At 73.2% G+C, this 44,835-nt stretch carries 39 protein-coding genes; 20 read left to right on the top strand and 19 right to left on the bottom strand.

The genetic code is table 11. The features are described from left to right. The 4 genes from J7I94_RS10875 to J7I94_RS10860 all read left to right on the top strand — a co-directional run. The coding region (locus tag J7I94_RS10875) for an SDR family NAD(P)-dependent oxidoreductase (protein ID WP_215166786.1) at nt 1-3,501 on the top strand (3,501 nt) is incomplete at its 5' end. Between the two features lie 43 nt (nt 3,502-3,544). Beyond that, nucleotides 3,545-4,303, top strand: a complete 759-nt coding sequence (locus J7I94_RS10870) for an arylamine N-acetyltransferase (protein WP_215166785.1) — start codon at nt 3,545-3,547, stop codon at nt 4,301-4,303. Nucleotides 4,304-4,385: 82 nt separating this feature from the next. Continuing rightward, nucleotides 4,386-5,621 (top strand): LLM class flavin-dependent oxidoreductase, encoded by a 1,236-nt coding sequence (locus tag J7I94_RS10865; protein WP_215166784.1) that lies wholly within the window; start codon nt 4,386-4,388, stop codon nt 5,619-5,621. Between the two features lie 56 nt (nt 5,622-5,677). After that, on the top strand, nt 5,678-6,862 hold the full coding sequence (locus J7I94_RS10860; protein WP_215166783.1) for a cytochrome P450: 1,185 nt from the start codon (nt 5,678-5,680) through the stop codon (nt 6,860-6,862). A gap of 135 nt (nt 6,863-6,997) precedes the next feature. Here J7I94_RS10860 and J7I94_RS10855 read toward each other — a convergent pair whose 3' ends face one another. The 3 genes from J7I94_RS10855 to J7I94_RS10845 are packed head-to-tail and all read right to left on the bottom strand — an operon-like array spanning nt 6,998 to nt 10,051. Beyond that, complete coding sequence (locus tag J7I94_RS10855) at nt 6,998-7,696, bottom strand: HAD-IA family hydrolase (RefSeq protein WP_215166782.1); 699 nt, start codon at nt 7,694-7,696, stop codon at nt 6,998-7,000. 43 nt (nt 7,697-7,739) lie between these two features. After that, complete coding sequence (locus J7I94_RS10850) at nt 7,740-8,888, bottom strand: Gfo/Idh/MocA family protein (protein ID WP_215166781.1); 1,149 nt, start codon at nt 8,886-8,888, stop codon at nt 7,740-7,742. Further along, nucleotides 8,885-10,051 carry a DegT/DnrJ/EryC1/StrS family aminotransferase gene (locus tag J7I94_RS10845; protein WP_215166780.1) on the bottom strand — a complete coding sequence of 389 codons (1,167 nt, stop codon included), beginning with the start codon at nt 10,049-10,051 and terminating at the stop codon, nt 8,885-8,887. The genes J7I94_RS10850 and J7I94_RS10845 overlap by 4 nt, the downstream gene beginning before the upstream one ends. A 205-nt stretch (nt 10,052-10,256) precedes the next feature. Between J7I94_RS10845 and J7I94_RS10840 the strand changes: the two genes are divergently transcribed. Together J7I94_RS10840 and J7I94_RS10835 are read left to right on the top strand one after the other, a co-directional pair. Beyond that, nucleotides 10,257-10,691, top strand: a complete 435-nt coding sequence (locus J7I94_RS10840; RefSeq protein ID WP_215166779.1) for a type II 3-dehydroquinate dehydratase — start codon at nt 10,257-10,259, stop codon at nt 10,689-10,691. Next, entirely contained in the window at nt 10,688-11,599 is a 912-nt protein-coding gene (locus J7I94_RS10835) for an ROK family protein (protein WP_285442535.1), read from the top strand. The genes J7I94_RS10840 and J7I94_RS10835 overlap by 4 nt, the downstream gene beginning before the upstream one ends. A gap of 1 nt (nt 11,600) precedes the next feature. Here J7I94_RS10835 and J7I94_RS10830 read toward each other — a convergent pair whose 3' ends face one another. Next, entirely contained in the window at nt 11,601-12,638 is a 1,038-nt protein-coding gene (locus tag J7I94_RS10830) for a 3-dehydroquinate synthase (protein ID WP_215166778.1), read from the bottom strand. Nucleotides 12,639-12,896: 258 nt separating this feature from the next. Here J7I94_RS10830 and J7I94_RS10825 point away from each other — a divergent pair, with 258 nt between their 5' ends. Then, nucleotides 12,897-13,082, top strand: a complete 186-nt coding sequence (locus J7I94_RS10825; protein WP_215166777.1) for a hypothetical protein — start codon at nt 12,897-12,899, stop codon at nt 13,080-13,082. Nucleotides 13,083-13,438: 356 nt separating this feature from the next. Here the strand turns inward: J7I94_RS10825 and J7I94_RS10820 are convergent, their stop codons facing one another. Together J7I94_RS10820 and J7I94_RS10815 are read right to left on the bottom strand one after the other, a co-directional pair. Next, a complete protein-coding gene (locus J7I94_RS10820; RefSeq protein WP_251074955.1) occupies nt 13,439-13,882 on the bottom strand; it encodes a hypothetical protein in 444 nt (147 codons plus the stop codon). A 463-nt stretch (nt 13,883-14,345) separates the two neighbouring features. After that, nucleotides 14,346-14,675, bottom strand: a complete 330-nt coding sequence (locus tag J7I94_RS10815; RefSeq protein WP_215166776.1) for a hypothetical protein — start codon at nt 14,673-14,675, stop codon at nt 14,346-14,348. Nucleotides 14,676-15,125: 450 nt separating this feature from the next. On the opposite strand from J7I94_RS10815, the gene J7I94_RS38260 reads away from it, so the two are divergent. The 4 genes from J7I94_RS38260 to J7I94_RS10800 are packed head-to-tail and all read left to right on the top strand — an operon-like array spanning nt 15,126 to nt 18,898. Further along, entirely contained in the window at nt 15,126-15,983 is an 858-nt protein-coding gene (locus J7I94_RS38260) for an AarF/ABC1/UbiB kinase family protein (protein ID WP_308114540.1), read from the top strand. A gap of 35 nt (nt 15,984-16,018) precedes the next feature. Next, the gene (locus tag J7I94_RS38255) at nt 16,019-16,627 is read left to right on the top strand and encodes a hypothetical protein (RefSeq protein ID WP_251074954.1); all 609 of its coding nucleotides are present in this window, start codon (nt 16,019-16,021) and stop codon (nt 16,625-16,627) included. A 57-nt stretch (nt 16,628-16,684) separates the two neighbouring features. Further along, nucleotides 16,685-17,761 (top strand): polyprenyl synthetase family protein, encoded by a 1,077-nt coding sequence (locus tag J7I94_RS10805; protein ID WP_215166775.1) that lies wholly within the window; start codon nt 16,685-16,687, stop codon nt 17,759-17,761. 51 nt (nt 17,762-17,812) lie between these two features. Further along, nucleotides 17,813-18,898, top strand: a complete 1,086-nt coding sequence (locus J7I94_RS10800) for a terpene synthase family protein (protein WP_215166774.1) — start codon at nt 17,813-17,815, stop codon at nt 18,896-18,898. Nucleotides 18,899-18,938: 40 nt separating this feature from the next. On the opposite strand, the gene J7I94_RS10795 is transcribed toward J7I94_RS10800, so the two are convergent. After that, nucleotides 18,939-19,775, bottom strand: coding sequence for a class I SAM-dependent methyltransferase (locus J7I94_RS10795; protein ID WP_215166798.1), 837 nt, complete (start codon nt 19,773-19,775; stop codon nt 18,939-18,941). Between the two features lie 415 nt (nt 19,776-20,190). Between J7I94_RS10795 and J7I94_RS10790 the strand changes: the two genes are divergently transcribed. Next, the gene (locus J7I94_RS10790; protein ID WP_215166773.1) at nt 20,191-20,724 is read left to right on the top strand and encodes an EF-hand domain-containing protein; all 534 of its coding nucleotides are present in this window, start codon (nt 20,191-20,193) and stop codon (nt 20,722-20,724) included. 203 nt (nt 20,725-20,927) lie between these two features. Here the strand turns inward: J7I94_RS10790 and J7I94_RS10785 are convergent, their stop codons facing one another. Next, a complete protein-coding gene (locus J7I94_RS10785; protein WP_215166772.1) occupies nt 20,928-22,826 on the bottom strand; it encodes an NAD-binding protein in 1,899 nt (632 codons plus the stop codon). 256 nt (nt 22,827-23,082) lie between these two features. Between J7I94_RS10785 and J7I94_RS10780 the strand changes: the two genes are divergently transcribed. Both J7I94_RS10780 and J7I94_RS10775 read left to right on the top strand, forming a co-directional pair. Next, complete coding sequence (locus J7I94_RS10780) at nt 23,083-25,101, top strand: FAD-dependent oxidoreductase (RefSeq protein ID WP_215166771.1); 2,019 nt, start codon at nt 23,083-23,085, stop codon at nt 25,099-25,101. A gap of 268 nt (nt 25,102-25,369) precedes the next feature. Next, complete coding sequence (locus tag J7I94_RS10775; protein ID WP_251074953.1) at nt 25,370-27,118, top strand: GAF domain-containing sensor histidine kinase; 1,749 nt, start codon at nt 25,370-25,372, stop codon at nt 27,116-27,118. Between the two features lie 187 nt (nt 27,119-27,305). On the opposite strand, the gene J7I94_RS39225 is transcribed toward J7I94_RS10775, so the two are convergent. Then, complete coding sequence (locus tag J7I94_RS39225; protein ID WP_215166770.1) at nt 27,306-27,455, bottom strand: hypothetical protein; 150 nt, start codon at nt 27,453-27,455, stop codon at nt 27,306-27,308. A 390-nt stretch (nt 27,456-27,845) separates the two neighbouring features. On the opposite strand from J7I94_RS39225, the gene J7I94_RS10765 reads away from it, so the two are divergent. Next, complete coding sequence (locus J7I94_RS10765) at nt 27,846-28,268, top strand: pyridoxamine 5'-phosphate oxidase family protein (protein WP_215166769.1); 423 nt, start codon at nt 27,846-27,848, stop codon at nt 28,266-28,268. Between the two features lie 124 nt (nt 28,269-28,392). Further along, nucleotides 28,393-28,911 carry a vitamin K epoxide reductase family protein gene (locus tag J7I94_RS10760; protein ID WP_308114539.1) on the top strand — a complete coding sequence of 173 codons (519 nt, stop codon included), beginning with the start codon at nt 28,393-28,395 and terminating at the stop codon, nt 28,909-28,911. Between the two features lie 7 nt (nt 28,912-28,918). Here J7I94_RS10760 and J7I94_RS10755 read toward each other — a convergent pair whose 3' ends face one another. From J7I94_RS10755 to ctaD, 3 genes are all read right to left on the bottom strand, one after another. Continuing rightward, nucleotides 28,919-29,611, bottom strand: coding sequence for a response regulator transcription factor (locus J7I94_RS10755; RefSeq protein ID WP_215166768.1), 693 nt, complete (start codon nt 29,609-29,611; stop codon nt 28,919-28,921). 104 nt (nt 29,612-29,715) lie between these two features. Then, nucleotides 29,716-30,228: a hypothetical protein gene (locus tag J7I94_RS10750; RefSeq protein WP_215166767.1), complete on the bottom strand. Its 513-nt coding sequence runs from the start codon at nt 30,226-30,228 to the stop codon at nt 29,716-29,718. Nucleotides 30,229-30,231: 3 nt separating this feature from the next. Continuing rightward, nucleotides 30,232-31,938, bottom strand: a complete 1,707-nt coding sequence (gene ctaD, locus J7I94_RS10745; RefSeq protein WP_215166766.1) for a cytochrome c oxidase subunit I — start codon at nt 31,936-31,938, stop codon at nt 30,232-30,234. Between the two features lie 374 nt (nt 31,939-32,312). On the opposite strand from ctaD, the gene J7I94_RS10740 reads away from it, so the two are divergent. Then, nucleotides 32,313-33,602 (top strand): cytochrome P450, encoded by a 1,290-nt coding sequence (locus J7I94_RS10740; protein WP_215166765.1) that lies wholly within the window; start codon nt 32,313-32,315, stop codon nt 33,600-33,602. Here the strand turns inward: J7I94_RS10740 and J7I94_RS10735 are convergent. Beyond that, nucleotides 33,543-34,916 carry an MFS transporter gene (locus J7I94_RS10735; protein ID WP_215166764.1) on the bottom strand — a complete coding sequence of 458 codons (1,374 nt, stop codon included), beginning with the start codon at nt 34,914-34,916 and terminating at the stop codon, nt 33,543-33,545. The genes J7I94_RS10740 and J7I94_RS10735 overlap by 60 nt on opposite strands. A gap of 109 nt (nt 34,917-35,025) precedes the next feature. Here J7I94_RS10735 and J7I94_RS10730 point away from each other — a divergent pair, with 109 nt between their 5' ends. Continuing rightward, the gene (locus J7I94_RS10730; RefSeq protein WP_215166763.1) at nt 35,026-35,547 is read left to right on the top strand and encodes a MarR family winged helix-turn-helix transcriptional regulator; all 522 of its coding nucleotides are present in this window, start codon (nt 35,026-35,028) and stop codon (nt 35,545-35,547) included. Between the two features lie 18 nt (nt 35,548-35,565). Here J7I94_RS10730 and J7I94_RS10725 read toward each other — a convergent pair whose 3' ends face one another. From J7I94_RS10725 to J7I94_RS10715, 3 genes are read right to left on the bottom strand one after another with little or no spacing between them, the layout of a single operon-like run. Further along, complete coding sequence (locus J7I94_RS10725; protein WP_308114538.1) at nt 35,566-36,456, bottom strand: alpha/beta hydrolase; 891 nt, start codon at nt 36,454-36,456, stop codon at nt 35,566-35,568. A 14-nt stretch (nt 36,457-36,470) separates the two neighbouring features. Further along, entirely contained in the window at nt 36,471-37,433 is a 963-nt protein-coding gene (locus J7I94_RS10720) for an amidohydrolase family protein (protein ID WP_215166762.1), read from the bottom strand. Between the two features lie 11 nt (nt 37,434-37,444). After that, the gene (locus J7I94_RS10715; RefSeq protein WP_215166761.1) at nt 37,445-38,005 is read right to left on the bottom strand and encodes a quercetin 2,3-dioxygenase; all 561 of its coding nucleotides are present in this window, start codon (nt 38,003-38,005) and stop codon (nt 37,445-37,447) included. Between the two features lie 86 nt (nt 38,006-38,091). Between J7I94_RS10715 and J7I94_RS10710 the strand changes: the two genes are divergently transcribed. Continuing rightward, nucleotides 38,092-38,997: an AraC family transcriptional regulator gene (locus J7I94_RS10710; protein WP_215166760.1), complete on the top strand. Its 906-nt coding sequence runs from the start codon at nt 38,092-38,094 to the stop codon at nt 38,995-38,997. Here J7I94_RS10710 and J7I94_RS10705 read toward each other — a convergent pair. Beyond that, complete coding sequence (locus J7I94_RS10705; protein WP_215166794.1) at nt 38,984-40,867, bottom strand: ABC transporter ATP-binding protein; 1,884 nt, start codon at nt 40,865-40,867, stop codon at nt 38,984-38,986. The two genes, J7I94_RS10710 and J7I94_RS10705, sit on opposite strands and share 14 nt — an antisense overlap. 231 nt (nt 40,868-41,098) lie before the next feature. Here J7I94_RS10705 and J7I94_RS10700 point away from each other — a divergent pair, with 231 nt between their 5' ends. Continuing rightward, nucleotides 41,099-41,998 carry a lysylphosphatidylglycerol synthase transmembrane domain-containing protein gene (locus J7I94_RS10700; RefSeq protein WP_215166793.1) on the top strand — a complete coding sequence of 300 codons (900 nt, stop codon included), beginning with the start codon at nt 41,099-41,101 and terminating at the stop codon, nt 41,996-41,998. Between the two features lie 28 nt (nt 41,999-42,026). Here J7I94_RS10700 and J7I94_RS10695 read toward each other — a convergent pair whose 3' ends face one another. Continuing rightward, nucleotides 42,027-43,646, bottom strand: a complete 1,620-nt coding sequence (locus J7I94_RS10695) for a VWA domain-containing protein (protein ID WP_215166759.1) — start codon at nt 43,644-43,646, stop codon at nt 42,027-42,029. A 23-nt stretch (nt 43,647-43,669) separates the two neighbouring features. Further along, the gene (locus tag J7I94_RS10690) at nt 43,670-44,833 is read right to left on the bottom strand and encodes an AAA family ATPase (RefSeq protein ID WP_215166792.1); all 1,164 of its coding nucleotides are present in this window, start codon (nt 44,831-44,833) and stop codon (nt 43,670-43,672) included. Nucleotides 44,834-44,835 lie beyond the last annotated feature (2 nt).

The raw sequence follows: 44,835 nt of genomic DNA, 5'->3' as shown, positions 1-44,835 counted from the left end.
GTCTTCGGTGACGACCCCGACCGCCTCAACCAGACCATCCACACCCAGGCCGCACTGTTCGCCGTAGAAGTCGCCCTCTACCGGCTCACGGCCTCCTGGGGCATCACACCCGACATCATCGGCGGACACTCCATCGGCGAGATCACAGCCGCACACATAGCAGGCGTGCTCTCGCTGGAAGACGCGGCAACACTCGTCACCACCCGCGGACGCCTGATGCAAGCACTGCCCGAAGGCGGCACCATGATCGCCGTCGCCGCCCCCGAACACCACATCCCCCCATCGCCCGGCGTGGACATCGCAGCGGTCAACAGCCCCACCTCCACCGTCCTCTCCGGCGACGAAGAACCCGTACTCAAAGCAGCACAAGAACTCGCCGCACAAGGCATACGCACCCGACGCCTCACCGTCTCCCACGCCTTCCACTCCGCCCGCATGGAACCCATGCTGACCGAGTTCCAACACGTACTGGAAAGCCTGACCTTCCACACCCCCACCCTCCCCCTCCTCTCCAACATCACCGGACAACTCGCCGACCCCGAGACCCTGTGCACCCCCGCCTACTGGGTCCGCCACGCACGCACAGCCGTACGCTTCGCCGACGGCATCCAAGCCCTCGCCGACCACGGCGTCACCACCTACCTCGAACTCGGCCCCGACAGCACCCTCACCGCCATGGCCCGCGAGAACCTGGACCACGACAGCGACACCACCCTCATCCCCGCACTGCGCCGCGACGCCGACGAAACCCGCACCCTCACCTCCGCCCTCGCCCAACTCCACATCGCCGGCATCCCCGTCGACCTCGGCGTCCTCCACGGCACCACCGCCCGTCCCCCGCTCATGCCCGAGCTGCCGACCTACGCCTTCCAGCGCGCGCACTACTGGCTGACCGGCGAGGACGGCCCCGGTGCCGCCGGTGATGTGTCGGCCGCCGGGATGGACGGCCTCGGGCATCCGCTGCTGGGCGCGGTGGTCGAAGTACCGGAGTCGGGTGAGGTGCTGTTCACCTCGCGCCTGTCGCTCGCCACGCACCCGTGGCTGGCCGACCACGTCGCGGCCGGGGCGGTACTGCTGCCCGGTGCGGCCTTCGTGGAGCTGGCGTTGCGCGCCGGTGACGAGGTCGGCTGCGGTGCCGTCGAGGAACTGGTGATGGAGGCTCCCCTGGTCCTCGCGGAGGGCGCCGCCGCGCAGGTGCGCGTCGGCGTCGCGGCTGACGACGGTACCGGCCGGCGCGCCGTGCGCGTCCACTCCCGCGCCGAGGACGCCGGGCTGGGAACGCCGTGGACGCGGCACGCCTCCGGCACGCTGCGTCCTGCGGACGACACGGACACGGTCGCGGCCACGGCCACGTCGATGGCCGGCCTGACGGTCTGGCCGCCGGCCGGCGCGGTGGCCGTGGACCCGGCGGACGTCGAGGGGCTGTACGACGGTCTGGAGCAGGCCGGGTACCGGTACGGGCCCGTGTTCCAGGGGCTGCGGGCGGCCTGGCGCGGTGACGGCGCCGTGTACGCGGAAGTGGCCCTCGCGGACGAGCACCGTGACCTGGCGGCGGCGTTCGGACTGCACCCCGCGCTGCTCGACGCCGCCATGCACGCCCTGGCCTTCCACGAGCGTGACGAGTCCGAGCCGCAGCTGGTACTGCCCTTCGCCTACCGTGACGTGACGCTGCACGCGTCCGGTGCCTCGGCGTTGCGGGTCCGGGTGACCCTGAGCGGCACGCACACCATGGCCCTCGAACTGGCCGACGGTGCCGGTGCCCCGATCGCGTCGCTCGGGTCGGTGGTGTCCCGGCCGGTCGACCCCGGGCAGCTCACCGGGACGGCGGCCACGGCGGACCGGATGTTCCGCGTCGCCTGGGAGGAGGTGCCGGCACGGGGCGAGTCCCGGGTCCTCCGTCCGGTGCCGGTGGCCGACGCCGGTGACGTGCACCGGCTGTCCGCCGCGCCCGAGACACCGGACACACTGCTGCTGGACCTCCGCGGTGCGGCAGCCGATGTGCGGGAGACGGCCGATGTGCGGGAGGTGACCGGACGGGCGTTGCGGGTGGCGCGGGCGTGGCTGGCCGAGCCGTCGCTGCTGTCCAGTCGGCTGGTCGTGGTGACGCGGGGCGCCGTCGCCGTCCGGGAGGACGAGCCGGCCGACCCGGCAACGGCCGCGGTGTGGGGCCTGATGGCCTCCGCGCAGGCGGAGAACCCGGGGCGGGTCGTTCTCCTCGACGCCGACACGGATACCGACACCGGCTGGGGCACCGGAGCGCTCGCTCAGCTCCCTGCCGCCGACGAGCCGCAGTTGGCCCTGCGTGACGGTCGGTGGTTCACCCGGCGGCTCGTCCGAGCGACGGCGGGTGATGGGCCGGACGTCGGCCTGGGACACGGCACCGTCCTCGTCACCGGCGGTACCGGTGCCCTCGGCGCGGTCGTGGCCCGGCACCTGGTGGCGGTGCACGGGGTGCGGAGTCTGGTGCTGGCCGGGCGGCGCGGGGAGCAGGCCCCCGGTGCCGCCGGACTCGCGGCGGAACTGGCGGCGGCGGGAGCCCGGGTACGCATCGCGTCGTGCGATGTCGCGGACCGGGACGCCGTGGCGGCGCTGCTGGGCGAGGTGCCCGCCGACGCACCGCTGACCGCCGTGGTGCACGCGGCGGGTGTGCTGGACGACGGGGTGCTGACCGCCCTGACGCCGGAGCGGCTCGACACGGTGCTGCGGGCCAAGGCCGACGGTGCGCGCCACCTGGACGAGCTGACCCGGGACTCCGGACTCGCCGCGTTCGTCCTGTTCTCCTCCGCCGCCGGTGTCCTGGGCAACCCGGGGCAGGGCAATTACGCCGCCGCCAACGCCTACCTGGACGCGCTCGCGCACCGGCGCCGCGCCGCGGGCCTGCCCGCCGTGTCGCTGGCGTGGGGCATGTGGGAACAGGCCGCCGGTACCGGTATGACCGGGCGGCTCGCTGCCACCGAGCGGCCCGAACGGCACCGGACGGCACGGGGCGGCGTCGCCGCACTGGCACCCGCCGAGGGCATGCGGCTCTTCGACGCCGCGCTGCGCACCGGCCTGCCCGTGGTGGTGCCGATGAAACTGGACCTCGCCGCCCTGCGCGCCCAGGCCGCCGCCGGACCCGTCGCCCCGCCGATGCGGACCCTGGTGCCCCCGGCACGACGGGCGCCGGCGGTCGCCGAGGAGGAGCCGGTGTCCGCGCGGCTGGCCGGTCTGGACGCGGAGGAACGGGAGGGCGTACTGCTCGACCTGGTGCTGCGGGAGGCCGGGCAGGTCCTCGGGTACACGGCGGCCACGGCGGCCACCGCCCTCGACCCGGACGTGGTGTTCACCGAGATCGGCCTGGACTCCCTGACGGCGGTGGAACTCCGCGACCGCCTGGCCCGGCACACGGCGCTGCGGCTGCCGCCCAGCTTCGTCTTCGACCACCCGACCCTGCGGATGCTGGCCCGGCAGTTGCGGGACGGACTGAGCGGTCCGAACCCGGACATGGACGCGAACTCATGACACACGTCATGCGGGCGAGAAGCGAACGAGAAAGGGATCGCACATGTTCAGCACCGACGCCTACCTGGCGCGGCTGGGATTCGACCGGCCACCCGCGCCCACCCTGGAGAACCTGCGGCGGCTGCACCGCAGTCACCTCACGTCCGTCCCCTACGACACCGCGCACACCCACCGGCTGAGCGCGGTGAACATGGCGGACATCGACGTCGACAAGGCCTTCGAGGCCATCGTGCCGACCGGCGCCGGCGGCATGTGCCTGGAGCTGAACACCCTGTTCGCCCGGCTCCTGCGCGAACTGGGCTACGACCTGGACGTGCTCAGCGGCGGCACCTACCTGCCCGGTGACACCTTCGCGCCCGACCCGGAGCACATGCTGATGCTCGTCCGGATCGACGGCGAGGAGTGGCTGGCCGACGTCGGACACGCCGGGCTCTGCTTCACCGAGCCGCTGCGTCTGGTGGAGGACGAGCCGCAGTGGCAGTACGGCTGCGCGTTCCGGGTGGTGCGCCGGGACGGGTTCCTCGTGCTCCAGGCCAGGACGCTGGGACACGACTGGCGCACCACCTACCGTTTCACCACCGCGCCCCGGACCTACGACGCCTGGGAGGGCGTCGGCGGCGGCAACGGGCCGGCCATCCTCGCCTCGATGCGCCGGCGCCGGCGTGCCACCGAGCGGGGACAGGTGTTCCTCACCAGCAACATGTTCACGACCGTCGAGGACGGCCACGAGAAGGTCTCCGTCCTCGTCGACCCCGCACAGCGTGCCGAGGTGATCGCCACCTACTGGGAAGGCCGCGACTGACCCGTCCGGTGCCGTCGCCCCCCCCCGCCCCGCCTCCGTCCCCGTTCCCGGCCGACCGCCGGCAGAGGAAAGTGATGCGCCCATGAAGTTCGGCCTGTTGTACGGTGCCCAGCTGCCCCGTCCCTGGACCGAGGACTCCGAACACCGGCTCTTCCACGACATGCTGGCGGAGATAGAACTGGCCGACCGGCTGGGCTTCGACCATGTGTGGTGTCCCGAACACCACTTCCTGGAGGAGTACTCGCACATGTCCGGGCCGGAGGTGTTCCTCGGCGCGGTCAGCCAGCGCACCAGCCGTATCCGGATCGGGCACGCCGTCGCCCTGATGCCGCCGGGTTTCAACCCGACGGCGCGGATCGCCGAGCGGATCGCCACGCTGGACCTGCTGTCCGGGGGACGCGTGGAGTTCGGCACCGGCGAGTCCACCACCCCCACCGAGCTGGAGGGGTTCGGTGTGGAGCGTGCCGTCAAGCGGGACCAGTGGGCGGAGGCGGTGGACGCCGTGGCCCGCATGTTCGTGGAGGAGCCGTTCGCCGGGTACGAGGGCAAGTACGTCTCGGCGCCGGTCCGCAACGTGCTGCCCAAGACCCGGCAGAAGCCGCACCCGCCGATGTGGATGGCCTGCGGCAACCGGGATGCCATCCGGCTCGCCGCCGCCAAGGGGCTCGGCGCGCTCAACTTCTCCTTCTTCGGCCCGGCCGAGACCAAGAAGTGGGTCGACGCCTATTACGAGGGCATCGAGTCCGCGGACTGCGTGCCCGCCGGGTTCGCGGTCAACGCGCAGGTCGCCGCGACCATCCCGATGTTCTGCCACCAGGACGAGGCGACAGCCGTGGAACGCGGCGCCGACGGCGTGCAGTTCTTCAACTTCGGACTCGGTTTCTACGCCGGTTTCGGCGCCGCCGCCCCCGGCCGGACCCGGCTGTGGGAGACGTTCCAGCGCGACCGCGACCGTTACGGCATGGGCCGTGCCGCCTTCGGCAAGCCCGGTATGCCGCTGGGCAACCCGGCGCGCGGCGCGGTGGGCACCCCGGAGCAGATCCGGCGGTTCCTGCGGCAGCACGAGGAGGCCGGCCTCGACCAGGCGATCTTCCTGGTGCAGGGCGGCGGGACCCGGCACGAGCACGTCTGCGAGTCGCTGGAGCTGTTCGCCCGCGAGGTGATGCCCGAGTTCCAGGAGCGGCACGAGCGGGCCGAGCAGGCGAAGGCCGCCCGGCTGCGGCCCGCCCTCGACGCCGCCCTGGCCCGGCGTGAACCGCCCCGCACGGCCGATCCCGCCTACGTCATCCCCGCCCGCAGCCCCAACCCGGCCCCCTGACCCGCTCACCGACCCGCTCACCGACCCGCTTACTCATGAGGAGATCGCGTAACGCCATGGCTCAGACACCGGAAGAAGAGATGCGCATCCTCGACCCGCAGAGCGTCGCCGAGGAGCTGCGCAAGCACGGCCCGCCGCGGCGGATCGAGATGCACGGCACCGCCGCCTGGCTCGTGTCCCGGTTCGACGAGGTACGTGAGTGCCTCGCGCACCCCAGGATGAGCCCGGCCGCCGCCTACGCCGCCGCACAGGGGCAGACCACCCCGGTGAGCGGGCTGTTCGAGGACACGCTGATGGGCACCAACCCGCCCGAGCACACCCGGCTGCGCCGGCTGCTGGGCACGGCGTTCACCGCGCGCCGGGTGGAGGCCCTGCGGCCGCGCGTGCGGGAGATCACCGACAGTCTGCTGGACGCCGTCGCCGCCGACGGCCGGGCGGACCTGGTCTCCGCGCTGGCCGTCCCGCTGCCCATGCAGGTGATCTGCGAGCTGCTCGGCGTGCCCATCGCCGACCGCACCGAGTTCCACCAGTGGGCCGACCTGATGCTGCTGCCGCCCTTCGACCCGGAGGCCGCCGCCCGCTCCGCGGACGCCTCCGCGAAACTGTGGTCGTACGTGGAGAACCTGGCCGAGGAGCGGCGCGAGGACCCCAGGGACGACCTGATCAGCGCGCTGATGTCGGCGCACGAGGACGACCGGCTCAGCCACCGCGAGGTGGTCTCCACCGCCCGCATGATGCTGATCGCCGGCTACGAACTGACCGGCAGCTTCATCAGCAACGCCGTCTTCTCTCTGCTGACCCGGCCGGACCAGCTCGACCTGCTGCGCGCGGACCCCGAGCTGGCCGGCCGGAACCTGGACGAGCTGCTGCGGCACGCCGGGCCCGGCGTCCTCGTCGTGCGCTTCGCCAACGAGGACGTCGAGATCGGCGGCGTCACGATAGCCGCGGGCGAGCAGGTGCTGCTGGACATGGACGCCGCCCACTCCGACCCCGCGCACGTCACCGACGGGGAGCGGTTGGACCTCACGCGGGGCAACGTGATGCACCTCCAGTTCGGCCAGGGCGTGCACTACTGCATCGGCGCGCCGCTGGCCCGTGTGGAGGCGCAGACCGCGCTGGAGAGCCTGTTCCGGCGCTTCCCCGACCTGCGTCTGGCCGTACCGGCCGCCGAGGTCGGCGCCAAGCCCAACCCGTTCATCCGCTCCCTGACGTCCCTGCCGGTGGAGTTCGCTCCCCGGTGAGCACAGGCGACGGCGGTGCGCAGGGCTGCCCGTCCCGGCCTCCCTCCGCACCGCCGTCGACGCATCCGGGGTGTCAGGCGCCCGGGGTGCCGGACGCCCTGAGTGCCGACGCCCTGAGTGCCGACGCCCTGAGTGTCAGGACACCGGCACCGCCGGGCACAGCGCCAGGAGTTCCGCCGGGTGACGCAGGACGACATCGGGGTCCGCGGCGAGCAGCGTCGCCTCCTCCGTCTCCCCCCACAGCGCGGCCACCGCGGTGACACCCGCGCCGCGGGCGCTGGCGAGGTCGGTGACGGCGTCACCGACCATCACCGTCCGCCCGGGGTCGGCGCCCAGCAGGTCCATCGCCTTGAGCACGATGTCGGGCGCCGGCTTGGGCCGCGCCACCTCGTCCGAGCCGAGGACGGCCTCGAACCGGTCGCGGATGCCGATCGTGTCCAGCAGCGAACGGGCCCGCGGACCGCTCTTGCCGGTGGCCACGGCCAGCCGTACCCCCCGGCGGCGCAGCTCCCCCAGCAGCTCCGGCACGCCGTCGAACACCTCCACCAGGTGGGCGAGCCGGTAGCTCTCGCGGACAAAGGGTTCCTCCATCTCCAGCGGCAGCCCCATGATGCGCATGATGTCGGGGAAGTAGCGGCCCAGGTGCCGGTTGTACTCCTCGAACGGCGGCTCGCCCGGGCCGACGACCTCCGCGTAGGCGAGGGTGAACGCCTCGCGCATCACCGCGAAGCTGTCGACGAGGACACCGTCGAGGTCGAAGACCACCGAGGTGACGCCGGAAGGGGATGGAACGGAAGGAACGGAAGGGACGGAAGGAACGGACTGGCTGTTCATCGGGGACTCCCGTGGAACGTGGTCACGGCGCACCCCGGTGCGGTCACACCGGGGCTGATTCCCGGACCTCCTGGACGGTGCGGGCCGAGGTGTAGACCCGCTCGATGGCGCCGATGGTGCGGCGCGCCTCGTCGATCGCCCGGCCCCGTGCGGCCGGGTCGTGCAACAGGCCGGGCAGCAGGGCGAGCTGCCGGTCGTACTCGGCGCCGACGCGTTCCGTGGGCACGGCGAGCTGGCGCGTGGTGCCGTCGGCGGTGCGGGTCAGCACGGACTCCCCGAGGCGGTTGGGGCTGAAACCGAAGGTGCAGCGCAGGGTCGCGCTGCCCGCGCTGCCGTCGACGGTGACGCGGGTGGTGTCCACCGCCTCGTGCGAGGCCCAGCTCGCGTGCAGGACGACGGACCGGCCGTCGTCGGTGACGAGGAAGCCGCGCGCGGTGTCCTCGACGTCGGTGCCGCCGCCCCCGGCCGCGTCGCCGTCGCCTTCGGCATCGTTGTCGTCGTCGCGCCAGGCGGCCCGGGAGGATGCCTGGGTGATGAAGTCGGCGGAGACGGTGCCGATGGCGTGCCGGAAGGCGGCGGTGCCCAGCAGCGGTACGGCGATGTCGAGGAGGTGCCAGCCGAGGTCGACCAGCGCCCCGCCGCCCGCGAGCGACCGCTGGGTGAACCAGCCGCCCCGGTCGGGCACCCCGCGCGCCCGTACCCAGGCCAGTTCGATGTGCCGGACCTCGCCCAGGCGTTCGGCGGCCCGGTACAGACCGCGTACGTCGGCGCGGTGGCGGGCCGCGCTGCCGGCCAGCAGTACCGTGCCGCCCGCGCGTTCGGCGGCGGCGAGCCGTTCCGCCTCCTCGGAGGTCAGGCAGACCGGCTTCTCCAGGAACACCGGGATGCCCTTGGTGAGCAGTTCGCAGGCGACGGCGCAGTGCAGGTGGTTGGGGACCGCGACGATCGCGAGGTCCACCTCTGCGGGATCGAGGTCGGCGACGGCCGCCAGCACCGACAGCCCGGTCGCGTCCGCCCCCTGGGAGCCGGCGACGGCGGCCCGGCCGCGCTCGTCGGGGTCGACGGCGGCGGTCACGGTGAAGGCGGGGCTGCGCAGCAGCCGGGGCAGCCAGACCGAGCGGGCGACCCAGCCCAGGCCGATCACGGCGGTGCGGACGGGCGGCAGGGCCGGGGACGAGGGCGGGGCGCTCATGCGCTCGCGAGTACGTCGGCGATGACTGCGGCGACCTCGTGCATCTGCTCCTCGCTGCCCAGCAGCGTACGGTGGTGCAGCCACACGGAGTCCCGGGTGAGGGCCTCGGAGTGCGGGCAGCGGCGGGCCAGTTCCTCCACGGTCAGCTCCGGCGCCGCGACCTCCCAGAAGGCGTCGGTACGGTAGACCGCGCGGAACCCGACGAACGCGGGCAGCCCCCGCTCGATGAGGGTGTCCACGACCCGTGCGCGCCGCTCCTCGGTGATGCCCGGCACCCGGAACATCGCCATGTAGTGCGGATTGCGGTCACCGCGCTCGTCGAGGGCCTGCGGGACGACGCCGGGGATCTCGGCCAGCAGCCGGCTCAGCACCGGCCAGCGTGCCTCGCGTGTGTCGATCTGTGCGTCGAGCCGGGCGAGCTGGGCGCGCAGCACCGACGCGGAGAACTCGTTGAGGCGGAAGTTGGAACCGGACGTACGGTGGAAGTAGCCGCGGTCGGTGCGCGGCCGGCCGCAGCTGTGCCGCACGAAGCCCTTCTCGTACCCTTCCGCGTCGGGGAAGAGCACCGCGCCGCCCTCGCCGGCGGTCATCAGCTTGCCGTTCTGGAAGCTGAACGCCGCGACCGAGCCCAGCTCCCCGACCCGCTGGCCGCGCCACCGCGCGCCCTGCGCGTGGGCCGCGTCCTGGACCAGTGGTACGCCCGAGTCGGCGGACAGCTTGCCCAGCGCGTCCATGTCGCACATCTGGCCCGCCATGTGCACCGGCATGATGGCCGCGGTCCGCGGTCCGATCGCGGCCTCGACCGCCGCCGGGTCGACGCAGTACGTACCCGGGTCGACGTCGACCGGCACGGCCACCGCGCCCAGCCGCTGCGCGGCCTGCGAGGAGGAGATGAAGGTGAACGCCGGGACGATGACCTCCGAGCCGGCGCCGACGCCGAGCACTTCGAGGGCGAGTTCCAGCGCGTGTGTGCCGTTGGTGACGGCCAGGGCGTGCGGACTGCCGTGGGCGGCGGCGAACTCGGCCTCGAAGGCGTCCACCTCGCCGCCGCCGATCCGCCACCACTGGCCCTGTTCCAGCGCCCGTATCAGTCCCTCGCGTTCCGCGTCGTCGTACTGCGGCCAGCCGGGCAGCTCGGATTCCAGACGCACACCCTTGCTCATGTTTCCCCACTTCCCTCGACGCGATATGCAGAGGCGATCGCTTTAAGACGCTAACCGGCCGACGACAGCCGCGTCATTCCCCCTCAACACCCCCCTAGAAGCCCCTAAAAACGGCTCCCGGGTATGCGGCGGGCATTCGGCGGGGTGTGCGCCGCGAGGCCCGTGCTATAGATGGAAGTCCGTGACGAACCGGGTGAGGTGCGCTGTGAGCAGGCTGTTGTTGGTGAACGGGCCGAATCTCGGAATACTCGGAACCCGCCAGCCCGAGATATACGGAACCGATACCTTGCAGGACATCGAACGCTGGGTGGGAGCAGAGGTCGCGGAGCGCGGCTGGAAAGTGGACTCCTATCAGTTCGACGGTGAGGCGGAGATCATCCGCACTATTCAGGGGAACTACGACACCGTCGGCGCCATCATCAATCCGGCCGCCCTGATGATGGCCGGCTGGGGTCTGCGTGACGCCCTGGCGAACTATCCGCGGCCGTGGATCGAAGTGCACCTGTCGAATGTGTGGGCCCGTGAGCAGTTCCGCCACGAGTCGGTGACCGGGCCGCTGGCGTCCGGCGTCGTCTTCGGGCTCGGCGCGCTGGGGTACCGGCTCGCCGCCCGCGCCCTGCTCGAGAAGGTGCCGGCCTGACCGCCGGAGCCGCCGGCCGGCTGGGCATCGACATCGGCGGCACGAAGGTGGCGTTGCGCGTCGAGCACGACGACGGTGGCGTGACGGAGTCGTCCTTCCGGTGGGCCGGCCGGGCCTCCCGTCCCGAGGACGATCTCGGCCTGCTGGCCCGGCACGTCGGGGAGTTGTGCGCGGGGCGCCCGCACGGGCTGCGCGGCGTCGGGGTCGCCCTGCCGGCCACGCTCGACGCCGCCGGCACGGTCACCGTCTGGCCGGGCCGCCCCGCCTGGGCCGGGTTCGGTCTGGGCGCCGCCCTGTCCGCGCTCTTCGGTGCCGCCGAGGTGGCGTGCGCCGACGACGGTGACCTGGCCGCCCTCGCCGAGGCGGACGCGGCCGGCTGCGCGGACCTCCTCTACCTCGGCGTCGGCACCGGTGTCGGTGGCGGTCTGGTGCTGGCCGGGCGCCCCGTTCCCGGCGTGGGGCGTGGTTCCTGCGAGGTCGGCCACCTCGTCGTCGACCGCGACGGACCGCTGTGCGACTGCGGACGGCGCGGCTGTGTGCAGGCGGCGGCCTCGGGCCCGGCGACTCTGCGCCGCGCGGCCCGGCACCGGGGAGCGGAGGTGCCGTTCACCGCTTTCCGGCAGGCCGTGTCCGACGGCGAGCCGTGGGCCGTGGCCGCGTTGCGGGAGAGCTGCGCCGCGCTCGCCGCGGCCGTGGCCGGCGTCTGCGAACTGACGCGCCCGGCGCTGGTCCTCGTCGGCGGCGGCTTCGCCGCGACCGTGCCGGACCTCGTGCCGATGGTGGCCGAGCGGACCGCGGCCCTGCAACGCCCCGGGCACCCACTGCCCCCGGTACGTCCCGCGCTGCTGGGCGGGCTGTCCTCCCTGCACGGCGCGGTGCTGCTGGCCCGGGGCCTGCCGACGGGGTAGTTCAGTCAGGTGTCCGGTCCATCCCGGCCAGTGTCGAGACGACGGTCTCCTCGGGCACCCCGGACACCAGCCCGGGGCCGTCCGGGCCGTCCAGGACGAAGGTCAGCCCGTGCGTCGCCTTCTTGTCCAGCCGCATCACCTCGATCAGGCGCCGCGCGTCGACCCCGGCCGGCAGCGCGGTCCGCAGGCCGTAACTCCGCACCACCTCCAGGTGCTCGGCCGCCCGTGCCGCGTCGATCCGGCCGAGGGCCAGCGCGAGACGGCCCGCGAACACCGTGCCGACCGCCACGCCCTCGCCGTGCTTCAGCGCGAAGTCGGTCACGATCTCCAAGGCGTGTCCCAGTGTGTGGCCGTAGTTGAGGATGTGCCGGCGCCCCGAGTCCCGTTCGTCGGCGGCGACCACCGACGCCTTGAGTGCCACGCTCGCCGCGATCTGCTCCGGCAGCGGCAGCCCGCGCAGGTCGCCGGCGCCGATGAAGTGACAGCGGGCTATCTCCCCGTATCCGTTGAGCGTCTCCCGCTCGGGCAGCGTGCGCAGATAGTCGGTGTCGCACAGCACGGCGGCCGGCTGCCAGTAGGCGCCCAGCAGGTTCTTGCCCTCGGGGAGGTTGACGGCCGTCTTGCCGCCCACGCTGGCGTCCACCTGGGCGAGCAGTGACGTCGGCAGGTGCACCACGGGCACCCCCCGGTGGTACAGCGCGGCGGCCAGTCCCACGACGTCGGTGGTGGTGCCACCGCCGCAGGAGACGACCGCGTCGGAGCGGGTCAGCCCGAACCTCACGAAGGCACGGCCCAGTTCCTCCACGGTCGCCAGTGTCTTGTCCGCCTCGCCGTCCCGGGCCCGCAGCACCACCGACGGCACCCCCGGGTCCGGCAGCCACTCCTCGGGCCGCGCGGACACCATCGCCACCCGCCGCGCACCGAGCCCGGCGAGGATGGCGGCCAACGAGTGCCGGACGCCCGGCCCGATGTCGACGGGGTAGGAGCGCTCGCCGAGTTCGACCATGACACGGGTGTGCGGCTGAGCCGACGCCGTCATGCGCTGCCCGTCCTTCCTCGTACGATGCCCGGCCGCCCACCGGCACCGGTCCCGGTACCATGCCTACCCGGACGCGCGCGGCGGTCAACCGCCTTCCGCCCGGCGCGTGTCCGGCCGGTGGACAGCCGGACGACAGCTCCGGCTGACGCCCTTCCGACCGGGCGGCCGCCGGCATCGCGAGCGATCCGAACAGCACGTGCCCCGCGGCCCTACCCCACGACAGATCACGCACCGCGACCCCCGGTAGGGAACGTCAGCATGACCAGCGCCTCGCACCACCCCGCAGCAGGACTGGCCCGGGGCACCGTCGTGGCGGCCGCCGGATCGGCCCGGCCCGCCGACCACACCCGACGCCGATGGCTACGCACCGACGCGACCTGGCCCTGCGCCCAAGCCTTCACCACCTGCTGGCAGCGGCGGCTCACCGTCCCGGCCGTCACCTGACGGCCGGGCACCGCCCCGACAAGGACCAGGAAAGGAGAAAACCGGCAGCACTCCGGGCCCGTGGAGCCCGGCGCGCCCGCGGCGTCACGCGACGACCCACCGCGGACTGCCCGAGGACGGAACGGGCGAACTGCTGAGCAGGTCAGCCACCCGATCCCGCTGACGAATCGAGGACAAACCCGCGCAGCGGCCGACGGTGTCGTACCCGCCCTCCTCGACCTGCTTCCCCAGACCGCTACGGAAACGGATCGTGTACGGGTACGGGCACCGCGTCGGCCTGGTACAGCCGCGGCGGTCACCAGGTCAGCATGCCAGGACGCTTGCGCGCCCAATGCCGACCACTGCGTCCGGTGGCGTCAGTTGTCGTACCGCTTGAGGTAGAGCCGCTTGCCGTACTCCTGGCCCAGCCACAGACGGCGGTCCTCCCCGAAGTCGGCGAGGTCGGGGTTGTCGAAGGTGTGCGGGTGGTCGGTGTCGCCGTTGACATTGACGACGACGCGGTCCAGGCACCATGCGGGGTCGGGGCCCACGGGCTCGAACCTCACGTAGACGGGGTAGCGGTCGAGGTCGTCGGTGTCCAGTTGCGGCCTGCGCGGGTCGTTGTAGGCGGGGTTCCGGACGTTGGCGTCCTCGCCGAGCACGAAGGTCCAGTTGTCACCGGTCCGGGTGCCGCCGGCGGTCCCGCCGGCGTCGAGTACGAACTCTCGGCCGGCGATGCCCAGATAGACCCACCCCTGTGTGCCCCCGTGCGGTACGTCAGCGGTACGCACATGCGCCTCGATTCTCGTGATCCTCGCCATGGGATGCCCTCCTTTCTCCCGCCGGGTTTCCCGGCGGGCGACCTCCGGACCTTTTCGGGATTGATTCCCTGGCACGCCGAGGCGAATCCACGCCGACCATGATGATTTTCCCGTTGTCGAGATGCCGGAATACTTGTCCGTCACCGCCGAGACCGTTGCCATTTGCGGCGTGTGACGCCGAGGGCAGGGGTGAGATTATATCCATTTGAGCAGCCGGCCATGATGTGATCGTGCGCCCACAACCGCCTGGCCAGGCCAGTGCGCCCCTCGTGAACGCACGGCGTACGACGGCGCGCGAATCCGGCTAAAAAGAGCGCTTCGCTCGATTGAATGAAATAGATATGGGGAGCGTTTTCGGCCGACTCCACCGGCCAGGATGAGGGAAGCCGGAAAGCTGTCCCATTTCCCCTCCCCTCACCTCCCGGAAAGGGCACATCGCATGTCCCGTCGCCATTCCCGTACGTCATTCAGTCACGCGCTGCGCAATATCGTGCGCGCCACGGAGGATCTCGTGGACGACGCCCTGGACAGAGCAGGGGACTTCGAGTGCGGCCTGCGGAGTTCGGTCAGCCGGGCACTGGACGACGATGACGATCGTGACCGTGGCCGCCGTGGCCACGACGACCGCCACGGCCACGACGACCGCCGCGACCGTCATGACCGCGGTGACCGCGGTGACCGCGGTGACCGCCATGACCGCCATGACCGCCATGACCGCCATGACCGCCACTGCGACGACTACGACGGCTGTGACGACGACCACGACGATGACGGCCGCGACGATGACGACCACGACCGGGGCGGGCGCCGCGGCCGTCGGCGCCGGCGCGGTGACGGCCGCCGGCCCGGTGACGGATCGCGGCACCGGCTGCGCCCGGACGAGGGAGAGCCCTACGCGTCCGGCCCCCGGCGGGAACCGCGGATCCGGCCGGACGACGACCACCCCGACGACGACCCGGACGAACTGACGGCGTTGAGGGACCAACTGGAACTGCTCCGGGGGCGGATGGACCGGCGCTGGGGCGAGGGGGACGACCATCCCGGGGGCCGGAGCAGGGTACCGAGGGCACGCGGGGCGGAGGACGCGGAAGCCCTGAGGGACGAGGTGGCACGCCTGGCCGACCGTATCGACCGTATCCGCGATGCGCGCTGACCCCCCGCTCGCCCGCCCGCGCCGGTCCGGACCCGGACGGGGCGGGGCCGGACCGGGGAACGCGGACCGCCCGGCACGGGAGCGCGGCAGGTGAGTGCCGGCCGGGGACGCGTGCTGATGCGCGTGCTCGCCCACCTGGTCCGGCAGGAAGCCATGCCCGTCGGCCGGGCGGAGGAGGGGGCCGTACGCCGGGCCCGCAACGTCCGCCGCGCGCTGGAGAGCCTCGGTCCCTTCTATGTGAAGGTCGGCCAGATGCTGGCGACCCGGCCCGACATCGTGACCCCGCAGATGATCGACGAGTTCGAGAAGCTGCAGGACGGGGCATCGCCCGCCCCGTTCGGCGACTTCGAGCCGGTGCTCCGCAGGGAGCTGGGGCCGGGGTGGGCCCGGCGGTTCCGCGACTTCGACACCGAGCGCCCCCTGGGCACCGCGTCCCTGGCCCAGGTGTACCGGGCGGAACTGCCCGGCGGACGGCCGGTCGCGGTGAAGATCCAGCGTCCCGGTGTGCGCGAGACGGTCGAGGCCGACATGAAGCTCATGGGCTCCCTGTCCCGTTTCGCCTCCCGGCGGACCTGGCGTTTCAACGAGGTCATCGACGTCGAGGCCATGCTCAACGTGGTCTTCGACGCGATGCGGCCCGAACTCGACTTCGTGATGGAAGCTCGGAACATGACCGAGGCGGCCAAAGCGGCGGAGGACTTCGACTACGTGGCGGTGCCCGAGGTCGTCGAGGCCACCGGACGGGTCCTGGTGCAGGGTCTCGCCCCCGGGACGCCGATCCGGGAGGCCGACAAGGACCGGTTCGACGCCGAGGAGCGCAGGGCCATCGGTCAGGACCTGCTCGCCTTCATGTACCGGGGCTACTTCGTCGACCGCATCTTCCACGCGGACCCGCACCCGGGGAACATCTTCGTGGAACCCGGACACCCGGCCACCCGGCCACCATGATCGACTGGGGCATGGTCGGGCGCATCGACCGCCCCATGAGCACCAGCATCCTGCTGCTCCTCCTCAACCTGGCGATGAACGACGGGGCCGGGACGGCCCGGGCCTGGGTCGACATGGGGAGTGCCACCTCGTGGGCGAACACGGCGGCGTTCGCCGGTGACATGGCCTCGCTGGTACCGCAGATCGCCACGGCCTCCCTGGAGGAGCTGAACTTCGGGGTGACCCTCACCGCCGTGCTGCAGCACTCCACCCGCCGGGGCATCCGCACCAGCCCCATGGTCTCCATCCTGGGCAAGTCCTTCGCCAACATCGAGGGGTCCATCCGGCACCTGTGCCCGGAGCTCTCCCTGATCGACGTCTTCTCCCAGGAACTGGTCGGCATCGTCACCGACCTGGTCAAGGAGTCGCTCTCCCCGCAACAGGCGGTCCGTACGGCCCTGGAAGTGATCACGGCCGGTGCCTCCGCCCCCCAGCAACTGCGGGGGATCACCAAGGACCTGTCCAACCAGGACCTGACCATGCGCATGAACCTCAACGGCTCCCGCTCGTCCACCCGTTCCTCCGGCCTGCGCAAAGGCGCGGCGGAGGTGTCCCTCGCGCTCGCCACCACGATGCTCTGGAACCACTACGCGAAGGACCGGTGACCAGCGTGTCACCGCTCCCCGCCTGCCGGCCTGTCCGCAGGGAGGAAGCCCACCCCCATGAGTACCGACCTCGCCCCCGCTCTCGACCTCGACGCCCTGCGCGACCGTATCGACACCGTCCTGGCGCAGAGCCTGCGCCGCCCGCCCGCCTCGGTCCCCTCCCAGCGGGGCCGGGCCGGCGAACTGACCCGGGCTCTGACCGATTTCGTCCTCGCGCCCGGCAAACGCATCCGTCCCCTGCTGTGCGTCCTCGGCTGGCACGCCGCCGGCGGCGACGGAGACGGCGAGGAGACCCTGTGGCGCACGGCGGCGAGCCTGGAAGTCTTCCACGCCTTCGCCCTGATCCACGACGACCTCATCGACGGCAGCCCCACACGCCGGGGCCGCCCCAGCGTTCACCGGGACTTCGCCGCCCGTCACCGGTCCAGGCCGGACGCCGACACGTTCGGCACCAACGCCGCCCTCCTCCTCGGCGACCTGGCCCTGGCCTGCTCCAACGCCTTCGTCAACACCGCCGGGCTGAGCGCCCGGCAGCGCGACACCGTGCTGCCGTTGCTGGACGCGATGCGCGGCGAGGTGCTCCTGGGCCAGTACATGGACCTGATGGCGACCGGACGGCCCACCGAAGACGTGGAGGAGGCGCTGACCATCGCCCGCCTGAAGACCGCCAAGTACACCGTGGAACGGCCCCTGCAGCTGGGAGCCGCCCTCGCCGGTGCCGACCGGGACCTGCTCTCCCTGTGCTCCGCCTACGCGCTCCCCCTCGGGGAGGCGTTCCAGCTGCGGGACGACCTCCTCGGAGTCTTCGGCGACCCCGCCGTGACCGGTAAACCCGTCTTCGAGGACCTCCGTTCGGGCAAGCCCACCGTGCTCATGGCCCTCGCCACCCGGCGCGCCACGCCGGAGCAGCGCGGGACGCTCGACGCGCTGGTCGGCCGGGCGGACCTCGGTGAGGACGATGCCGCACGCGTCCGGCACATCCTCCAGCACACCGGCGCCCGCGCCAGCGTCGAGGACATGATCACCGAACGGTACGCGCAGGCGCTGCGCGTCCTGGACGACGGTCCGCTCGCGCCCCGGATCGCCGCCGCGCTGCGGCAGATCGCGGCTCGGGTCACCGTCCGCGCCGCCTGACCGCGTCCGCCGTACGGCACCGCGGCCGTCGCCGCGGCGAAAGGAGAACCGGTGGCCGGTACCGCCGTCGACACCCCGCCCTTCTACTGTCCCCTCGCATCCGCCGTCCATCCCGAGGCCGAGGAAGCCGAGCGACGCGCCCTGGCCTGGCTCGCCCGGAGCGGTCTGTGCCGCGGCGACACCGACCTCGCCCGGTACGCCGGCAGCCGCAGCGCCGACTTCTACGCCCGGTTCGCCCCGGACGCCGACCTGGACCGGCTGTGGCCGGCCGCCCTGTGGGTCTACTGGGGGTTCGCCTTCGACGACGCCCGCTGCGACGAAGGCCCCTACGCCGCCGACCCCGCCGCCTTCGCCACCATGGCCTTCTCGGTGCAGCGCGCCCTGGAGGTACCCGGCCGGCTGGACTGCGCCGACCCGTACGCCGCCGTCCTGCACGAGATCGGGGAACTGTTCCGCGCGGTCGCCGGGCCCGTCCAGAACCGCCGTTTCGAGCACGCCCACCGCGCCTGGCTCACCGGTGTCCAGTGGCAGATCGGCAACCGGGCCACCGGCCGCATGCCCGACCTCGACGAGTACCTCGCCATGCGACTGCACTCGGCCGGCGGTGAACCCACCTACGCGATGCTGGAGATCGCCAACGGCCTCGACGTACCCGACCGCGAGATGGACTCACCCGCCGTGCGCGCCCTGACCGAGATGGCCATCCTGGTCGCGGCCCTCGACAACGACCGCCACTCCCACGCCAGGGAGGCCACGCGCCACCAGACCGAACAGAACATCGTCAACGTCCTCAGGGTCCAGCACCGTTACTCGCTCCACCAGGCGGTCGACGAGGCCATCGCCCTGCGCGACGCCGTGCTGGAGCGGTTCCTCGCCCTGCGCGACCAGGTCACCCCTCGCGCCGGCACGTCCCTGCGCCACTACCTCACCGACCTCGGGCACGGCATCCGCGGCAACATCGAATGGGCACTGCGCGTACCGCGCTACCTCGCTCCGGACGGCGTCACCCCCGCCGCCCGGGCCCGTGTCCCCGCCCAGGCAGCCGTCGGCCGCTGGACCGACGCGCCCCGCCCCGGCCGCCAGGACCCCAGGCAGTTGCCGTCCATCGCATGGTGGTGGAACGACCTCGTCTTCTGACGGACTCGGGCACCCGAACTTCACCAGTCCCTTGGCGCTGTCACGGCAGGGGTTTGTCCGCGAACACCCACCGGTTGCCCGCCAGGGCGTCGTTCGGCTCGGGCAGCGGGCCGCGTCCGTGCCGGCGGGTGAAGTCGAACGGGGTGTGGACCGATGTGGACCAGCCCTTGCTCACCAGGTCGCCTGCGGAGTCGGGCCGCGGTTCCCTGCAGAACAGGTCGAGGAGGTCGATGCCGATCTGCCGGGTCGTCGAGGTGTAGAGCGGGCTGTCACGGTGTTCCAGCAAGTCCTTGTCGAGCTTGACCTCGAACGCCAGGGCGCTCCCTGCCGTGCTCAACCGGTCCACCCTGCCGATGAGGTGCGTCTCGGCGACGGCCGGCAGGTAGAACAGCAGCCCTTCGGCCAGCCAGACACCCGGTGCGGTCGGGTCGAAGCCGGCGTCGGTCAGTGCTCCGGCCCAGTCCTCACGGAGATCGATCGGAATGGGTACGCGCGCTGCCTTCGGGGTGGCCGACAGTCCGTCGAGCACCTGGTGCTTGAACGCCAGCACTCCTTCCCTGTCGATCTCGAAGACCACGCACCCGGGCGGCCAGTCGAGCCGGAAGGCCCGCGCGTCCAGCCCCGCTCCCAGCAGCACCACTTGGCGGGCGTCACCCGTGTGCACCGACCGGAGGAGGAAGTCGTCGAGGACCCTGGTCCGCAGACCGAAGTAGCGCGCGAAGCGTCCCCACAGGGGGTTCGCGTCCCCGTCCGGGACCTGGTGCGGGTGGACCGGCCAGTCGGCGGACGCGGCGGCGCGCACGAAGTGCTCCGCGTAGACGTCCCGGGCGAGGGTGCCGTGGCGGTGGGTCTCGATCGCCCGTGCCGCGGCGACCATGAGCGCGGTCACCCCTACGCCTCCTTCCACGCCTTCCGCACCGGTGTTGTGACGCGTTGTGCCGTCCACGTTTCCTCCGTCGGTGAAGCGGGACCATGAACAGCGAGGGATGCCGCTGGGGCGTTGAACGCCTTCTCATCATTGAGGGCGGCCCGTGACCACCGGTAGGGCGTGCGGAGACCGGACAGGGCGCTGCCGCTCTCCCGTGCGCCGTGCACGCCGGTTCGCGATGAACTTCACTGCGGACAAAGGGAGTTCGATGCGCGGCGTGCGGGTTCATGCCGGATCGGCGCCATGTTCGCTCTTTTTGTCGACAAGCCCGCTCTCCCGGGGACACCGGATTCCGCAGCCCGCATAGTGACTGCGCGACGGCTCACCCCGTTCCGTCTCCTGGCCCGACGAAAGGCAAGAGTCCATGCGCAGTGAAGCGGTCAACCGTGTGAAGCTCGTCTTCACCCTGTTCGACGCCGACGGCAACGGCGTCCTGGAATCCGACGACTTCGAACTGATGAGCAACCGGGTTGCCGCGGCCGCGCCCGGGGCCGACGAGACCCGTCAGCAGGCCATGCGCGCCGGCTTCACCCGCTACTGGAACACGCTGGTCGGCGAACTCGACGCCGATCGCGACGGCCGGATCACCTACGACGAGTTCCAGGCGTGCGTCCTGTCGCCGGAGCGCTTCAGCGGGGCGGTCGACGAGTTCGCGGCCGGCTTCGCACGCCTCGGTGACCTGGACGGCAGCGGGACCGTCACCCGGCCGGTGTTCACCGGCATGCTCAGGGGAGTCGGCTTCGAACTGCCGAACATCCAGGCCCTTTTCGAGGCCCTCGGGCCCGATGACGCCGACCGGGTCCGGGTGGATGCCTGGGAAGCCGAGATCAAGAACTTCTACGCCCCTGACAAGGGCGGCGTCCCCGCAGACCTGCTGGCACCGTCTCCGGCAGCCTGATCCACCCCGGCCCGGCGGCTCGCTCCGCAAGGGGCGGGCCGCCGGGCTCCGCACGACGGGTGAGGGTGACCAGCGCCTGTTCGCCCCCACGCTGTCCTGGCTCCGGGACCACTGGGCGAACCGGGGCGCGTTATGAAGAAGCCTGCCCGCGCGCCCCGAGCAGTCCCCGCCCCGTCCAGTCCCCGCGCCGCCCGGGCCGTTCCTCATTCCCTGCCGACGACGACCACTTCGTCCTCGGCCGTCCAGCGGCGTCGCTCGTCCTTGGGCGGATTGATCCGCACGCCGTAGCCGGGGCTCGTCGACGCGTCGTCGTGGCTCCGGTAGCCGATGGCGCACTCGCCACGGTGGCGGGCCGCGGCGACGACCGTGGCGAAGGGCGTCTCGCTGCCCGGCCGTACGTAGTCGGCGGCGGGTCGCAGGCGGATCCCGGCGCCGTCGGCGGAGAACAGCTCCTCGAACACCGCCGCCAAGTGCCGGTTCTGGGAGATCTGGGCCATGAGCAGGCCGATCAGCTTGCCGCTGATGATCACGTCGGCTCCGGGGCCGATGGGGGCCAGCGCCCGGTTCCGGTCGTCGATCAGTTCGGTGACGACCGGCAGTTCGCGCCCGGTGTCCTCCTCCAGCTGACGCAGCAGCAGGAGGGTGACGAGCGTACGGGTGTCGGGGTCGGCCGACGGCTGGCCGGGATCGGGGTCCCGGCCGAGCACGATCACGCTGTCGTAGGAATGGACGTCCAGCCGTCGCAGGGTCTCCGGGCGGGTGACGTCCCCGTGGTGCAGCGTCAGGCGGAGACCGGTACCGCTGTGTGCGTCGGCCTCACCGACCTGGCGGACCGCCGCCTCACCCCGGTCGGCCACCACGTCGACGGCTGATCCGGGCCGGGCGCGGCGGCGCAGCTGGTCGACTATGAGCGGAGCCCGGCGGTTCCAGCCCAGCAGGAGGACCCGCTCCGCTCGCGCGGGCGCCGGAGGGCCGGACGCCATCGCAGCCTGCTCGACCGACTCCGCGCAGTCCTCCAGCCGGACCGTGTCGTCGTCACGGGAGATGACGAGCAGCAGGTCGTCGGGGGCGATGAGCGTCTCGGGCGGCGGACCGAGCAGCGGGGTGCCGCCCCGCACCATGCCGACGACGCTCGACGTCCGGTAGGACAGCAGCGCCTCACCGAACGGGCGGCCGGTCAGCGCCGCCTCCGTGACCAGGTAGAACTCGTCGCCGGCGAAGTCGAGGAGTTCCTGGTGGACGAGGGAGAGCCCGGGGCGGCGGGCGGCCTGGACGATCAGCCGGGCGGTGACGGTGTCGCTCTCCAGGACGACACCGCCCGGGCCGGCGGCGAGCCGGGCGGCCAGGCGGTACCCCTCGTCCCGGACGGCGGCGACGACGGGCGGACGGTGTTCCGCCCCGGCCAGTGCCGCCCTGAGCGCCAGCAGTGTCCTGACCACCTCGGAGTCGGCGTCGGGTTCGTCGTGGGGCAGGACGAGCACGACCCCGGCCGTGGCCGGGCTGGCCAGGGGGAGCACCGACGGGTCGGTGGTGGGACCGCTGCGGCAGATCAGCCGCGTACGGCCGCCCGGGCCCACCCGGGTGGCCAGTGCCTCCTCCATGAGGGTCTTGTCCCGGTCGGCCAGCACCGCCACCGCCGCGCGCCGCTGGTTGGCGTTGGCGGCCACCAGCTCGCCCACCACCGTGAAGACCTGCTCCGACCAGCCCAGGATCACGGCGTGCCCCTGTTCGAGCACGGTGGAGCGGCCCCGCCGCAACGCGGTGAGCCGCTCCGTGAGCGCCGTCGTGATCAGGCCGACGAGCGCCGAGACGTACAGCAGCGTGACCAGCGCGAGCAGCACCGACACCAGCACCCGCGGCGGCGTCCCCGTCGCACCGCCCAGCCGCAGCGTCTCCCCGGTGAGCTGCCAGACCCTCACCAGCCGGTCCGCCAGGGGCGCCGGCGCGTCCGGGTCGGTCCACACCAGCACCGCGCTGGCCGGGACCACGACGGCCAGGCACAGCAACGCCATCCAGCCGACCAGCGCGGCGGCACCGCGGGCCAGCGTGCTGTCGAACCAGTAACGGGCCCTGTCGCCGAACGGAGTACGCCGCTGCGCCACCCTTCCCCCTCCCCTCTCCCGCTCCTCACCCGTGACAGGCAGGCGTCTCACCTGTGACGGGCAGGCATGTCGCAGTGTGGGTGACCGGCCGCCGCGGCAGACGGGGTTCGCCCTGCGTTCATCCCTTCGGGTCCCCGAGCCGTTCGCGCCGGTACCCCCGCCGGGACGTCAAGACCGGTCCCCGCATTAACTCCTTCGGGTAGGCACCGGAGTGAAAGGCGGGTGCCCGGTCATGGCCGTCGGTACAAAGTCCGCCATGACTGAAGATCACGCGGTGACGCGTGCGGATGGCGGTTTCTCCCGCAGGGGTTTCGCGGCGGCGGTCGGCACGGCCACGGTGGCCACGGCCCTGACGCCCGGTGTCGCCACGGCCCTGGCCCCCGGTGTCCCCGCGGCTCCGCCCACGCCGGCCGCCCCGAGCGCCGGCCGCGGCACCGACTCCGCCCGGAGCCTCGCCGTCGCTCGCGCCCTGCTCGTACTCGACTCCGACAACCGCCCCCTGGTACCGCGCTACCAGAACGTCCTCCAGAAGGGCCTGCCGGCCCAGCGCCGGGCCCGCCCCAAGAAAGTCCTGGTCATCGGCGCCGGACCGGCCGGTCTGGTGGCCGCCTGGCTGCTGAAGCGGGCGGGACACCGGGTGACGGTGCTGGAGGCCAACGGCAACCGGGCGGGCGGACGCGTCAAGACCTTCCGCACCGGTGGCCACGAGCGCGCCGAGCAGCCCTTCGCCGACCCCCGCCAGTACGCCGAGGCCGGTGCGATGCGCATCCCGGGCAGCCATCCCCTGGTGATGGAGCTGATCGACCAGTTCGGCCTGAAGAAGCGGCCTTTCCACTACGTCGACGTCGACGGCGAGGGACGTCCCGCCAACCGCACCTGGATCCACGTCAACGGCATCCGTGTGCGGCGCGCCGACTACGCCCGCGCGCCCCGGCGCGTGAACCGGTCGTTCGGGGTGCCCCGGGCCCACTGGGACACGACCGCCGCCGCCATCCTGCGCTCCGCGCTGGACCCGGTGCGCGACGAGTTCAGTTACGTGGACCGGACCGGCAAGCGGGTCGACAAGCCGCTCCCGGAGCGGCTGAAGGGCTGGGCCCGGGTGGTGGAGCGGTTCGGTGACTGGTCGATGTTCCGCTTCCTCACCGAGCACGCCGGCTTCGACGAGCGGACCGTCGACCTGATCGGCACCCTGGAGAACCTCACCTCACGCCTCCCGCTGTCCTTCATCCACAGCTTCATCGGCTCCTCCCTCATCAGCCCCGACACGCCCTTCTACGAGCTGGAGGGCGGCACCGCCGTACTGCCGGACGCCCTGCTGGAACGCGTCCGCGAGGAGGTGCGGTTCGACCGCCGGGTCACGCGCGTCCAGTACCACCACCCCGACCGCTCCTCTGCGGACACCGAGCACGTCGGGGGCAAGGGTCCGCACGTGTGGGTGGACACCGTGTCGGAGGGCCGCGACGGCCCGGTCGTGCGGGAGCAGTTCACCGCGGACGTCGCCGTGGTCACGGTGCCGTTCTCCGGGCTGCGCCACGTGCAGATCACCCCGCCCCTGTCGTACCGCAAGCGCCGGGCGGTCTGCGAACTGCACTACGACTGCGCGACCAAGGTGCTGCTGGAGTTCAGCCGTCGCTGGTGGGAATTCGACGAGGCCGACTGGAAGCGGGAGCTGCGCGCGATCGACCCGGGTCTGTACGACGCCTACCGCACCGGCCGCGCCGCCGCGGACGGCAGCCTGCTGGGGGCCCATCCCTCCGTGCCCGACGGGCACATCACGGAGGGTCAGCGCACGCACTACGCCGCCAACCGCGCGGTCGCCCGTGATCAGCCGGAGGCGGTCGACGTCGTGGGCGGCGGCTCGGTGTCGGACAACGCCAACCGGTTCATGTTCCACCCGTCCCACCCGGTTCCGGGCAGCGCGGGCGGCGTGGTACTGGCCTCCTACAGCTGGGCGGACGACGCGCTGCGCTGGGACTCCCTGGACGACGAGGCACGGTACCCGCACGCCCTGTGCGGCCTCCAGCAGGTCTACGGCCAGCGCGTCGAGGTCTTCTACACCGGCGCGGGCCGCACCCAGAGCTGGCTGCGCGACCCCTACGCCTACGGGGAGGCGTCCGTGCTGCTGCCCGGACAGCACACGGAGCTGCTGCCCGCCATCCCCGTGGCCGAGGGGCCGTTGCACTTCGCCGGGGACCACACGTCCGTCAAGCCGGCCTGGATCGAGGGAGCCGTGGAGTCCGCCGTACGGACCGCCCTGGAGATCCACACCGCGTGAGCCGCGCGGTCGGCGCGGTGCGCCCGGTCACGACGTAGCCGACGGCCCCGGGTGACACCGGGGCCGTCGGTTCTCCCGCACGCGACGGGCATCGGACCGCCGGAGCGGCTCGGCGCCCGTCACGGTCGGGCGGCCTCGAGCGGGAGAGCCGGGGGCCATAGGATCTGAGCGCCAGGGACGGCCGTACCTCGTTCGCCTGTTCGCGCGCCGACAGGGCCGTCCCGCACGAGGGGGGAAGACGTCAGGCGCCTTCCCGGAGGGAGCGGGAATGGCGGAGAGTCCGGCGGCGGGGCGGAAGGACGGTCCGGCGGCACCGCGGTTGCGGCTGGACGAGTTGCTGGAGGGCCTGCAGGCCCAGGTGGCGCAGGTCCGCGCGACCCGGGACCGGGTGCACACCCTGCTGGACGCGGTGCTCGCCATCGGCTCCGACCTCGACCTCGACGTGGTGCTGCGGCGGATCACCGAGTCCGCGGTGACCCTGGTGGACGCCCGTTACGGGGCGCTGGGGGTGCTCGGCGAGGAGGGGCGGATCAAGCAGTTCATCACGGTCGGCATGGACGAGGAGACCGTCGCGACGATCGGCCACTACCCGGAGGGCCACGGCATCCTCGGACTGCTGATCGAGGAGCCCGAGCCGCTGCGCCTGGCCGACCTCGGGACGCACCCCGCCTCCGTGGGCTTTCCCGAGGGGCATCCGCCGATGACCACGTTCCTGGGGACGCCGGTGCGGGTGCGCGACCGGGTCTTCGGCAACCTGTATCTGACCGACAAGCGGAACGGGGCGCGGTTCGACGACGAGGACGAGGCGGTCCTGCGCACGCTCGCCGCCGCGGCCGGGGTGGCCGTCGACAACGCCCGGCTGTACGAGGACACCCGCCGCCGTGAGCAGTGGCTGGCGGCCAGCAGCGACCTGACCCGCAGCCTGCTGTCGGGCACCGACCCCGACCAGGTGCTGCATCAGGTGGCCGGCACCGTCCGGGCGCTGGCCGGAGCCGGTCTGGTCACCGTCGCGGTGCCGTTGGACGGCGGCGACGGGCTGGTGATCGAGGCCGCCGACGGGGAGGGCGCCGGGCGGGTGCGGGGGCTGGTGCTGCCGCCGGTCACGCTGGCCGCGCGGGTGTACCGCTCCAACACGCGGACAGCCAGTGCCATGCTGTCGGAGGAGTCGCAGGACGGGGGCGGCTCGGCCGGACGGATCGAGCTGGGGCCGGGGTTCCTGCTCCCGCTGGGCGGTCACCTGGAACACGCCCGCGGTGTACTCCAGGTCGCCAACCTGCCCGGGCGGCCGGAGTTCTCCGACGCCACGATGGCCATGATCAGCGGGTTCGCCGACCAGGCCGCGCTCGCCCTGGAGATCGCCGAGCACCGGCGCGAGGCCGAGCGGCTGATGGTCCTGTCCGACCGGGACCGGATCGCCCGCGATCTGCACGACCTGGCCATCCAGCGGCTGTTCGCCTCCGGACTGACCCTCAACTCGGTGCTCGGGCGGATCGCCGACCGGCCCGAGGCCGCCGAGCGCGTCCAGCGGGTGGTCGACGACCTCGACGACACCATCAAGACGGTGCGCGGCACGATCTACGCGCTGCGCGAGCGGGACCGGCCCGGCGGACGGGGCGGACTGCGCGCCGAGTTGCTGGCCGAGACCGACCGGGCCGCCGGCATGCTCGGCTTCACCCCGGCCCTGCGGATGACCGGCCTGCTGGACACCTGCGTGCCCGACGAATACGCCGGGCACCTGCTGGCGGTCGTACGCGAGACCCTGTCGAACGCCGCCCGGCACGCGCACGCCACGCACGTCGAGGTCACCGCCGAGACCGACGGCGGCCGGCTGTCGGTGCGCGTCACGGACGACGGGACCGGCGTCGGCCCCGGCGTCACCCGGCGCAGCGGTCTCGCCAACCTCCGCCGGCGCGCCACCGACCTCGGCGGCGACTTCACCGTCGGGCCGAACGAGCCCTCCGGGACCGTGGCGCGGTGGACGGTTCCGCTCCCGGCGGGGGCACCGGCGGACGGCTGAACCCGGCGGGCCGGCCGCCGCGCCCTTCTCGCACCCTTCCGGACCGGGCCGGCTAGCGCGGCCGGGAACCCCGCGGTGCGGGTGGCACGTACGCCGGTGAAGGTGAGGGTCGGTGCCGCGGCGGCCACGGGCGCCAGCAGTGCGAGGCCGGTCGCGTACGTGCCGTACCGGCCGTACGGCGCGCCCATCAGCAGCGGTGGCAGGAAGCCGCCGCGCCGACCACGCCGGTGACCGCGCCGACCTGCCCGGCCGGGGTGGCCTGGGCCACCAGCGCGAAGGGCGCCCCGCTGCCCGCGCCCAGCGCGGCGGCCAGGGACAGGAAGGCGACGGTGCCCACCGGGGCGAGCGCCGGGGTGAACCACTGGTGACCTCCGCGGCGACGACCACGGCCAGCGACCCGGCCGGCAGCCGGGCGGGACCGTCCTTGAACCGGGAGCCGAGCGGGCTGAGCAGCGCCCATCGCCCAGAAGTTCACGGCGAATCCGACGGGTGACCAGGGCCAGGGTCGGCCACGCCCGGCCGGGCACCGGAGTGCCCGGCGACGCGGCGCCGCCCTTCGACTGCGACGGCTGGACCATGTTGTCCGTCCTTCTCTCGCGGAGTGGTACGGCACCACTGTCGGCGGCGCGGCAGCGGCGGGGCTTGGGCCGCGGGTCCCGCGTCCGAGGCAGGGGGGTGGGGCCGACCGGCCCTACCCGCCGGCGGTGGTCGCCGGGACGATGGGCGGATGTTCCACAACGATGCCTTCGGCGCACTCGACCGGCAGGAGTGCCTGCGCCTGCTCGCCAAGGTGCCGGTCGGCCGTGTGGTCTACACCCGGCAGGCACTGCCCGCGGTCCTCCCCGTCAACTTCTCCCTGGACACGGACGCCTCCGTGCTGCTGAGCACCTCACCCGACTCGGATCTGGTGCGGGCCGTCGACGGCGTCGTGGTCGCCTTCGAGGCGGACGAGTTCGACGCTCGGACCCGGTCCGGGTGGAGCGTGGTCGTCACCGGGCGGGCCGCCCTGGTGAGCGACCCCGCCGAGCACGAACGGCTGTCGCGGTCCGGCCCCGCCTCCTGGATGCCGCTGCGGAACGCGGTGTTCATCCGCATCGAGTCCGAGATGGTCACCGGACGCGAACTCAGGGGAGCCCGCGGTACGCGCTGAGGGGCTGCGGCCGCCGTCGGGGCCGTATCCGAACCGGATCAGGAGCTGCGGGAACCGCCGCGGCTTCCAACCGGCCGCCGCCGCCCGCAGGTCGGGCCACTCCGTCGCCTGGTGCAGCACCGAGGTGCGCACCCCGCGCTCCCGGCTCCTCCGCCGGCTCCCGGCGGTCCGTACGAGCCGACGGTCCGCGCTCGCGCCCGGGGCTCCGGCCGGCCGGCGCGACCGCGTCGTGGGCGCGAGCCGCCGCACGGGGTGGGTGATGGTCCTGTCCGGGGCCGTCGGCTGGCTCGCCTCGTTCCGGCTCACCGTGGACGACCGGCGTCTGCTGAGCGCCCCCGGCTGCCGGCCGCCGAGCGACATCAGTCCCGTGGTGAGCTGCGGCAGCGTCATGTCCAGCCCGCGGGGCGGCCTGTTCGGCTTTCCCGACACGCTGATCGGTCTGGGCGCCTTCGCCGCCGTGGCCGCGCTGGGCGTCACCGCGCACTGCCTGGAGCGCGGTGTCGTCCCGTCGCCCCGCGGGGTCCGGGACGTGGTCCGGGTCATCCACGGGATGCTGCTCGCCGCGTGGCACGCCCTGATCGCGCTGCTCGTGCCGACCCGCTTCCGGCCGTACTGGAGCAGCCCGCCGCGAGCGGTGACGTGACGCCGGGTCAGCGGGCGTCGCGGCGCAGCCGGTCCTGGGCCTGGGTGGCGATGACGGCGGCCTGGATGCGCCGCTCCACGCCGAGCTTGGCGAGCAGCCGGGAGATGTGGTTCTTGACCGTCTTCTCCGCGAGGTAGAGCCGCTTGCCGATCTGGCGGTTGGTCAGTCCCTCGCCGATCAGGGCCAGGATCTCGCGCTCCCGCTCGGTCAGGCCCGGCAGAGCCTCGGGCTCGGGCTCCGGTTCCGGGCCGTGGCGCAGCCGGGCCATCAGCCGGGCGGTGGCGCTGGGGTCGAGCAGGGACTGGCCGGCGGCCACGGTCCGCACGGCCGACACCAGGTCGGAGCCCTGGATCTGCTTGAGCACGTATCCGGAGGCCCCGGCCATGATCGAGTCCAGCAGGGCCTCCTCGTCGTCGAACGAGGTCAGCATCAGACAGGCCAGCTCCGGCAGCCGGGAGCGCAGCTCCCGGCACAGGCTCACGCCGTCGCCGTCCGGCAGCCGTACGTCCAGCACGGCCACGTGGGGGCGGAGCGCGGGGACGCGGACCAGGGCCTGTGCCACGGTGGCGGCCTCGCCGACGACCGTGATGTCCGGCTCGTCGTCCAGCAGGTCGTGCACCCCGCGCCGTACCACCTCGTGATCGTCCAGCAGGAAGACCCTGATCGGGCGGTCGGGTCCGGGCTGCTCGCCGTCGGCCATGGACATGCTCCTCGCTTCACGCTGCTTGTGCTGTGCCGAGTCTCCGTGACCGCGGGCCTGGGAACCAGGGCCGATCGGCCCTGGTCCTCCGGCCCGCTCCGCTGTCACCGCCTGGCCGTCGCCCCTCGGCGGGCCGCGCGCGCCCAGCCGGCCGCGAGGGTGAGGAACAGCGCCGTCAGCGCGGCGGGGACCGTGTACGCCGTCCAGTTCCGGCCGGCGCCGGCCAGCAGGACCGCCGACGCCGTGGAGGCGGCGAAGAGGTGCCGGGGGCGGGGCGGACCGGGGGCGGGGGGCGGGCCCTGGGTCAGGGCCGCCCAGTCCCGGACCGTCTCCCGGGCCTCGCGCCGGCGCCGTACGGTCGCGTGGGCCCACAGGCCCGCCGTGAGGGCCGCGCCCGCCCCGGCCGCGGCACAGGGCGGCCACCAGGACGCGGTCAGCAGGAGCAGGGCTGCGACGGCGGCGACCGTGGTCCAGCCGGTCAGACAGGCCGCCGCCCGCACCCGCCGGGAGTCCGGCCGGTCCGCTCCGGCGCGTACGTCGGCGAGGGCTGGCAGGTACCAGACGCAGCCGGAGGCGGTCACCAGGGCGAGGCCCAGGGCCAGGACGGGGTGGGCCACGGCTCAGTCCGCCGTCCCGGTCCCGGTCCCGGCCTGGGCCCCGGTCCCGGTGCGGGCGATCTCCGGGTGGCGCAGGTCGAAGGCCGGGGCCTCGGAGCGGATGCGGGGCAGGGAGGTGAAGTTGTGCCGGGGCGGCGGGCAGGAGGTCGCCCACTCCAGGGAACGGCCGTAGCCCCAGGGGTCGTCGGCCTCCACCTTCGTGCCGTACTTGGCGGTCTTCCAGACGTTGTAGAAGAACGGCAGGATCGACATGCCGAGCAGGAAGGAGCCGATGCTGGAGAGGGTGTTGAGGGCGGTGAAGCCGTCGGCGGCCAGGTAGTCGGCGTACCGGCGGGGCATGCCCTCGGCGCCGAGCCAGTGCTGGACGAGGAAGGTGAGGTGGAAGCCGGCCGTGAGCGTCCAGAAGGTGAGCTTGCCGAGGCGTTCGTCCAGCATCTTGCCGGTGAACTTGGGCCACCAGAAGTGGAACCCGGCGAACATCGCGTACACCACCGTGCCGAACACCGTGTAGTGGAAGTGGGCGACCACGAAGTACGAGTCGGACAGGTGGAAGTCGAGCGGCGGTGAGGCGAGGACGACGCCGGTCAGTCCGCCGAACAGGAACGTGATGAGGAAGCCGGTGGTCCACAGCATCGGCGTCTCGAAGGACAGCGAGCCCTTCCACATGGTGCCGATCCAGTTGAAGAACTTCACCCCGGTCGGGACCGCGATCAGGAAGGTCATGAAGGAGAAGAACGGCAGCAGCACCCCACCGGTGGTGTACATGTGGTGGGCCCATACGGTCACCGACAGACCGGCGATGGCGATGGTGGCGCCGATCAGGCCCATGTAGCCGAACATCGGCTTGCGGGCGAAGACCGGGATGACCTCCGAGACGATGCCGAAGAACGGCAGCGCCAGGATGTACACCTCGGGGTGGCCGAAGAACCAGAACAGGTGCTGCCACAGCAGGGCGCCGCCGTTGGCCGCGTCGAAGACATGGCTGCCGAACCTGCGGTCGCACTCCAGCGCGAACAGGGCCGCCGCGAGGACCGGGAACACCATGAGGATCAGCAGCGCGGTCAGCAGCACGTTCCAGGTGAAGATCGGCATCCGGAACATGGTCATGCCGGGAGCGCGCATGCAGACGATGGTGGTGATGAAGTTGACCGCGCCGAGGATCGACCCGAACCCGGAGAGCGCCACGCCCATGATCCACAGGTCGGCGCCGACCTGCGGCGAGTGCACGGCGTCGGAGAGCGGCGCGTACAGGAACCAGCCGAAGTCGGCCGCGCCGCCCGGCGTGAACAGACCGGCCGCCGCTATCGAGGAGCCGAACAGGAACAGCCAGTAGGCGAGCATGTTGAGCCGGGGGAAGGCGACGTCCGGGGCGCCGATCTGGAGCGGCATGATCCAGTTGGCGAAGCCGGTGAACAGCGGCATGGCGAACATCAGCAGCATGATCGAGCCGTGCATGGTGAACGCCTGGTTGAACTGCTCGCCCGACATGATCTGGAGCCCCGGCCGGGCGAGTTCGGCCCGCATCATCAGCGCCATCACCCCGCCGACGACGAAGAACGCGAACGCGGAGACCAGGTACAGCGTCCCGATCCTCTTGTGGTCGGTGGTCGTCAGCCACTCCACCCACGACGGCCGGCGCGCGCTCCGCGCTGTCGGGCGTACCGGCACCTTCGCCGCCGGCTCCACCTGGTCCACCTGTGTTCCGTCCACGGGACGACGTCCTCCCCATCCGCTCGAGTCGCACACGGACCGGGAGACACCGCGCGACGGGGGATGACCGCGGCGCCTCCCGGCCGCGGCCCCATGATCCGCGGAGCGGCCCCCCGGCCGGACAGGGCCGAACGGCCCCGGCAGCGGCCGTCGACAGGGCCCAACGTCCCTCCGGCGCGAGGCGCGGTGTCACAGACCGGGGCACCGGTCGGTCATGTCCTGTGAAACCGCGCGCGGAACCTCCATCTCCCGACTGATCCGCCCCTCCGCCGGTTCGTCCCTGATCGGCCGGAATCAGCCTTGCGCACGGGACGCCCGGTGGGTGGACAAAAGGTGGGGTAAATCCGGCCTGTGCGCCCACAGAAGGAGAAGCCGTGTCCGAGCAGAACCTCTTCGTTCTCGACCCCACTGCCTCCGACCACCACGCCGAGGACCGGGCACTGCGCGCCCGCGGGCCGGCCACCCGGGTGGACGTCCTCGGGGTGACCGCGTGGTCCGTCAGCGACCCGCGGTTGCTCAAACAGCTGCTGACCAGCCCTCAGGTCTCCAAGGACGGCCGGGCCCACTGGCCCGGCTTCGTCGACACCGTCGCCACCTGGCCCCTCGCCCTGTGGGTCGCGGTGAACAACATGTTCACCGCGTACGGCGGTGATCACCGCAGGCTGCGCCGGATGGTCGCGCCGGCCTTCGGCGCCCGGCGGATCCAGGCCATGCGCCCGGCCGTGGAGTCCATCGTCACCTCGCTCCTCGACGACCTCGACGCCCGGCCCGCCGGGCAGGTCGTGGATCTGCGCGAGCAGCTCGCCTACCCGCTGCCGATCGCCGTGATCGGCCGGCTCATGGGCGTCCCCGTCGACCAGCGCAAGGACTTCCGCGCCCTGGTCGACGGGGTCTTCGCCACCACGCTCAGCGCCGAGGAGGCCGCCGCCAACACCGCCTCGCTGTACGCGGCGATGGAGCGGCTGGTCACGGCCAAGCGGGCCGAGCCGGGCGACGACATGACCTCGCTGCTCATCGCCGCGCGGGACGAGGAGGGCGACGGCGGCGGGTTCACCGACGAGGAACTGCTCGGCACGCTGATCCTGATGATCAGCGCCGGGTACGAGACGACCGTCAACGTCATCGACCAGGCCGTCACGGCCCTGCTGACCGACGCCGAGCAGCTCGGTCACCTCCGGGCCGGCCGGTCGACCTGGGAGGACCTCGTCGAGGAGACCCTGCGGCACGAACCGGCGATCAAACACCTCCCCCTGCGGTTCGCCCTCGCGGACATCCCGCTGCCCGACGGGCAGGTGATCGCGCGGGGCGAGGCGATCCTCGCGTCGTACGGCGCCGCCAACCGGCACCCCGGCTGGCACGGGCCGGCCGCCGACCGTTTCGACGTCACCCGGCCGGCCAAGGACCACCTGGCGTTCGGCCACGGCGTGCACTTCTGCCTCGGCGCGCCGCTCGCCCGCCTGGAGCTGGTCACCGTGCTGCGGCAACTCTTCGAGCGGTTCCCCGAGATCGAACTCGCCGTACCGGCCGAGGAGTTGATTCCGCTGGCATCGCTGATCAGCAACGGCCACCAGTCGCTGCCCGTGCGTCTGCGGCCGGCCGGCCGCTCAGGCGCCGGGGCCGGAGCGGCCGTGCAGGCGGACACCGAGGAGCACCACGGCCAGTGAGACGGCGCCGACCGCCGCCGCGCTCCAGACGCCCGCCCGTATCCCGAGCGGCAGGAGCACGGCGGCGGCGAGCGCGGCGCCCAGTTCCCGGCCGCCCGCTGTGACGCCCGAGGCGACGCCCTCCTTGCCCCGCTGGGCGCGGGCCAGTCCGGCCGCGGAGGTGGTGGGGACCAGCAGGCCCCAGCCGGCGCCCATCAGGACGAGCGGGGCGACCAGCGCGCCGTAGTGGTCGAAGACCAGCGGGATGACGGCCAGGGCGGCGATCAGCAGGACCGATCCGAGGATCATCGCGCCCCGGACGCCGAGGCGGCCGATGACCCGGCCGGCGGCGAGCGCCGTGACGATGTTGCCGCCGGCCAGCGGCAGCAGGGCCACACCGGCGACGAAGGGGGTCATGCCCAGCTCGTCCTGGAAGCCCATGCTGGTGATGTACAGGGTGCCGAAGAAGGCGGCGGTGCCCACCACCGTGACGACGGCGTTGGCGCTGAACGGCACGTCCCGCAACTGGCTCAGCGGCAGCATCGGCGCGGGCGCGCGCCGCTCGACCCGGCCGAAGACCCAGACCGCCGCGCAGGCGACGACGACGCCGATGGCCAGTACGGCGGGCGGCAGCGCCCGCCAGTCGTGCGCGAGGAAGGCCACGAGGCCGAGCAGCACCACCATGACCAGCAGCCCGGGCAGGTCCAGCCGTGCTCCGCCGCCGCGCAGCAGCGGCAGTACGGGCCGTCCCACCAGGGCGAAGACGACGGCGAGGACGGCGACGGCCAGGAACATGGCGCGCCAGGAGGAGACCGACACCAGGGCGCCGCACAGCACCGGCCCCAGCGCGGCCCCCAGGGCGTTGGCGCCGGCCCAGATGCCGATGGCCCAGGACAGGCGGCCGGGGACGTCCTGGTACACGAACTGGATCAAAGCCAGCGCGGACGGCAGGACGAGCGCCGCCCCCACCCCTTCGCCGAAGGTGCCGACGACCACGAGGCCCACGGTGGGGGCGGCGGCGGCCACGAGGCTGAAGACGGTGAAGATCCCCAGCCCCACCAGGAAGATCCGCCGCGCCCCGAACCGGTCGGTCAGCGCGCCGCCGGTCAGCGACAGCATGGCGAAGGCCAGGGTGTAGCCGGAGAGGACCCAGCCGATGGCCGTGTCCCCCGCGTCGAAGGTGGAGCGGATCTCGGGGGAGGCGATGTTGAGGCCGGAGGTCAGCAGGATCACCAGCAGGGTGCCCAGGCTGGTGCTCGCCAGCACGGTGCCCGGCGAGCGGCGCCGGGGGGCCAGCGCGTCGCGGGCGGCCGGTGAGAGGGCTTCACTTTGCATGCCATCGAGCGTATAGGTAGTTCGCGAGCGAAACAAATTTCCAAGATAGTCGTGCCTGGTCGTGCTTGGTAAGCTTGAAAACCAGCACAAAGAAGGGCGCGAACGAAACATGACCGGAACCGACGCCGTCGACACCGCGACCCAGGAGTGGGCGGCGGCCTGTCCGCGCCTGGACGTCTCGCCGGGCGAGGTCCTCGCCCGCGTCCAGCGCCTCGCCCAGCTGATCGAGGAGGCGCAGAGCCGGCGGCTGCGCCGGCGTCCGGGCATGGTCGTCAACAACCTCGGTGACTTCGACGTCCTGCGGGCGCTGCGGCGGGCCGGTCCGCCGTACGCCCTGACCCCGACGCGGCTGCGGGAGGCCATGCTGGTCTCCGGGGCAGGGCTGAGCGGCCGGCTGAAGCGGCTGGAGCGGGAAGGGTGGATCGCCCGCACGGCCTCCCCGGACGACGGGCGGTCCTCCCTGGTGAGTCTCACCCCGGAGGGCGTGGCGGACCTGGACCGGGACCTGGAGGGCCACTACGCCTTCGAGTCCGATCTGCTGCGCGCCCTGGACGTCGAGGGGCGCGACCGGCTGGCCGGGGACCTGCGCGCCCTGCTCCTCGACCTGGAGTCCCGCCAGTCCCGCCCGTGACGCGCCCCGACGGCCCGCTCAGGCGCCCGTGCAGCGGCGGGCGAAGGTGAGGGTGCGGGCGTAGCAGTCCTCGGCGTCCGCGTCGGACAGGCCCACCCAGAGGTGGTCGCCCCCGGTGACCAGGCGCAGGTCGGGGTGGTGCCCGGCGGCGCGCAGGGCCTCGGCGAGGCGGACCGACTGCCGGGCCGGGACCAGGGAGTCGTCGGTGCCGTGCAGCAGGAGGAAGGGCGGCGCGTCGGGTCCGGCGTGGGTGACCGGACTGGCGTCGCGGGCCGCCTCGGGCCGGTCCGCCGGGGGCCCGCCGAGCAGCAGCGCCTCGTAGGAGGACGGGTCGTGGGCGTCGTACGTGCCCTCGGGGCGGTCCTCGGCGAGGCCGGGCAGGTCGGTGGGGGCGTACCAGGTGACGCACCCGGCGACGGTGCCCGGCGGCTGGGTCAGGGCGGTCAGCGCGGCGAGGTGTCCGCCGGCCGACTCGCCCCACAGGACGGTGCGCGCGGGGTCGAGGCCGAGGTCGCCCGCGCGGGCGCGCAGCCAGGCCAGTACGGCGGCCAGGTCACCCTGCTGGGCGGGGTGCGGGGCCTCGCCGCTGAGCCGGTAGTCGGGGCAGACGACGGCGAACCCGGCCCGGGCGAGCCGGGCGAAGGGGCCCGGCGTCCAGTCGCGGAAGCGGGGGCCGAGGTCGTCGCGCAGCCCCGCCCGCCAGCCGCCGCCGTGGACGAAGACGACGACCGGCAGCGGTCCGGTGGCGTCCTCGGGCAGCCACAGGTCGGCGGTGAGCGGGCGGCTCCCCTCGGGGAGGGCGTACACCGCGCCGCGCAGCAGCGTCACGCCCTCGGCGGGGCGGGCCGGGTGCGGCAGCGGCAGGGCGGCCGGGTCGGGCGGGGCCAGCAGGTGGAAGGGGAAGGTCACGGCGGTGCCTTACGTCAGGCGGTACGGGGCAGGATGCGGCGGGCGTTGGCCGTGGTGAGGGTGCGCCAGTCGGCGTGGCCCTCGGGGGCGGGGGCCGCGTCCAGGCCCGCGACGTGCGCCTCCACTCCGGCGGCGGGGGTCCAGCAGTGGTCGCTGCCGTACAGGAGGCGGTCGGGGCCGACCAGGTTCAGCAGCGCGGGGAGCTGGCGGGGCAGGGCGGGGCCGGCCAGGTCGTAGTAGAGGCGGCGGAGCTGTTCGACGGCGTCCGGGGCGTCGGTGCCGGCCGGCATGAACATCTTCATGAACCCGTTGATGCGGTCGGCGAGGACCGGCAGCGCGCCGCCGCAGTGCGGCACGATCACCGTGAGGTTCCGGTACCGGCCGAGGGTGCCGGACATCAGCAGGTCGGTGACGGTGCGGGCGGTGTCGAAGATGAACTCGACCATCGGGCGGGGGCGGCCGAGGGCGGACTGCTCCCAGCACACGGGTGAGGTCGGGTGCAGGAAGACGACCGCGCCGCGCCGGTCCAGCTCGGCCCAGACCGGCTCCAGGTCCGGGTTGCCGAGGTAGGTGCCGTGGGTGTTGGTCTCCAGGACCACGCCGTCGGCGCCGAGGGTGTCGTAGGCGTACGCGATCTCCTCCAGCGAGCCGTCGGTGTCCGGCAGCGGCAGGGAGGCGAACAGGCCGAAGCGGCCGGGGTGGGCGCGTACGGTCTCGGCGCCGTCCTCGTTGACCTCGCGGGCCAGCCGGCGGGCGGCGGTGTCGTCGCCGAAGTGGACGCCCGGGGAGGAGACCGACAGCATCGACGTCCCGATGCCGCAGCGGTCCATCAGCTCCAGGTGCGCCGCCGCCGACCAGGTGGGCCAGGCGGGCACGCCGTCGGGAAGTTCGTGCCCGGCCTCACGGGCCTGGCGGACGTAGGAGTCGGTGACGAAGTGGGCGTGGACGTCGAGGTATCCGGGGGTGCGGGTGGTCATGTGCTGCTCCCTCACTCGCCGGTGCGCCACTGGTGGTCGGGCAGGAAGTTCACGTCGTACTGCTGCGGCACGGTGCCGAACTTGTCCGGCTCGGGCACGAACGGCCGCCGCGGCGGGGAGAGTTCGTCGGTGGGGGTGCCGAGGTTCTCGAAGAACCGCTCGAAGGTGCCGCCCGGTCCGGCCGCGACGCCGACGATGCGGCTGTGGTGGCGTTCGATGCGGTAGGCGTGCGGGCAGTTCTTCGGGACGAAGCCGAAGTCGCCGACGGTGAGCAGCTTCTCGTACTGCTCGCCCTCCAGGTCCTCCACGAACAGCCGCACGGCGCCGTCGGTGATGTAGAAGACCTCGTAGGTGTCGGGGTGGGAGTGGGCGGGGATGATGTCGCCCTTGGGGCCCTCGCAGGTGAAGAAGTTGAACGTGTTCTCGGTCTGCTCGCCGCCGGCGTAGATCGTGAACATGTCGGTGAAGAGGTGGGCGCGGTCGCCCATGCCCTTCTCGATGAAGTACGGCTTGCCCGGCTCCGGCGGGATGTGGGAGCGCTGACGGTAGCGGGTGGCGAACTCGATGGTCATGGGGGTCGGTCCTCTCTGCGGCTCGGACGGCTCCCGCCAACCTAGAACCGGCCCCGGCGGGTGGTCGGCATACACTCGGGCACGCGATGAAGAAAAACGGACAGTTCGCGGGCGGTCGTCCGACGGGCGGTGTTCCGACGGTGTCCTACCACCCGACACCGGGCCGGCCACCGGGGCTGGAGGTGCTCGACCTGCCGGGCCTCGCCGCCCGTGCCGACCAGCGGGAGCGCCCGCTCACCGGGCCCGTGCGCCCGGCCTTCCACCTGGTCGTCGCGGTACGGGGCGGGCGGCTGGCGTGCGCGGTGGACTTCACCTCGTACACGCTGGGCGCGGGCGACTGGCTGTGGGTGTGGCCGGGGCAGGTGCTCCAGTTCCCGGACGGGCCCGGGGACGCCGACGCCACCGTACTGGTGTTCCCGTCCGGTTTCCCGAGCGCCGCGACGGACGCCCTGATCCGGGACGGCGAGCACGTCCCGTACCGGCTGATCACCCCGGACCCGGCGCGGCAGGCGGCGCTGCTGCGGCTGCTCGACGCCCTGGTCGAGGAGCACGCCGGGCTCGGCGACCTGACGCTGGAGGCGTACGTCGAGACGCTGCGCGACCTGCTCTCGGTGATCCTCGTGCGGCTGGTCCACCTCGCCGACCCGCGCCGCCGGACCCGTACCGGCGGCAGCGAGCCCTTCCACCGGTTCCGGCGGGCGGTCGAGGAGGACTTCGGGCGGACCCACCGGGTGGAGGACTACGCCGCCCGGCTGGGCTACAGCCCGCGCACGCTCACCCGGGCCACCCGGGCGGCGCTCGGTGTCGGCGCCAAACGCTTCATCGACGACCGGGTGCTGCTGGAGGCGAAACGCCTGCTCATCCACACCTCGCTGGCACCGGCCACCATCGGGGAGCGGATCGGGTTCGGCTATCCGACCGCCTTCAGCGCGTTCTTCCGGCAGCGCACCGGGATGACGCCCACCGAGTTCCGGACCCTCACGAAGCCCTGAGGACGGCGTCGCCCCGCCGGTTCTCCAACTGGCCGCGGTACAGCTCGGCGTACCGGCCGCCGGCGGCGAGGAGGCCGTCGTGGGTGCCGCGTTCCACGACGCGGCCGGCCTCGATCACCAGGATCTGGTCGGCGGCGCGGACCGTGGACAGGCGGTGGGCGATGACGACTGCGGTCCGGTCCGCCAGGGCCTCGGTGAGCGCCTCCTGGACGGCGGCCTCCGAGGTGTTGTCGAGGTGGGCGGTGGCCTCGTCGAGGATGACGACGCGCTGGCGGGCCAGCAGCAGCCGGGCGATGGTCATCCGCTGCCGCTCGCCGCCGGAGAGCCGGTAGCCGCGTTCGCCGACCACCGTGTCCAGGCCGTCGGGCAGGGACCGTACGAGGCCGTCGAGGCGGGCGCGGCGCAGCGCGTCCCACAGGTCGGCCTCGGCGGCGTCGGGGCGGGCGAGCAGGAGGTTGGCGCGGACCGTGTCGTGGAAGAGGTGGCCGTCCTGGGTGACCATGCCGACGGTGGCGCGCAGCGACGCGGCGGTCAGCTCCCGGACGTCGGTGCCGCCGACGCGTACGGTGCCCGAGTCGGCGTCGTACAGGCGCGGCAGCAACTGGGCGACGGTGGACTTGCCGGCGCCGGAGGAGCCGACGAGGGCGACGGTCCGGCCGGGCTCGGCGCGGAAGGAGATGCCGTGCAGGACCTCGGCGCCGCCCCGGCCGTCCAGGGCGGCGACCTCCTCCAGGGAGGCGAGGGAGACCTTGTCGGCCGAGGGGTAGGCGAAGCGGACGTCGTCGAACTCGACGGCGACGGGGCCGTCGGGGACCGGGCGGGCGTCCGGCCGCTCCTCGATCAGCGGCTTCAGGTCGAGCACCTCGAAGACCCGCTCGAAGCTGACCAGCGCGCTCATCACCTCCACCCGGGCCCCGGCGAGCGCGGTGAGCGGCGCGTACATGCGGGTCAGCAGCAGCGCCAGGGCGACGACGGCGCCCGGCTCCAGGGTGCCGCGCAGGGCGAGCCGGCCGCCGAGGCCGTAGACCAGGGCGAGGGCGAGCGCGGAGACCAGGGTGAGGGCGGTGATGAACGCGGCCTGGGCGGTCGCGGTGCGCACGCCGATGTCGGCGACCCGGCGGGCCCGCTCGGCGAACTGCGCCGACTCCTCCTCGGGCCGGCCGAACAGTTTGACCAGGGTGGCGCCGGGCGCGGAGAACCGCTCGGTCATCCGGGTGCCCATCGCGGCGTTGAGGGCGGCGGCCTCTCGCTGCATCCGGGCCATCCGGCGGCCCATGCGGCGGGCCGGGACCACGAAGACGGGCAGCAGCACCAGCGCGAGCAGGGTGATCTGCCAGGACAGGGTGAGCATGACGGCGAGGGTGAGCAGCAGCGTCACCAGGTTGCTGACGACTCCGGAGAGGGTGTTGCTGAACGCCCGCTGGGCGCCGATGACGTCGTTGTTGAGACGGGAGACCAGCGCTCCCGTACGGGTCCGGGTGAAGAACGCGACCGGCATGCGCTGCACATGGTCGAAGACGGCCGTCCGCAGATCGAGGATGAGCCCCTCGCCGAGCCGCGCCGACAGCCTCCGGGAGAGGATGCCGAGCGCCGCCTCCGCGACGGCGATCGCGGCGATCAGCAGGGCGAGGCGTACGACGGTGCCCTCGTCGCCGCCGGACACGATCGCGTCGACGACGCGGCCGGCCAGGACGGGGGTGGCGACCGCGAGCAGCGCGGTCGCCACGCCGAGCAGCACGAACCAGGTGATGCGGCGGCGGTGCGGGCGGGCGAAGGCGCCGATGCGGCGCAGGGTGGCGCGGACGAAGGGGCGGCGGTCCCGCTCGGCGTTGAGGACGCTGTACAGCTGGGTCCAGGCGGTGGTCTCCATACTCATGCCGCAGACGCTAGAACCTCAAGCAATCTTGAGGTCAACGTCGAGGTCAACGGCGGTCCGCTGTCCGCCCGTAAGCCGCCGTCCCCGCTGCTGCCACCGGGAGTTGGCGCGAGGCGGGAACGCTCTGCCGGTGTGACAGCCGTACACCTCCCCGAAGCTCCCCCGGGACGATCCCCCCGGCGTCCGCGCCGCGTCCCGGCCCACCGGATCCGCCAGGTCCTGTGCCTGCTTCCGCTCGTGCTCGTCGCCGTGGTCGCCGTGCGGCAGCGGTCGGTGCTCGCCGAGGGCGTCAGGCACCTCGCCACGGCCAGCTGGCCCTGGCTGCTGGCCGCCGGCGCCGCCACCTGTCTGACCTGGGTCGCCGCCGCCTGCACCCGGCAGGGCGCGGTGGTACAGCGGCTGCCCGGCGGACGGCTGCTGGCCACCCAGTTCGCGGCCGGCGCCGCCAACCACCTGCTGCCCAGCGGCCTGGGCGCGGGCGCGGTCAACCTGCGGTTCATGACGGTGTGCGGGCTGCCGCTCGCCCGCTCCTCGGCCGCGCTCGCCCTGTACCTGCTGGCCGAGAGCGTCGGCCGGGTGGCGCTGCTCGGGGCGCTGCTGCTGGCCTTCCCCGGCGCGCTGCGGCTCGGTGCGCTGCTGCCCGAGGGGTTCGTCGGCCCGCTGCTGCTCGGCACGGTGGCGGTGCTGGTGGTGGCGGCGGGCGTACTGACGCTGGTGCGGCGGGTGCGCACGGCCGTGGCCGGCTTCCTGCGCACCGCGCTCGGCGAGGCCCGTTCGGTGCACACGCGTCCGGCGCGGGCGCTGGCCCTGTGGGGCGGTTCGCTGGCCTTCCCCGCCCTGCAGGCGACCGCCCTGGTGCTGACGGGGCGGGCGCTTGGGCTGCCGGTGCCGGCCGCGCACATGGCGCTGGCGTACCTGGCGGCGACGGTCGCGGTGGCGCTGGTGCCCACGCCGGGCGGCCTGGGGTCGGTCGAGGCCGCGCTGGTGGTGGCGCTGGTGGCGGCGGGCGGCCCGGCGGCCGTGGCGACGGCGGTGGTGCTGGCCTACCGGATCATCACCGTCTGGCTGCCGTTGCTGCCGGGGGCGCTGACGCTGGGGGCACTGGTGCGGCTGAAGGTGATCTGAGGGGACGGCCCCGGACCGGATCGCGGGGTCAGATGACCCGGAAGAGGTCGGCGGCGACGTGTACGTCCGTGAGGTCGTCGACGGTACGCAGGTTGTCGCACAGGGCCTCCAGGACCGAGCCGGTCTCGGCCGCGTCCGGGACGCCGATGGCCACGCCGAAGAGGCGGAAGCCCAGCCGGCGTCTGGCCTCGTTCCAGCCGCGGGTCCACGCCTCGGTGACCTCGCACGCGTCGTCGGTGATCAGCACGATGTCACCGCGCCCGCGCGCCGCGTCGTCGAACTCCGCCGCCAGGATGTCGACGGCGGCCGACAACGGCCGCTCGAAGTCGGTGCCGCCGCCGAGGAAGGTCTCCGCGAACTCGACGACCTCGGCGGCCTCGGCGGGCCGGTCGGCCGGGAAGCGGAAGACGCGGAGCTTGTCGGCGGCGGAGAACAGGATGCCGACGAAGTCGCGCCGCGCGGCACGGGCCTGATCCAGCAGCGCCAGGGCACAGGCCTTGGACCACGCTTCCCGGGTGACTCCGCCGGGCCCTTCCGCGTACATGGAGTGCGAGGTGTCGACGCACGCGATGACGGCGCCCCGGCCGGTGTCCTGCTCGCCCTGGCTGTCGTAGAGCATCAGTTCGCCGGCGGCGTAGCGGGCGGCGAAGACCGCGCGCAGGCCGGGCAGGCCGAGGTGGGCCAGTTCGGAGGGGATGACGCGGGAGAGGTCGTCGCCGAGGGTGACGCCGACCAGTTCCCCGGTGGTGTTCTCCACCTTGCGGGCGCGTTCGCCGCCGGCCATCTGCCGGAAGCGGCCGATCAGTTCGGCCCACCGGGCGAGCCGGCCGGTGCGCAGCCGTTCGGCGAGCCGGGCCCGCTGGTCGAACGACAGCCGCTCCAGCTCGCCGGGGCCGACGCCCCACGCGCGCGTCAGCGCGGCCTCCTCCCGGACGGTCCGGGCCGCCCGTGCCACCGCGGTGCGCGCGACGGCACGGACCTGGCCGGCCGCCGCCGCGAGGGCCCCTTGGGCGGCCCGGGCCGCCTGCCGGGCGGCGGCGTCGGCGGTCTCGGCGGCCCGGATCGCCCGCTGGACGGCGTCGGCGGCCCGCTCCGGCACGGCGCCGTCCGCCCCGGCCTCCTCGGCGGCCTGCCGGAGCGCCTCGCCCACGGCGCCCGCCGCGCCGTCGGCGGCCCGCCGGGCCCCGCTCGCCCGCTCGGCCTGTTCCTGCGCGTCCCGCGAACCGGCGAGCATCCGGCGCAGCTCGGCGGCCTGGGCGAGTACGGCCATGGCGGCGGCGTAGGGGTCGCCGGCCGTCTCCCGGCGCAGCTCGGCGAAGTCCGCCGACTCGGCCAGCGCGGTGACGACCTGGTGGTTCACCAGGCGGGAGGGGTCCATCTCCGCGCGCTCGCGCAGCAGCGGGACGGGCTGGTAGGCGGCCAGGAAGACATCGGCCAGCAGGTCGGTGGCGTGCTCGTGGCGCTCGTTCAGCTCCTCGGCCAGCTCGCGCAGGCCCGCCGCCCGGCCGTAGGTGTCGCGCCAGGCGATCCGTTCGAAGTGGTCCGCGACCACGGCCGCGGTGTGCCGCTCGGGGGTGCCGGCCGAACGGCCCAGCCAGGTCCCGGCCCGGGCCACCAGTGCGTCGAGCCTGCCAGGTGTCGCGTCCATGTCCTGTTGGTCCTCGCCGCCGTTCAGAACTGGGCCTGCACCATGCTCGCGTCCACACCGAGGGCCTCGGTGAGGACCCGGGCGCGGACCGCGCGCTGGCGGCCGGTGACCCGGTCGATGGCGGCGGTGGAACGGCCGGCACCCGCCGCCTCCGCGCGCAGCTTCTCCAGCCGTTTGCCCGCCGTGGCGAGCTTGTTGTGGGCGTGCTTGATGACCCACTCGCTCAGGGCCTCGCGGGACTGCCCGGCCATGGCGTCGAGCTGGGCCTCCAGTTCGTCGAGGGTGTCGGCCAGGTCGAGCGCCTCCTTGGCGTCCGGGTTGACCAGGTGCAGGACTTCGCGCTCGACGGTCGGGCGCTGGGCGGGCGAGTCCCACAGCACATGCGTCAGCACCGACAGGTCGGTCTCGGCGACCGCCGGGCGGCCGTCGAGGTACGCGGACGCCTGGAGCAGCCGCACCGCCTGCCGCCAGCGGCGGTCGGAGGCGACGAGCTCCTTGCGGCGCAGGGCGGCCCGCAGCGTGCACACCGCGTCCACGATCGTGTCGGGGACGGCCACGTCCGGCACGGCCCCGGTCACGGCCTGCTGCAACGCGGCCAGCGAGACGGTGGTCCTGGCCGGTGCCTCCGGGCGGCTGACGGCGGAGCGGACCAGCGCGGCGAAGTTCGAGGGGTCGGCCAGGTAGCCGACCTCGATCCGTACCAGCAGCCGGTCGTAGACAGCGGCCGAGTCCTCGCCGGTGGGCAGTTCGTTGCTCGCCGTGATGGCGCCGATCAGGGGGCAGCGGATCGGCTCGCCGCCGTTCTCGGGGTGGTAGATCCGCTCGTTGAGATAGCCCAGCGTCTCGTTCAGCGCGGCCGTGGAGCACTTGAAGATCTCGTCGATGAACGCCACGTGCGCGGTGGTGGCGCGGCCCTCGTAGACCTGCCGGTACTCGCCGCGGGCGAGCGCGGCCACGTCGATGGGCCCGAACATCCTGGTCGGCGCGGTGAACTTGGACAGCAGGATCTCCCAGTAGGAGGCCCCCTCGACCCGGCCCGTGAGTTCCCGCGCCAGCTCGGACTTGGCCGTGCCGGGCGGGCCGAGCAGCAGCGAGTGCTGTCCGGCCAGCAGCGTCACCACCAGCGTCCGCACCACGTCGTCCCGCTCCAGGAAGCGGTCCGACAGCTCACCGCAGACCGCCCGCAGCC

The sequence above is a fragment of the Streptomyces sp. ISL-12 genome, from assembly GCF_018614415.1.
In the GTDB taxonomy this organism is placed as follows: Bacteria; Actinomycetota; Actinomycetes; order Streptomycetales; family Streptomycetaceae; genus Streptomyces.
Note: the sequence above shows the minus strand (reverse complement) of the source record. Positions and strands in the feature narration are given on the sequence as shown.

What these genes read in the sequence shown, in the direction of transcription:
- J7I94_RS10855 (WP_215166782.1), bottom strand. Translation starts at nt 7,696, where the DNA reads ATGAACAGCCAGTCCGTTCCTTCCGTCCCTTCCGTTCCTTCCGTTCCA.
- J7I94_RS10780 (WP_215166771.1), top strand. Translation starts at nt 23,083, where the DNA reads ATGACTGAAGATCACGCGGTGACGCGTGCGGATGGCGGTTTCTCCCGC.
- J7I94_RS10795 (WP_215166798.1), bottom strand. Translation starts at nt 19,775, where the DNA reads ATGGTCGCCGCGGCACGGGCGATCGAGACCCACCGCCACGGCACCCTC.
- J7I94_RS10715 (WP_215166761.1), bottom strand. Translation starts at nt 38,005, where the DNA reads ATGACCATCGAGTTCGCCACCCGCTACCGTCAGCGCTCCCACATCCCG.
- J7I94_RS10735 (WP_215166764.1), bottom strand. Translation starts at nt 34,916, where the DNA reads ATGCAAAGTGAAGCCCTCTCACCGGCCGCCCGCGACGCGCTGGCCCCC.
- J7I94_RS10850 (WP_215166781.1), bottom strand. Translation starts at nt 8,888, where the DNA reads ATGAGCGCCCCGCCCTCGTCCCCGGCCCTGCCGCCCGTCCGCACCGCC.
- J7I94_RS10695 (WP_215166759.1), bottom strand. Translation starts at nt 43,646, where the DNA reads ATGGACGCGACACCTGGCAGGCTCGACGCACTGGTGGCCCGGGCCGGG.
- J7I94_RS10705 (WP_215166794.1), bottom strand. Translation starts at nt 40,867, where the DNA reads ATGGAGACCACCGCCTGGACCCAGCTGTACAGCGTCCTCAACGCCGAG.
- J7I94_RS10755 (WP_215166768.1), bottom strand. Translation starts at nt 29,611, where the DNA reads ATGGCCGACGGCGAGCAGCCCGGACCCGACCGCCCGATCAGGGTCTTC.
- J7I94_RS10775 (WP_251074953.1), top strand. Translation starts at nt 25,370, where the DNA reads ATGGCGGAGAGTCCGGCGGCGGGGCGGAAGGACGGTCCGGCGGCACCG.
- J7I94_RS10830 (WP_215166778.1), bottom strand. Translation starts at nt 12,638, where the DNA reads ATGACGGCGTCGGCTCAGCCGCACACCCGTGTCATGGTCGAACTCGGC.
- J7I94_RS10720 (WP_215166762.1), bottom strand. Translation starts at nt 37,433, where the DNA reads ATGACCACCCGCACCCCCGGATACCTCGACGTCCACGCCCACTTCGTC.
- J7I94_RS10820 (WP_251074955.1), bottom strand. Translation starts at nt 13,882, where the DNA reads ATGGCGAGGATCACGAGAATCGAGGCGCATGTGCGTACCGCTGACGTA.
- J7I94_RS10790 (WP_215166773.1), top strand. Translation starts at nt 20,191, where the DNA reads ATGCGCAGTGAAGCGGTCAACCGTGTGAAGCTCGTCTTCACCCTGTTC.
- J7I94_RS10710 (WP_215166760.1), top strand. Translation starts at nt 38,092, where the DNA reads ATGAAGAAAAACGGACAGTTCGCGGGCGGTCGTCCGACGGGCGGTGTT.
- J7I94_RS10845 (WP_215166780.1), bottom strand. Translation starts at nt 10,051, where the DNA reads ATGAGCAAGGGTGTGCGTCTGGAATCCGAGCTGCCCGGCTGGCCGCAG.
- J7I94_RS10870 (WP_215166785.1), top strand. Translation starts at nt 3,545, where the DNA reads ATGTTCAGCACCGACGCCTACCTGGCGCGGCTGGGATTCGACCGGCCA.
- J7I94_RS10730 (WP_215166763.1), top strand. Translation starts at nt 35,026, where the DNA reads ATGACCGGAACCGACGCCGTCGACACCGCGACCCAGGAGTGGGCGGCG.
- J7I94_RS10860 (WP_215166783.1), top strand. Translation starts at nt 5,678, where the DNA reads ATGGCTCAGACACCGGAAGAAGAGATGCGCATCCTCGACCCGCAGAGC.
- J7I94_RS10825 (WP_215166777.1), top strand. Translation starts at nt 12,897, where the DNA reads ATGACCAGCGCCTCGCACCACCCCGCAGCAGGACTGGCCCGGGGCACC.
- J7I94_RS10865 (WP_215166784.1), top strand. Translation starts at nt 4,386, where the DNA reads ATGAAGTTCGGCCTGTTGTACGGTGCCCAGCTGCCCCGTCCCTGGACC.
- J7I94_RS10765 (WP_215166769.1), top strand. Translation starts at nt 27,846, where the DNA reads ATGTTCCACAACGATGCCTTCGGCGCACTCGACCGGCAGGAGTGCCTG.
- J7I94_RS10805 (WP_215166775.1), top strand. Translation starts at nt 16,685, where the DNA reads ATGAGTACCGACCTCGCCCCCGCTCTCGACCTCGACGCCCTGCGCGAC.
- J7I94_RS38255 (WP_251074954.1), top strand. Translation starts at nt 16,019, where the DNA reads ATGAGCACCAGCATCCTGCTGCTCCTCCTCAACCTGGCGATGAACGAC.